A 57030-nucleotide genomic window follows, 5' to 3' on the forward strand; every position below is an offset into this window, starting at 1 on the left:
CCCAGTGTGGCCGTTCACCCTCTCAGGTCGGCTACGCATCGTCGCCTTGGTGAGCCGTTACCTCACCAACTAGCTAATGCGCCGCAGGCCCATCTATAAGCCACAGATTGCTCCGTGTTTCATAATTCTCTCATGCGAGAAAACCAATTATCCGGTCTTAGCTATCGTTTCCGATAGTTATCCCAGTCTTATAGGCAGGTTGCCTACGTGTTACTCACCCGTCCGCCGCTAAGCACCGAAGTGCTTCGCTCGACTTGCATGTATTAGGCACGCCGCCAGCGTTCGTCCTGAGCCAGGATCAAACTCTCCATAATAGAAAAGCTGATTGTACTCATTGACTTGCTAGCGAGATTATTCATCTCATTTATAGTCGATTACTCGACTGTGCTTACTCACTCGTTGTTCAGTTTTCAAAGATCAATGACTTCCTTATTCATCCATCGCCTTCAAAAGCGACCTGATCAATATACCACATCAGCCTATTCGATTGCAAGAACTTTTTTTTCAGTTACTTTCGTTCTTTCATTCGACCGCCGAAGCGACAAGGAGTAATATAACAAATCTAGAAACAGAATGCAAGCATTTTTCTATATTCTTTTTAAAATAAAGAAAAACCCCTGAATAAGGGGCCTCTCGTCTCTATACTTGTCCGATAACTTCTTGAATAAATAAGCTTCTCTCTATTGTTAAATTGACGATCGTTCCATTGACATTCACCCAAGGTCTTGTCGGCTGCGAGCGATCCGAGAATATAATCTCTCCGACACGATTATCACTGAGTCTAACTAAAGTTCCATTGCTAATTTGTGTAGATTTGTTTATAAACACTTGAACCAGGGTCGGATCAACTTTTCCGAATGATTCCGTAAAGAGTTGCTCTAACACGAGGTAAGGGGACATAGCCGTTTTGTGATGACGTTCGTTTGTCATCGCATTATAAATATCAGCAATTGCGACGATTTTAGCGTAAATATGAAGTTTATCGCCTTTCACTCCTAAAGGATAACCGGACCCATCCTCGCGCTCGTGATGCTGAACGGCTGTTAATTTAACACCCTCATTGATCCCCGAAATATTTTTTAGGATCTGATAGCCTATCAACGTATGCTGTTTGATCTCTTCCATCTCAGATTCCATCAAACGGCCCTTTTTCTCCAGGATGGTTGCATCTACTTTGGAAATGCCAATATCATGCAGAAGGCCGGCTAGTGCAATTTGCATTAAATCTTTCTGGGGAAGACCATGCCATCTAGCCAAACAATACGAGGTCAAACTGACCATAATGCTTTTGTGAAATATGTAATCTTGCAAATTGCGATTTTTGGGAGTAAAAGTGAGTACTTTGTAGGTATCGATATGCTGAATAAGTGCTTCAAGTCCGTTACGAATATCTAGGATGGGTAGAGGCTGTCCGCCATTAGCGAGCAAAAAAACGCGTTTAAGTAGCTTTAACATGTTCTGATACTCTATATAAAAAGGAGGAATTGTAGCAACTTCTTTCACTTTCGCATCCTCAATGGCCCCCTCGGGCTCAATGCCGTTCTTTGATTCAATATAAACAGAAGCAATGAAAAAAGCTTTAAGAATCTCAAGATCTCTCTCATTCAGGATTTTACCTTTATTGAAAAGGACATTTCCTAATTTCGTTGTTACATTGTCTCCTAGTTTTTCGCCATACTTTAATTGAGAAACGGCTACTGTCGGCACGATCGCTCACTCACCTTACTTTATCTTATACATGCTATTGTAAAATAAAAAGGATGGGTTTGTAAGCCCATCCCTGCAAATTATTATTCTGTATCCGTCGATTCCGTATCGGTTTCTTCCCAATCGCCGTCTTCTTCGCTCTCATTTTGGTCTTCGTTCTTCTGTACTCTCGCCAAGGTTCCTACTTCATCATCCTCACGAATGTTGATTAGACGCACACCTTGTGTGTTACGACCCATAACCGAAATACCATCCATACTTGTTCGAATGACCGTACCGGAAGCAGTAATAATCATGAGATCTTCGTCTTCTTGAACGACTTTAAGACCCACAACAGGACCATTCTTATCCGTGATGTTTAAGGTTTTGATCCCTTTACCACCACGTGTTTGGATACGATACTCAGAAACAGGTGTTCTTTTTCCGAAGCCCTTAGTCGTTACAATCAATACGCTGTTATCTTCATGGACTACGTCCATATCGATTACAGCATCTTCCTCATCAAGCTGGATACCTTTGACCCCAGTAGCCGATCTTCCCATTGAACGCACATCTTGCTCTGGGAAATGAATCGACATACCGAACTTGGTCCCCATGATGATACCTTGATTGCCGTCGGTTAATTTAACGCCGATGAGGTCGTCGTCTTCACGCAAATTAATCGCGATTAGACCGCCTTTACGGATATTGGAGTAATCGTCAATTGGCGTCTTTTTCACAACACCTTGCTTCGTTGCAAAGAATAAGTATTGATCTGTTTCGAAGCTCTCAACTGGGATTACAGCATTGATCGTCTCACCTTGCTCGATCTGGATCAAGTTAATGATCGGAGTCCCGCGCGCAGTTCGGCTCAAATCTGGAATCTCATAAGCTTTCAACCGATACACTTTACCTTTATTCGTAAAGAACATCAGGTAATGATGTGTATTGGTTACGAACAAATGTTCCACAAAGTCGTCGTCTTTGGTTCCCATTCCGACAATCCCGCGTCCACCACGCTTCTGGTTCTTATACGTAGTGACCGGTAGCCGTTTAATGTAACCTGTGTGCGTAATCGTAATAACGACATCTTCACGTGGAATGAGGTCTTCATCTTCGATGCTTTCCTCACCAATTGTAATCTCGGAACGGCGTTCGTCACCGAATTTCTCTTTGATCTCATTGAGCTCTTCGCTAATGATTGCTAGAATCAGCTGCTCGTCAGCAAGAATCGCTTTAAGTTCAGCGATTTTCTTCATGAGCTCTTCGTATTCAGCTTCAATTTTTTCACGCTCTAATCCAGTTAAACGCTGTAGGCGCATGTCCAGAATAGCTTGAGCTTGATCATAGCTCAAATTAAACGTGTTCATGAGGCCATCTCTAGCTTCCTCAGTAGTTCTGGAAGCACGAATCAACGCGATAACTTGATCCAGATGGTCCAATGCGATTCGCAAGCCTTCCAAGATATGAGCGCGCGCTTCAGCTTTGCGCAGGTCATACTCGGTTCTGCGACGAATGACTTCTTGTTGGTGTTTGAGATAGTACTGAAGCATCTCACGAAGATTCAGTACTCTTGGTTGACCATTAACAAGCGCCAACATGATGATACCGAAGTTGGACTGCATAGCCGTCTGTTTAAACAAGTTATTCAACACGACATTCGGATTCACATCCCGGCGAAGCTCAATCACAACACGCATTCCGTTGCGATCGGATTCATCGCGAAGATCCGTGATACCGTCAATCTTTTTCTCGCGAACGAGTTCGGCAATCTTCTCAACTAATCTAGCTTTATTTACTTGATAAGGCAGCTCATTAACAATGATTCTAGCCTTATTGTTATTTTCTTCAATGACGGTTCTAGCCCGCATCGTAACAGAGCCTCTACCTGTCGTATAGGCTTGTCTGATGCCCTCACGGCCCAGAATAAATCCAGCTGTTGGGAAATCCGGCCCTTTGATCGCTGTCATCAGCTCCAAAGGTGTTATTTCAGGATTCTGGATCAGCATTTGAATACCCTCAATAACTTCCCGTAGGTTATGCGGAGGAATATTCGTGGCCATACCTACCGCGATACCTGAGCTTCCGTTCACAAGCAAGTTAGGAAAACGGGATGGGAGAACAACAGGTTCTTGTTCCTCACCATCATAGTTAGGCGCATAATCGATCGTCTCTTTGTTGATATCACGTAGAAGTTCCATCGCAATTTTGGACAGACGAGCTTCCGTATAACGCATAGCTGCGGCCATATCGCCGTCGATCGATCCAAAGTTACCATGACCGTCAACGAGCATGTAACGAAGAGAGAAGTCCTGCGCCATCCGAACCATGGTTTCATAAACAGCGGAATCCCCGTGTGGATGGTATTTACCGATAACTTCGCCGACGATTCTCGCTGATTTCTTATATGGTTTATCTGGAGACATGCCCAGTTCTGACATCGCATAAAGAATACGACGATGAACCGGCTTCAGACCATCCCTTACATCTGGCAGTGCACGACTGACAATGATACTCATCGCATAGTCTAAGAAGGATGTACGCATTTCGGTAGAAATGTCAATTTCTTTGACTTGCGAACGTAATTCTTCGCTCATGAATGTTCCTCCTGAAAGCTTACATCGTTAACAACGTCTAAGACGTTTAGACATCTAGATTTTTCACGTAAATTGCGTGTTCCTCGATGAAATCTCTTCTAGGCTCAACGTTATCTCCCATCAAAGAATCAAAGAGCGTATCCGCTTCAATCGCATCTTCGATCGTCACTTGCAGCAAAGTTCGGCTTTCTGGGTCCATCGTGGTTTCCCATAGTTGCTCAGGATTCATCTCACCAAGTCCTTTGTAACGCTGTACATTGACTTTGGCACCCTCACCAAACTCTTGCATGATCGCTTCTCTTTGCTTTTCGTTATAAGCATAACGTACGGTTTTATTCCTCTCCAATTTGAAAAGAGGAGGCTGTGCGATATATACATATCCGGACTCAATTAACTTTTTCATGTATCTGTAGAAGAACGTAAGAAGGAGTGTACGAATATGTGCTCCATCAACGTCGGCGTCTGTCATAATAATGATTTTGTGATAACGAGCTTTATTGATATCGAAATCATCGCTGATTCCCGTACCGAAAGCTGTAATCATCGCCCGAATCTCCGTATTTGATAAAATACGATCCAATCTGGCTTTCTCAACATTCAAAATTTTTCCGCGAAGTGGAAGAATCGCTTGGAAGTGACGATCACGTCCTTGCTTAGCTGAACCGCCCGCAGAGTCACCTTCTACGATGTAAATCTCGCTGATAGAAGCATCCTTGGAGGAGCAGTCTGCGAGTTTACCTGGCAAGGCGCTTACTTCCAGAGCACTTTTACGGCGAGTCAGTTCTCTCGCTTTACGTGCTGCTTCCCTTGCTCTTGCCGCTTGAATCCCTTTTTCCAGGATACGCTTGGCGACAGCTGGGTTTTCTTCCATGAACGTTTGCAATTTCTCAGCAAATAAAGACTCGACAATACCGCGGACTTCGCTGTTTCCTAGTTTCGTTTTCGTTTGCCCTTCGAATTGAGGCTCCGGAATTTTCACGGAAATAATCGCAGCAAGCCCTTCACGGACATCGTCACCGGAAAGGTTTGAATCGCTTTCTTTCAGGGAGTTCGTTTTACGAGCATAATCGTTCAGAATCCGTGTAAGCGCACTTTTGAAACCTGATTCGTGCGTACCGCCTTCATGTGTGTTGATGTTGTTGGCGAAGGAATAAATATTTTCGGTGTAGCTGTCATTGTACTGAAGGGCAATCTCGATAGAGATATTATCTTTGGAGCCCTCTACATAGATCGGCAGCTCATTGACAACTTCGCGATTTCTATTCAAATGCTGAACGAAGGAAATAATCCCGCCCTCATACATATGCGTTGTAGCCGTATCTGTACGTTCGTCGATTAAATTGATCTCGATTCCTTTGTTCAGGAAAGCGAGCTCGCGAATCCTGGATTGAAGGATGTCAAAATCATATTCCGTTGTCTCTTTGAAAATCTCCGGATCTGGCTGGAACGTGACCGTCGTGCCCGTTTCTTCCGTCTCCCCAACCACTTTCACATCATATTGCGGTGTTCCGCGGCGGTATTCTTGTTGATGAATTTGGCCTTTATTCTTTACTTTTACAGTTAAGTGCTCAGACAACGCATTAACTACGGAAATACCTACACCGTGCAGCCCCCCGGATACTTTGTAACCGGAATCCTCGCCACCGAATTTACCGCCCGCATGCAGGACGGTGAGTACGACTTCAAGCGTTGGACGTTTGAGCTTCGCATTTTCCCCGACCGGAATCCCACGTCCGTTATCAATGACGGTAATACTATTATTTTTATGAACAATTACATCGATTTTCGTACAGAAGCCAGCAAGCGCCTCGTCAATACTGTTATCGACAACTTCCCAAACGAGATGGTGAAGTCCACGGGCACTGGTTGAACCAATATACATACCCGGTCTTTTGCGAACGGCTTCTAACCCTTCCAAAACCTGAATCTGACTATCATCGTACGCATTTTGATTCACAGACATGTTAATCTCCACCTGCTTTTTTATAGTGAGATAAACCTCTTATACTCTCTTATGTGAACAACAAAAGGTTAGTTCGTTAACAAAAGATGCGCTCTTTTCTTGAGCGTGGTAGAGGAGATCGGGGAATAATACACTTTACTCTTCGTAACAACGAGAGATTTGCATTCTTCCTCACCGATTTTTTCTGTTTTTTTATCCTTAACAGCTTGTTGAATGAATTGTTTCGATATTTTTGAGGATTTTTCTATCGAGATATCGAATATAGCAATCAGTTCGGAAGCTCGAATAATTTTTTCTCCACCCAAATGAATAAACATGCTCCTCAGCTCCTGCCACTTACATTTCCTTTCAAAACATGAAACACGGAAGCATGGTTCAGTTGGTCCAAATGGACACTCTCTAGACCCGTCGTGGTGATAAACGTTTGCACTTTTTCTTGGAACGTGCGGATCAACTGCGTCTGCCTATATTCATCAAGCTCTGAAAGCACATCATCAAGCAATAAAAGAGGATATTCGCCAACTTCCTCATGGATGAGTTCAATCTCCGCCAGCTTAAGGGAGAGTGCAGTTGTGCGCTGCTGCCCCTGGGAGCCGTAGGTTTGCACTTCTTTGTCGTTGATGTAAAAAAGAAGATCGTCGCGATGAGGGCCCACTAGTGTAACGCCTCTTCGGAATTCCTGATCTCTGACCAAAGATAACTTTATCATAAATTGGTTTAATAAAACAGATTCATCTTCAAACGAGCCCATGTCAAACGAAGGGGAATAGCGGATGAGTAGCTCTTCACTGTCATTCGTTATTCCTCGATGGATCGTTTCAGCCCATTGTTGCAGCTTCTTTATAAAGTTTTGACGCTTTTTCATAATTTTAACACCATACAGTGCTAATTGTTCATTCCAGATGTCCAACATCGCGTCTGGTGAGCCTTTTCCAGCGAAATTTTGTTTTAAATAATTGTTACGCTGAAGCAAAATTTTTTGATATTGCGATAAATCATAGAGATAAGAGGGCTGAACCTGGCCAATCTCCATATCGAGAAATCTTCGTCTGATACCAGGCGTGCCTTTGACAATTTCTAAATCTTCGGGCGCAAACATAACAACATTAAGCGCACCGATAAAGTTGCTGAGCTTTTTCTGCTCGAGCCCATTAATTTTTGCCTTCTTGCCTTTGGTTGAAATGGAGAGATCCAATTGACAACTGCCATATCGCTTTTGAATCTGTGCATGCAGCTGCGTTTGATCACCGTTCCAGCCGATCAGTTCTTTGTCTTGATGAGTACGATGTGATTTGGTCATTGCCAATACATAGATGGATTCCAATAAATTCGTTTTGCCCTGTGCGTTAGGTCCTACGAAGATATTGACATTGCTATCCGTGGTCAACTCGATCTGATCGTAATTTCGGTAAGACTTAAGCGCGAGTCTGTTCAAAAACATGATTACTCATCCTCCTGGCTTGGCCCAATCAGGAGCTAACGACTTCGAATTGTCCGAAACCCTCCACGGTAACGATATCTTTCGGAACGAGTTTCCGTCCTCTGCGATTTTCTGCTTGTCCGTTCACTTCGATTTTTGTATCCACAACAAAAAATTTGGCTTGTCCACCTGTGGATATACAGTCCGATAATTTGAGAAACTGCCCGAGCGTAATATAGTCCGTGTTAATAGCGATTTGCTTCATACTGGAGCACTCCTTAATTCGTTGTTCGATATGGCAAGATCAGCTGTAGAATGTTTGTCGAATCTTGCGGTTTCATGATGATAGGCTGCATAGCTCCAGTAAATCCAATATGAATAAACTCTGAGTCGAGAACTTTGAGCGCATCAAGCATATATTTGGAGTTAAAAGAGATTTTGAGTAAATCACCGACAATATGCTGCAGGTTAATTTGTTCCGTTACCTTGCCGAGCTCGGAGGAGCTGGACGAAATTTCGATAGTTTGGTCTTCCAGCATCATCATTTTAACAATATTCGTCTTATCTTCTTTGGAAAGGAGGTAAGCGCGATCGATGGCTTCAGCCAATTCTTTCGTCGGAACGACCATTTCCGTTTGGAAAGACTGAGGAATAAGCTTCGATGTATCCGGATACGTACCATCCAAAATGCGTGAGTAAAATAAAATCGAATGAATTTTGAATAAAACCTGATTGTCCGAAATAACTATATCTATAAGTGAGTTTTGATCAGGCAAGATTTTGCTTAATTCATTCAGAGTTCGGCCTGAAATAACAATATTAGGCAAATTGTGCGCATTATCGTTATCAACGGTAACTTCTCGGCTGGCAAGTCGGTGACGGTCACAAGCAATAAATTTCAGTTTATCACCAGTGATATTCCAAAGTACACCCGTAAGAATTGGCGTAGACTCATTCGTTGATACCGCGTAAGACGTTTGTTTAATCATTGTTTTAAGCAAATCACTTGGAAGACGCAGCATTTTGCTTTCTTCGATTTCCGGAAGCAGCGGATATTCGTCCGGATCAAGTCCCATAATTTGAATTTCAGAAGAACCTGAACGAATGATGGTTTGAAAATTATTACCTACTTCAATTTCAATGAGTTGAGCAGGGAGCTTACGGATAATTTCAACGAAAAATTTAGCTGGAAGCACAACACTCCCCGCTTGATATAATTGAATGATTTTGTTCGTACCATTTTCGCTTGGCGTAAAGCTTTGGATGGAAATATCGGTATCGCTTGCCGTAAGGGTTACACCGCTTAAGGTTGCATCTATTTTGATCCCTGTAAGGATAGGAATTGTTGTACGTGACGAAATGGCTTTGGAAACGTGACCAATGGATTCTATTAAATGCTCTTTAAGGATCGTTAATTTCATGACTTCACTCCTGCAGTTCTTTTTTGGGGTGCGTTAGCATATCTTTATATAATAACATTCTTTATTAGTAATAGCAGTAGGGGCTCTGGATATGTGGATATGTGGATGAACCATATATAAAGCAAGCCTATCCACATGTGAATAGATTGTGTATAGGCTCACCCGAAATCAAATGTTATTAAGAGGGGTTTTTGATACGCTCTGTGAGATTATGAACGATCTTATAGAGCTCCTGGTCCGCTTGCAACATTTGCGATATTTTTTCATGGGCATGGATAACCGTGGTATGGTCGCGGCCACCAAAATTATCTCCGATTTTTGGCAAAGAGAAGTCCGTCAGCTCTCGGGCCAGGTACATAGCGACCTGTCTAGGGAAAGCTACGGCTTTCGTTCGTTTGCGCGCTTTAAAATCCTCGAGCTTTAATCCATAGAATTCACCAACACGCTGCTGAATATCCTGTATGGTTATAACCTTTGGCCGATTGGACGGAATAATATCCTTCAAAGCTTCGGCAGTCAAATGTACGCTAATATCCTGATTAATTAGAGAGGAGTAGGCAACTACCCTTATTAGAGCACCTTCAAGTTCACGGATGTTCGTATCGATTTGATTCGCGATATAGATCATTGCTTCATTCGGAATTTCAAGATTTTCAGCTTTCGCTTTTTTCCGCAAAATCGCGATGCGCGTTTCTAAATCAGGCGGCTGAATGTCGGTAATTAAGCCCCACTCAAACCTAGAGCGCAAGCGGTCCTCCAGAGTTGGAATCTCTTTGGGAGGGCGGTCACTGGAGATAATAATTTGCTTACCTTCTTCATGAAGCGCGTTAAATGTATGGAAAAATTCCTCCTGCGTACCTTCTTTACCGGCGAGGAATTGAATATCGTCAATTAATAGCACATCGATTGTTCTATATTTATTACGGAATCCTTCACCGCGGTTATCACGAACAGCATTAATGAATTCATTCGTAAATTTCTCTGATGAAATATATAAAACACGGGCCCCAGGGTTATGTTCCAGCACATAATGACCGATTGCATGCATCAAATGGGTTTTGCCTAAACCAACGCCTCCGTATAAAAAGAGCGGATTATAGGCTTTTGCTGGCGCTTCGGCCACAGCTAATGAAGCTGCATGCGCGAATCGGTTGCCTGATCCGATGACGAAAGTATCGAACGTGTATCTCGAGTTCATCATATTCGTGAAATTTTCTTCACCTGCTACAATGGCGGGACCTTTGGGCGGTATGACAGCCGGTTGAGTCGCAACAGACTGCGCTTTCTGTTCTTCGGTCTCAATGATGAATTTCACGGAAACGTGTTTGCCGGTGAAATCATAAATGGTACCTTCAATCAGCTTGGTGTAGCGGCTTTCCAGCCACTCCTGGGCAAAATTGTTGGGCGCACAAATAACGACAGTCGAGTCATTAAAAACTGTCGCTTTGGTTGATTTTAGCCAAGTATCGAAGCTAGGTTTGCTGAGCTTAGTTTGTATAATCGATAAGATTTGCTGCCATAAGTCCGTAGAATGGCCTTCCACAGTAATTCACTCCTTTAAAATCAAACATGTGGCGTAAAGGCCAGGTTTCATAAAATGCAATCTGTGTATAAATCATTATGGTTGAAGCTCTAACTGGAGCGATCCGAAAAACGCATAGATTGAACGCAATCAGAGTATATTCTGCGCGATTTATTGCGAAAAGAACCAACATGTCTGATGGGGTCAAAAAAGGACGGCTTTTGTCGTTTTATCCACATTATTAAGAATCGGTTAAAATGACTTGTTCTTGTAGAGGGAATTTTGTTCACAATGTTATCCACAGACTGTTGATAAATCGGAGAAGTGGTCGTGTATATCCACAACAGAAACATTATCATCTTAACAAAAGATAGCCTGTTAATCAACGGATTGTTTGGGATTATCCACAATTACAACAAGTTGTGCATAGAAATTGTTCACAACACAAGATATTGTTAATATTCTGTTGATTTTCGACAAGCTTCTCTTTTCGGTGGATAAAATTTATACACAGGTTATTCTTTTTCGATTTATTATGATCAATTTGGCATTTCATTCTGCACGCTCGGGTAGGTTGACTTTCTTGAGTGATATATGATTTAATGAGTAGTAGAAATTTTGTAGGATGGATATCCTCAGGTAGGGAGGTGCTATAGATGGGTCCGACGTTTAACCCGAATACGAGAAAGCGTAAGAAGAATCATGGTTTCCGTAAAAGAATGAGCACGAAGAACGGTCGTAAAGTTCTACAAGCTCGTCGTCTTAAAGGAAGAAAAGTTCTTAGCGCGTAAAAAGAGGCTCCGGAAGGGGCTTTTTTTTTTGCATTTGGATGGACAGTTTATATGCCGTCATTTCGGTCAAAAATAGATAAGATGCCTAAGTGGTGATTTCGCTTATCTGAAGTTAACGGTCTGGAGCGTACATGTCTGTGGAAAAAGAATATAGATTAGCTAAACGAGAAGACTTCAATAAGATTTACCGATATGGCAAATCAATGGCCAACCATCAATTCGTTCTTTACTATTTACCTCAGCCTAAAATGGAAAATTTCCGACTTGGCATCTCGGTGAGTAAAAAAGTGGGGAATGCGGTTGTTCGGAACCGCTTGAGACGAATGGTGAAAGAGATCATCCGTTTGAAAAAGGAGAATTTGACGCCGCATTATGATTACATTTTGCTGGCTCGGAAACCCGCTGTAGACATGGAATATGCCGAGATGGAGAAAAGCATTTGGCATGTAATCCGAAAAGCTTCTTTATTAAAAAGAAATGACACAATAAAAAAGTGAAGCATTATTTCTTTTCACGCTTAAATTGTGTTATAGTTTATGTTGGAAAAGATATTTAGGAGGATCTCATTTTGACTCGTCGACTTTATTTGCTTGCAGCTCTTTCTGCGTTGATCTTATTGTTGTCAGGATGTAGTCCTAGTAGCGCTGCTATGGCACCGATTGATCCTAATACGGCAGGTTTTTTTGTCAAATATTTTGTGTACCCGCTTTCGCAGACACTCGACTGGTTCGCCGTCAAGTTATGGGGTCAATATGGTTTATCCATTTTGGTCGTAACCCTAATTATTCGTCTCATTATTTTGCCTCTGACGCTGAAGCAGTATAAGAGCTCCAAACGGATGCAAGAGTTGCAGCCTGAGATGAAGAAGCTTAAAGAAAAGTATAAAGATGATGCGAAGAAGCAGCAGGAAGAAACAATGAAGTTATTTCAGTCAAATGGTGTGAATCCGTTAGCCGGATGTTTCCCAATCATTGTTCAAATGCCAATTCTGATTGCGCTTTATCAAGCTATCATGCGTAATGACCATATTCGAGAGCATACTTTTTTATGGATGAATTTAGGACAGCCCGATCACTATTACATTCTTCCGATCATTGCCGCGGCAACCACATTCGTTCAACAAATGTTTATGTCTTCTCAAATGAATCAACAAATGAAAAGCTTACTATACATTTTCCCGGTTATGATTTTCGTGATGTCCATGAATTTCGCAGCTGCGCTGCCACTTTACTGGATCTACGGTAACATCTTCACCATTATTCAGTCTTACTTTATTTATGGTTCTCCTGGAAAACAAAAAAATCCTGGATCTCAAAATAATAAGGGTGGCCTGTCCAAATGAAAAAAATTGTGGTGACTGGAAAAACTATTGAGTTAGCGGTGAAAGCCGGTCTATCTCAATGGCAGGTTTCGGAGGATCGTGTAAAGATTCATATTTTGGAACAGCCCTCCCGGGGGTTGTTTGGGTTTATTGGTTCCAAAGAAGCTAAGGTTGAGCTTGAATTGATACCAGATCCGCTTGAGGAAGCCATTGCTTTCTTACAAGATATGTTCGAAGCGATGAAAATTTCCATCACCATAGACACGACAAAGGATCGCGAAGGCTACCAGTTGAATATGAGTGGTTCGGAGCTTGGTATTTTGATCGGTAAAAGAGGACAAACCCTCGATGCGCTGCAGTATATAGTCAATATTGTCGCAAATCGTTATGCAAACTCGCATTTCCGGATTATTTTGGATGCGGAAAATTTCCGAGATCGACGTAAAAAGACGTTAGAGGAGCTTGCTTTAAGGTTGGCGAATCGTGTCATAAAGTCGAAAAAAGAAGTTATTTTGGAGCCGATGAATTCGCAAGAACGGAAGATTATTCATGCTGAATTGCAAGGGCATCCTGTTGTCAAAACATATAGCAAAGGCGAGGAACCGAACCGTCGGGTCGTGATCGCCGTCAAATAACCTTAGCCGCAATGACATGAGCATAAGTCATTGCTTTTTCTTTAAGATGAGGTAAATTCGAGGTGTTAATACTATGTTAAATGATACGATTGCTGCTATTTCTACGCCGCTCGGTGAGGGTGGGATAGCGGTTATTCGTGTGAGCGGGGATGAAGCAGTTCCACTGGTGGAGCGTGTTTTTCGCTCGAAAACGAAATTATCAGATGCTGAGACGCATACGGTACATTATGGCTTTATTATAGAACCTGCTTCTGCCGAAAAGGTAGAGGAGGTTCTCGTTACTTTAATGAAATCTCCACGTTCTTTTACAATGGAGGATGTTGTCGAAGTTAGTTGCCACGGCGGTATCGTTTCTGTTAAGAAGGTGTTGGATTTATTGCTGCAGCAGGGAATACGTTTGGCGGAACCCGGTGAATTCACGAAACGAGCTTTCCTTAATGGTCGGATTGATTTGACGCAAGCGGAAGCTGTTATCGACTTAATTCGCGCCAAATCGGACAGAGCTTTTAAAGTGGCGTTAAAGCAAGTTGAAGGAAATTTGTCGAAGCAAATCAAACATTTACGATATGTGTTGGTAGAATTAATGGCCCATGTGGAAGTCAATATTGATTATCCAGAGCATGATGTTGAAGAAATGACGAATGCTTTCATAAAGAGTAAATGTGACACGGTAATGCTTGAAATTGACCGTCTTTTGGTGACCGCTGAGCAAGGTAAAATATTGCGTGAGGGTATTGAAACGGCTATCGTGGGCAGACCGAATGTAGGAAAATCGTCGTTGTTAAATGAATTGGCGCAGGAGAATCGGGCGATTGTAACCGATATTCCAGGAACGACTAGAGATGTCATTGAGGAATTTGTTAATGTTGGCGGTATTCCGCTTAAGCTGTTGGATACTGCGGGGATTCGTGAAACGACAGATTTAGTGGAACAAATCGGAGTTGAAAGATCGAAAACTGCTTTGGCGGAAGCAGATCTGATCTTACTGGTTCTGAATAGCAATGAAGAACTTCAGTTAGATGAGCTTGCTTTAATGAAGCAATTAGCGGATAAGCAAACGATTGTTATTTTGAATAAGATTGATTTAAGTCGTAAGCTAGATATCGATCAGGTACTGAGTTATTTTCCACATGAGCGTATTGTCGAGCTATCACTGATTGAGAATAAAGGTATTGATCATTTAGAAAAAGCGATTGCTGCAATTTTCTTTGAGGGCAAACTAGAGTCAAGTGATTTGACGTACGTTAGCAACGTTCGACATATATCTTTGTTGAAGCAAGCAAAACGCTCGCTGCATGATGCGCTTGAAGCGAACGAGCAATACGTACCAATTGATATGATACAAATCGATATTCGAGCGGCTTGGGAGCAGCTTGGAGAGATTATTGGCGATTCTGTTGGTGAGTCGTTGATCGATCAAATTTTTACACAATTCTGCTTAGGTAAATGAAAACCGACAGCATTTTCGTTTTCATAAAAGAGGGAGGGACTTTGAACTATGGGATATCATGCAGGTGAATTTGATGTTATTGTCATCGGCGCTGGACACGCAGGTTGTGAATCTGCTCTGGCATCTGCCCGGATGGGTTGTAATACACTGCTTTTAACAATTAATTTGGATATGGTTGCTTTCATGCCATGTAATCCATCCATTGGTGGTCCTGCAAAGGGCCACGTTGTTCGAGAAATCGATGCGATCGGCGGCGAAATGGGTCGCAACATCGACAAAACTTATATTCAAATGCGCATGCTGAATACTGGCAAAGGTCCAGCTGTACATGCACTTCGTGCACAAGCCGACAAGTTTTCGTATCAGCACAAAATGAAAGAAACAATTGAAGCTACGCCAAACTTAACGTTACGTCAAGGTATGGCTGAAGACCTCATCGTTGAAGATGGGGCGATCAAAGGTGTTATTACGAAAACAGGCGCTGAATATTACGCTAAAGCAATTGTTCTTACGACAGGAACTTACCTCAGAGGGAAAGTTATCATGGGTGAGCTTATGTACGAGAGCGGCCCGAACAATCAACAACCTTCGGTGAAGCTATCGGAATCGCTGCGTAAGTTAGGTTTCGATCTCGTGCGTTTCAAGACAGGAACACCGCCGCGGGTTCATAAAGATTCAATCGACTTTAGTAAAACGGAAATTCAGCCTGGTGATGATGAACCTAAGTTTTTCTCTTTTGAAACAAAGTCAGGTGCTGCTAATGAACAACTGCCTTGTTGGTTAACGTATACGTCCGAAGAAACACATAACATAATTAATTCGAATCTGCACCGTGCTCCAATGTTTTCAGGTGCGATTGAAGGTACTGGGCCGAGATACTGCCCATCCATCGAAGATAAAATTGTTCGTTTTGCCGATAAACCGAAGCATCAAATTTTCCTAGAACCGGAAGGCCGTAATACATCTGAGTATTATGTACAAGGTTTATCAACGAGTATGCCGGAAGATGTGCAGCTTGGCATTTTGCGCTCCATACCAGGTCTTGAGAAAGTAGAAATGATGCGTACCGGTTATGCCATTGAATATGATGCGGTAGTTCCTACTCAATTGAAGCCTTCATTAGAGACTAAGCTAGTTAGCGGTTTGTTTACTGCCGGACAAATTAACGGGACATCTGGGTATGAAGAAGCAGCTGGGCAAGGGGTTATGGCTGGGATTAACGCAGCTCGTAAAGTTCAAGGTAAAGAAGCAGTTGTGTTAGATCGTTCGGAAGGATATATCGGTGTTCTTATTGATGATTTAGTTACAAAAGGGACAAACGAGCCATATCGTCTATTAACGTCTCGTGCGGAGTATCGTTTGCTGCTTCGTCACGATAATGCTGATTTGCGTTTAACACCAATTGGTCATGATATTGGACTGATTTCTGAGGAGCGTTACGCGACGTTTTTGAAGAAAAAAGAATTAGTAGACCAAGAAATTGAACGTTTGAATACGGATAAAATTAGACCGGAACCGCATGTCCAACAGCTTTTGGAAAGCTTGGAAAGTGTAGTTTTGAATAATTCTGTTCCAGCAATCGCGCTGCTTCGTCGCCCTGAAATTGAATACAAACATATTGAACAAATGTCACCTTCACCACTTGAGCTGGACGATGAAATGAAAGAACAAGTTGAGATTCAAGTTAAATATGCGGGTTACATTGAGAAGCAAAGCAATCAAGTCGAGCGTCTGCGTAAAATGGAGAAGAAGAAGATTCCGGATGATATCGAGTATAGCGAAATTCATGGGATTGCAACGGAAGCGAAGCAAAAGCTGGCTAAAATCCGTCCGATCTCGATTGGTCAAGCATCGCGTATTGCAGGTGTGACACCATCGGATATTTCTATTCTTCTTGTATATTTGGAACACTATAACAGAGTCACGGCGGCTAGAGGTTAATATATGGATGCTATTCAACAACAATTTGTTCAATTTTTAGAGAAGCAACAAATAACTCTTTCTACTCTACAACTGGAACAGTTCGAGCAATACTTTAAGACTCTTGTAGAGTGGAATGAGAAAATGAATTTAACAGGTATCACGGAGAGAGAGCAGGTATACTTAAAGCATTTCTACGACTCTCTTTCCGTTTCTTTTAATTTTGATATGAACTCCATATCTACGATTGCAGATATTGGTTCTGGCGCCGGATTTCCAAGCATTCCTTTGAAGATCGCATTTCCTCACCTAAAAGTTACGATCATTGATTCTTTGAATAAACGAATCTTGTTTTTAAAAGAGTTGGTTTCACAATTAGGTTTAACGGATACGGAATGCGTTCATGGTAGAGCAGAGGATATTGCTAGACTTCCTAAATATCGTGATCAATTTGACCTGGTTACTGCTAGAGCTGTTGCTAGACTTCAAGTGTTGAATGAATTTTGTCTTCCTTTTGTGAAGAAGGATGGTACGTTTATTGCCATGAAGGGCTCAGAGATTGAAGAGGAGCTAAGTGAGTCATCTTATAGCTTATCTGAGTTGAAGGGGAAAGTTATTAAAGTTCTTAAGATGCAGTTGCCTGTTGAGGAATCGCTGCGGCATTTCGTGGAAATTCAAAAGCTCGCTGCAACACCGGCTAAGTATCCTAGAAAGGCTGGAATTCCACTGAAAGAGCCACTTATGAAAAGGTGAAATGTTCCACGTGAAACATTATTCATTTAAGTTTCACAATTGCTTAAAGCAGGAAATCTAGCTTCGATGAAGAATATATAATAGTAAGAATCTATTCAATTTGTAGTGAGTTTATGTGATTGCACTTGTCATACTTCGCCGTATTCTTGACAAGCGTTTTCGTTCTGTAGGACGAAGAGGTCGTCTATCTTTGGATCGTAATGGTCGCTTAAACTACGGGAAGAGTTGGTGGTAGGGTTTCCTATGAAAGAACAAATTTCAAAGCTATTTGGACTTGCTGATCGTTCGTCGACGGATGAGGTCAAAAACATACCGGTTAATACTATTATTCCAAGTCCATATCAACCTAGAACCTTATTTGATGATGATCGTATTGATGAATTGTGCCAAACGATTCGAACGCATGGTGTTATTCAGCCAATCGTTGTCAGAGTCAAAAACAATACATTCGAACTCATTGCCGGAGAACGGCGACTAAGAGCAGTTAAGAAGCTAGGTCTTGATACAATCCCTGCAATTGTAAGAGATTTCAATGATTCTCAAGCTGCATCCATTGCTCTTATCGAGAATTTGCAGCGTGAAGGATTGACTGCAATCGAAGAGGCTGCCGCTTACCAGCAGTTGATCGAGATGCATGATTTGACGCAAGAGAGCTTGGCTCAGCGTCTCGGCAAGAGCCAATCAACGATTGCGAATAAGATCCGTCTTTTACATCTAAGCGAACCTGTTAAGATGGCATTGATGGAGCGGAAGATCACGGAGCGTCATGCGAGAGCTTTACTTGCTTTGGATCAAGAGGATCTGCAAGTGAAAATTCTTGAAGAAGTTATTGCTAAAGAGCTGAACGTAAAACAAACAGAGATTAAGATTAACTTTTTAAAGGAAGCAACAAAGATTAAAAAGTCACGTCGCGTATCCTTTTCTAAGGATGTTCGACTAGCTTTAAACACCATTCGCCAATCCGTTGAGATGGTTACAAGCTCGGGCCTGAATATTAACACGTCTGAGAAAGATCATGAGGATCATTACGAAATTATAATTAAGATTCCTAAAAATAATTGAGCATTTATTGCTACCTTAAACGGCGCAAGCCGTTTTTTTGCATCTTATGAGATAAAACTATCAAATATAGATAAGGTAACTGAATGATAGATATGTTAAGATAGATATACTGCTTTAGTATGGCATATGGAACATAAGCGATTGAGGTGAAATGGTTTTGTCTAAAATTATAGCAATAACGAATCAGAAGGGTGGCGTCGGCAAGACGACAACTTCTGTGAATTTGGGTGCTTCCTTAGCTTCACTTGGGAAGAGAGTGCTTCTCGTTGACATCGATCCACAAGGGAATACGACTAGTGGTATCGGGGTTAACAAGGCCGATGTCGTGAATTGCATCTATGATGTGCTTATTAACGATGTCCACCCCAAAGATGCAACAGTGGATACGAATGTTCCAAATCTTAAGATTGTACCTGCGACGATTCAACTAGCAGGAGCTGAGATTGAGCTTGTTCCAACGATTTCAAGAGAAGTACGCTTGAAGAAATCTTTACAACTTGTTAAACATATGTACGATTATATTCTTATTGATTGTCCGCCATCATTAGGTCTTCTTACTATTAATTCTTTAACTGCTGCTGATTCTGTTATCATTCCAATTCAATGTGAATACTACGCGCTTGAAGGATTAAGCCAGCTGTTGAATACAGTTCGTTTGGTCCAAAAGCATCTTAATACAGGGCTTCAAATTGAAGGCGTTTTATTGACGATGTTTGATGCTAGAACAAACCTCGGCATTCAAGTCATTGAGGAAGTTAAGAAATACTTCCAAACAAAAGTATATCAAACGATTATCCCGCGGAACGTTCGCTTGAGCGAGGCTCCCAGTCATGGACAATCGATTATTACTTATGATCCTAGATCAAAAGGCGCGGAAGTGTATTTAGAGCTTGCGAAGGAAGTGATCTCGATATGACCAAAGGCCTAAACAAAGGATTAGGTAAAGGATTGGATGCTTTAATTACATCACTACATATTGATGAGAGCGATAAAGTCATTCAAATTCCTTTAGCACAATTGAGAGCTAACCCTTATCAACCTAGAAAGCATTTTAACGAAGATAGCATTAAAGAGTTAGCGGATTCAATTAGAGAACATGGTGTCATTCAGCCTATTATTGTTCGTAAGGTTCTTAAAGGGTATGAAATTATTGCCGGTGAGCGTAGATTCCGAGCATCTCAGGTTACGGGAATTGCAACGATTCCAGCAGTCGAGAGAAACTTTACGGATCAACAAGTCATGGAAATTGCCTTGATTGAGAATGTTCAGCGGGAAGATCTTAACGCAATGGAGATTGCTTTTGCTTATCAAGGGATTATCGATCAGTTCTCGTTAACTCAAGAAGAGCTTTCTGCTAAGGTTGGTAAAAGCCGCTCACATATTGCGAACTTCCTGAGACTACTTCAATTACCGGAATCAATTAAACAATATGTTTCACGTGGAACATTATCGATGGGTCATGCAAGAGCTATCGTTGGTGTTAAAGATGACAAAATTAAAAAAGAGCTTGCGGAAAACACCATTAGTAAGCAATGGAGTGTTCGCGAACTTGAAGAAGCCGTGAAAATGCTTGAGGAGTCACCAGGTCAAGAAAAAGAAAAAACGAAGCAAAAAGAAAAGAATAGAGATCCCTATATCAACCAAGCTGAAGATCAATTAAGAGATATTTACCGGACTACGGTGAAAATCAAGAATCAGCAGGATAAAGGTAAAATCGAACTTCTCTACTATTCAAAAGACGACTTGAACCGTTTGCTAGAATTGCTTCAAGGCAAAATCTCTTGAAATTAGATAGCATACCGATGGTTTTCTTTCGAGCAGAAAGATCAAACTAAGGTATGCTATATTTATGAGTAGAATTCTGAATCCGCGAGAGAGGGTGGGTGAACATATGAAAGGTGTTATGTATTTTGATCAAGCTGCTTCCTCCTGGCCAAAGCCACCGGCTGTAATGGATGCGATGATGACGTGTATACAAGATTATGCGGCTAATCCAGGACGAGGAAGCCACCAGATGGCTGTGAAGGCAAGCCGGGTATTATTTGAAACGAGAAAAAACTTAGCCCGCTTATTTGGGGTCAAAAACCCGAATGATCTGTCCTTTGCATTAAATACGACGCATGCGCTGAATCAAGCGATCAAAGGGTTTGTAAAACCTGGGGATCACGTGATCTGCACGAATATTGAGCATAATTCCGTGCGCAGACCTTTAGAATATTTGAAGGCTACGGCTGGAATTGAACTTACATATATCCGTAATGATGAAGAAGGAAATATCCAGCTAGATGATTTCAAAAAGGCGCTGCAGTCCAATACATCACTTGTAGTTGTTAATCACAGTTCTAACTTATTGGGGACGATTATGCCTGTGGCAGAGATCGGGGAGATATGTCGTACGCATGGCGCTAAGTTGCTTGTAGACGCGGCCCAGAGCGCCGGTATACTGCCTATTCACGTAGGTAATATGAACATTGATATGTTGGCTTTCCCAGGCCACAAAGGGCTTCTAGGGCCTCAGGGGACGGGTGGTTTATATATCCATCCTGACATAGACTTGGAGCCGCTTTTGCATGGGGGAACAGGCAGTCAGTCAGAAGCTATTCATCAACCGAAAGTAAGACCTGATCGTTATGAGGCAGGTACGCAAAACACAGTTGGCATTGCTGGATTAAACGAAGGCGTGAAATTTGTAATAGCGGAAACGATTGAGAAGATCCATGCTAAAGAGTGGCGTCAAACCCAAATGCTAATGGAAGGTTTACTGGGAATTGAAGGGGTCACGATTCTTGGCCCAGCTCTTGGACAAAATAAAACAGGGATTGTTTCCTTTAATGTGAATAACGCGGATTCATCGGAAGTCGCTTTCATATTGGATCAATCTTTTCAAATCGCCGTTAGATCCGGCTATCATTGTACTCCGCTTGCCCATGAATCGGCAGGTACGTTAGCTAGTGGAGCGGTAAGAGCAAGCATAGGTTATTTAACAACGGATGAAGAAGTGGAAGCTCTTATTTATGCAGTGAAAGAGATCCAGTCGCAGTATGCTAAGTAGAAAGAGGGATCAACCATGGGGGAACTGTTCGGATTGAATGGGAACTTTGTAGTTTTAGCCATTTTGGCATTGATTTTAGTTTTATTCCTTATCGTCATTATACTTTCGGTTAAATTATCAACTTTGCGTAAACGATATACGCAAATGATGAATGGTTCAAGTTCAGATAATATGGAGCAGCTTCTCATTGAAATGCAGCAGGCAATTAACGAGCAAAAGGCTGAGTCAGCAATGACGTCAGCCCAGGTTGATACAATTCGCCAATCCCTAACGAAGATGAAATCCAAAGTAGCGATTCATCGATATAACGCCTTCAATGATGGAGGTAGTAACCTGAGCTTCACAATTGCCATATTAGATGATTTCCAAGATGGTGTGGTTTTGACGGGAATACATAGCCGAGAGCAGATGTACTTGTATGCGAAGCCGATTCAAAATGGACAGTCCACTTACACATTAAGTCCAGAAGAGAAAGAGGCTATTAATCAATCTGTAAAGCCGTCTTAGCACTTGGCGCATAGGCTTGAGTGCGACGTAATGCAGAGTGAAGAGCATCGCCAATAACGTTCGCCATGTTCATGACAAGGCTGAGCCGCGTATTTTGAAGAACGAAATATTCCATGAATCCGCCTACGTTGACGATCCCAGTCACATGAATATTGCCAACAGGAGGAAGGTCTTTATTAACGCCAGCACCAGGCTTAAGCGGACCATCAGCAACCTGAATGCAGCCTACGCTGGATACTTGGCCCAAACAAGCATCGACGGCAACGATAAAAGGATTATCGAATTGACGTTGAATTTTATCAACGGTTTCAGATAAGTTCATGGCATGAACAGGTTCATCTAAAGTACCGAACAAGTGAAGGTTACGAAGGTTCGTCGTACGGTTCAAATGAGAGCCAACTAACGGACCTAGTGAATCTCCTGTAGAACGGTCGGTGCCCACACAGATAACAACGATAGGTTGATAGGTTGGTAGCTTACTAAAAATGGATTGCAAATGCTTAGAGAGAAGAAAAGGGGTATCGGCGTCTGTGTGCTGAATTTTGAGTGGGGTCAGTTCCGTGTCTTTCATTCCGTCGAAACCAATTTGGAATTTCATCATATCCCTCCAAAGTACTTCTTCTTTTTTTACTAGTATATGGATAGATAGAGACATTTATACGTAGGAGAGGAGGGATTTTCCTTGAATATTTCCGTTATGTTGTTAGCATTCGATTCTACGCAGCAGGCCCTGCGCGCCGAAATGCTGCTAGAGTATGCGGATATAGAAATTGACATCAGACCCACTCCGAAAGAAATTACAGCTGGCTGTGCCCTTTCTATTGAATTTCCTGGAGAAAATCTAGTACAAGTTCAAGAGATTATTGAATCAGAGAACGTAGAAATCAGAGGCATCTATTTTAAAAAAGAAGATAAATATGTTACCATGGAATGAAAAAGGAGGTCTAAACCGTGGCCTTTATTACGAAGTATTTCACCGATTTGATGAACTGGATTCGAAAGCATCTATCGAATCCTGAAATACTAGCTTCCCTATTTTGGATTATCGTAAAAATTATTCTCATATATGTTGTTGCGAGAGTATGTATTAAAATTGCAGATAAAACGATTGCACATATGATGGCTGCTAGAGACAAGTCACCGCTGAAGTTTGATAGACGTAGAACGAATACGATAGGCAGCCTTATACATAATTTAATAGCCTACACCGTAAACCTCATTTGTATTATGTTAATCCTTGGACAAGTTGGTTTAAATCTTGGGCCTTTGCTGGCAGGGGCAGGTGTGCTTGGATTAGCGATAGGTTTCGGAGCGCAGAGTTTGGTGAAAGATGTGATTACCGGTTTCTTTATCATTTTTGAGGATCAGTTTGGCGTAGGAGATGTCATTCAAATTGATTCATTTAAAGGGACCGTTGAAGAGATTGGCATTCGAGTCACAAGGATTAAAAGTTGGACGGGTGAGGTACATATCATTCCGAACGGAAATATTAAACAGGTCACTAATTTTTCAACTTACAATTCATTGGCCGTTGTCGATGTAACGATTCCTCATCATATAAATATTGACGATGCTACGCAAATTCTCAAAGACACTGTTAAGCACGTGCAAGAGCTTACGGAGGATATTGTGAAGGAGCCTGAGGTGCTTGGCGTTCAAGTGGTGGGGACGACAGATCTGAAGATTCGCATTATTGCAGAGTGCAAACCAACGCGACAATTCAATGTGACGAGACTTCTGAACATAGAAATTAAGAAGAGACTCGATAGTGTGCAAATTGAGACGATGTAGTTGAAAAGGCGGTGGCGGACGAATGGAGAAGAAGCAGTATCAACTTGGCGATATTGTGCAAATGAAAAAGCCCCATCCGTGTGGCACGAATGAAATGGAAATCATACGGATGGGGATGGATATTAGAATTAAGTGTGTAGGTTGTAAACACAGTGTTCTAGTTCCAAGAACAAAGTTCGAAAGTAAGCTGAAGAAAGTGCTTCGATCCAACGCAGAAAAAGAGGAAGAATCCTCATAAAAATGCTGTGGAAAAGCACTTGCGGGGGTCAGGATTTTTTGATATAATGAATCCTGTTCTCGCGTTTTATTGGAAAGGTACCCAAGAGGCCCAAGGGGGCTGACTCGAAATCAGCTAGGCGTCGCGAGGCGTGCGTGGGTTCGAATCCCACTCTTTCCGTACAAGCTATTACTAGCTAAAGAATGAAAGTCTTCTGCATCTGCAGGAGGCTTTTTTATTTTATCTAGAACCATATTAATGCCAATATTTGAGTTCCACGTGAAACATTTTGGGATTTAATTACGTCTATAAGGGCGTAGAAGGCTCTTTTGTTTTCAGTTCTTTGTCTAACCCAGTAGGGATAAAAAGGCTAAAAGAAAAGCAGAATAAGCTCATATCTATGTGTTGGCAACAAGAAGGAGGTAAGCGTAATGAGAAGTTGGATGATGATATTTCTGGTACTAGCTGTAGTAGCCACAGGATGCGCTAAAAAGAGTGAAGAGAGTGTATCGCCCAGCCCAACAGCGGGAGCGACTATAGCGCCTTCCACAGGGGCTTCAGCGACGCCTAGTGCAACAAGTGGGACAGGTGGTGGAACATCTGCAACAGCAACGCCGGCAACCGGTAGCAACGATACAACAAAGGATGAGCCGCTTCCTCAGATAACGAAGGAGCAAGCTGATAAGATAAGCATGACAAGCACCTATGATGATTTGGTGAAGCAAACAGGAGCGAAGGGCAAGTTGGTGAAAGACGAGAATGGGAAGAAAACCTATGATTTCGCCATTTCTAATCAACCAGGCTACATTGCGGAAATCGTTTATTTTGCAGATGGGAAGATTTCTGAGAAGAAGGTATTTAGGAAATAAATCAGGTCGTGCAGCATGATAGCTGTACGACTTTTTTTATCTCTACCCCGAAGTGAAAAAGAGTTTATACTTTGTTAATATTCCATTTAGATGGATTCAATAAGGATATATTAATATAAATATAAGGAAACGTTTCCCGTACATTGTGTTTAAAGGAGAAAAGAGATGAAACTTAGTAAAAAATCCGTTACTGTACTGTCCTTTACGATTGGAGCGTGTTTATTCGTATCCACGGCATTTGCCGATACGCTGCTTGGATCGGGTTATGACCGCTTAAAAGGTTCAGCAAAAACGACCGCAAGCATGATGGAAAAGGATATGAAGAACTATACCCTAGAAGCGCTCTATACGTTGAAAGATAACGATAAAACCTTAATTCAAGGATCAACGTCGCAAAAGATGGATGTTGAAAACCATATGAAGGAAGAGAATACAACGACGAAAGACGCCAATGGCGAAACAACTTCAAGATACTATTATTCCGATATAACGAAATCAGTTAATAAAAATGGAACAGACAATACTTATTATGTAATGGAATATCCGGCGAATGAGAGCAAGTTTCGTTCTGTAGATTTCAAAAACCCCTTTAAAGAAAAGGGAGCACCAGAAATTGAAAAAATCGTTGATGCCGTGGTTGGTGGTTTGAAAGATTACGTGCAAGTAGAGGAAGGACCTGAAGGTGGAAAAGTATATTCGGGCAGCTTGTCTGAAACTCAGGTGCCAGCCGTCCTAAATGCTGTCTCCTCTTTTGGGATCAAGCAGATGCTGAATGATGATCGCGATATGCCGGCCATAGAGAGCGATGTATTTGTGAAAAAGGTGGTAGGCTCGGCTAATGAAAATAAAGCGGGTTACCTCGAAAATGTGACAGGTGACATTACACTGTCCGGAAAAGATAAAAATGGTGTTCAACACGATTTGAACCTAAATGTCATCGTAAAGCTTTCTGAAGTTGGCAATACGAAAATTACACTGCCTGACCTAACTGGTGCAAAAGTTGAAAAGGTTAGCTACTCCAATGGATTTAGCAGCAAGTATGTAGGTAAATATAAAAACGATATCATTATGGAGAAAGATGGCAAGTTTGTGAAAATCGGCGAAAGAATGGTTGAGATCATAAGCGTAGACAACGATAAAGTGAAAGGAAAATATTCGGAAACGGTTATTCCAGGCTATGAGAGTCAATATCCGGATAAAGATGCCTTTGACTTTGAATACGATCCGGCGGCGTCCTCAACATTCACGTATAAGGATGCAAAAGGCGAGCAGAAAAATGGTTCCATTCATCAAGGTGCAACAGGCAAAGTTTATTTTGAAATGAATGTTGAGATTGTTAACGAAAATTCATACAGATCTATCTCGAAACCATATTACGATGGAGAGTTTAGCCGCATATTTGAATAGAACAGAGAGGTTCAGGAGGCTGCCGGTGCGGCTTCCTGAGCGTTTTTTTTGGGGAGATGATGGAAATTGACAGTCAAGGCGATTGAAATAAGTGGATTAACGAAGGCATTCAAAAATGGCCGAGGGATCACAGAGTTAAACCTGGATGTTGATCAAGGCGATATATTCGGATTCCTGGGGCCGAATGGTGCAGGGAAGACGACAGCTATGAAAATGATAACTGGACTCATGAAGCCAGACCGTGGCGATGTGAAAATTTTCGGTGCCAGCATTTTAGACGACTATGTTAACGCCATGAAGCATGTGGGTTGTTTGATTGAAACAGCGGAGTCTTATCCTTATTTAACAGCTAACGATAATTTAAAGATGTTCGCTAGGTTTTATCCGCATGTCGATCAGAAGAGAATTGATGAGTGCCTCGAACTTACAGGCATGTTGAAATATAAAAATGAGAAATCTCAGAAGTTTTCACTGGGGATGAAACAAAGACTGGGGATCGCGGCTGCTATACTGTCGAAACCTAAATTATTAATATTGGACGAGCCTCTAAACGGACTGGATGTTGAAGGGATGCTGGAGATGAGGAAATTGATCAAACAACTTTCTCAGGAAGGCACGACATTTTTTATCTCAAGCCACTTGATTCATGATGTGGAATTAACGTGCACAAGAATCGGCATTATTTATGGAGGCAAACTTGTTAATGTAGAATATACGCAGAATATCCTCTCGTACTATTCTTCATTGGAGAACTTTTTTGTTAGTGAGGTGGACCGGAATGGAAGGGTTTAAGGCCGCATTTATCAATGAATCCGTGAAGCTGTTGAAAAAGAAAAAGATGATGGCGGCTGCCATTTTATCTATCCTTGCTGTTTTGGTTGGACAGATCGCTGTAACCACAATCAAGCATGGGCTTGGATTGCGGGTTGTAGGAAGCGTTGAATTTCCTATCGTCGTTTTATCGTTTATTACGTATACGCTCTTGCCGTTGTTTGCCATTTTTGTAGCGATCGATATGTTTAACGGTGAATCCTCATCGAATACAATGAAAATAACACTGCTAAGACCAGTCTCCCGATTCAGTGTGTTTAGTGCGAAAGTGTTGAATTTAGCTTTATTTATTGCGGGCAATCTTCTGTTCGTGATGATTCTTTCGTTATTAGCGGGGTTTATTTTTAATCCCTCATCAGCTAGTTTGCCAGGGATCTTGAAGGTTGTTTTATCGTACGGATTAACTTTTTTCCCCGTATTTGTGTTTGCGCTGATTGTCGTCTTGTTGTCTAACGTGATACAAGGAGGACTCGCTGTATTTTTCCTCTCGATTCTGGTATTTATCGTTTTTAACTCATTGGGGATTGTGTTCTCATCCTACTCCAGTTTTTTCATTACATCGATGCTGGATTGGTATACATTATGGATATCGGAAACGATTAATGTGTTTAAAATATTCCGTCAGATTCTAATCATGTCGGGCTGTGGTATGATGTTATTTACAACAGGGTATTATTTGTTTGACAGTAAGGATATATAGAAAGGGATCTTCATGCATTTAACCAAACGTTTCTTCACGATGAATGCGCTGGCTGTGCTGCTCTCCGTTGGTTTGACAGTTCTGGCTGTCATTATTTTCGTTGCTGCTTATACGAAGGTTTTTGGTCGCGAAGCCGATACGAAGGAGGTTCAGAAGACCCTCGAAGTTCGAGCGGCGATCAGTGAGATCAAAAGAGAAGCACAGCCCCTCAAGTTCGAGCAGCTTTTGGATACGAAATTTCAACAAGAGCTTGCTAATCGAGTTAACGCTTTGGATGCCAGTGCGATTATTTTAAAAAATAGAGAAGTTGTATACGCTACGCAAAATTTCAACAGAATCGATATTGAGAGAAGTCTTATGCTCTCAGACAATCAGGCAACTCGAGATGAGGTCGAACTTGCCGGTAAAACATATATGATTACAAGAGTGGATTATAAGCTAACGACTGGCGATCCCGGTGTTCTGCTGCTGCTTGCTCCAATCAAGTTGAAAACGAACTTTTTTATGGTGCTCGGCATATTTACAGTTTGTGTATTCACCTTTGTTTTCTTGTTAACGAACTTTTGGGTGTCGTATCGATTCTCCCGCGGCATTATATCGCCGATCTCCAGGCTCAAAGCTGCTGCTAATAAAATTAGCGAAGGTGATTTAAACCAAGGGATTGCAGAAGAGGGCGAGGGTGAAGTTCGCGAGTTATGCAGGACGCTGGAGCTCATGAGAATTAAGCTGAAAGAATCGGTTTATATGCAGCAAAAATATGATGATAACCGAAAGTTCCTGGTTTCAAGTATTTCCCATGACTTAAAGACGCCTGTAACCTCGATCAAAGGATATATTGAAGGAATTATCGATGGGGTAGCCAAGACACCTGAGAAAATGGACGAGTATCTGGAAACGGCACGATCCAAAGCTATTCTCGTGAATGCTATGATCGATGATCTGCTTCTATACTCCAAGCTGGATTTGAACCAACTTCCTTATCATTTTGAAAAGAGTGATTTGGCGAGTTATTTTGAGGATTGTGTCGCGGATCATAAATATGAATACGAAAAGGCTAACCTCTCGTTAGCGTTAATCAACGAACTTAATGAGCCAGTCAAAGTTTTAATTGATCGTGAAAGATTAAAGAGGGTCATACAGAACATTCTTGATAATGCTATGACATATGTAGAGAAAGCGGACGGAAAGATTGAGATTATTCTCAGGGAAACAAGAACGTCTGCGATCATAGAAATTAAGGATAATGGAAAAGGAATACCGGAGAATAAACTTCCCCATATCTTTGAGCGATTTTATCAGGTGGACCCTTCAAGAAAAAGCGGCAGTGGACTAGGACTCGCTATCGCCAAGCAAATTATAGAAGGGCACGACGGGAAAATATGGGCGAAAAGTGCCGTAGGAGAGGGTACTCAGATAATGATATCTCTGAAGAAGTTCTAGTATGCTTGGAGGTTATGATGAAAAAAATTCTGATTATTGAAGATGATCAAAGTATCGCCAATCTACAGAAAGATTACCTCGAGTTGAGCGGTTACTCTGTTAAGACGGTGAACAGTGGATTAGCGGGTTTGAAAGCTCTCAAGGATGAAGACTTTGAGCTGATCATTCTAGATATCATGCTGCCGGATATAGATGGATTTGAGGTATTGAAGAGAGTGCGCGAGCATGACGATATTCCTGTTCTTCTGGTATCGGCAAGAGCTGAGGAAATTTATAAAATTAACGGCCTGGGCCTTGGTGCGGACGATTATATTACCAAGCCCTTCAGCTCAGGAGAGCTGGTTGCGCGGGTAGGGGCTCATTTGAAAAAGTTCCAACGGATGAAAGAGCGGTTTGGAAAAGGGAATGAGGGAAGCACGATTCAAGTCAGAGGTCTGGAGATTCAAAAGGAGGCAAGGCGCGTCTTTGTGAACGGAAATGAAGTCGTTATGGCGCAAAAGGAATTTGACCTGCTTCTATTTTTATTGCAGAACGCCAATCGGGTGTTTGGCAAGGAAGAGCTCTTTGAGAGAATCTGGGGCTTGGACGCGATGAGTGATGCCTCAACCGTCACGGTTCATATCGCCCGAATCAGAGAGAAAATTGAAGAAACCCCGTCGAAACCTCAGTATATAGGCACGGTTTGGGGATCCGGGTATAGATTTATTGTGTAAAAGAGCTGGTCCTAAGCAGGTAAACTAAACTACCTAGGGGCCAGCTTTCTTTCATTTCAGCCGTTAATAGCTCTTATTGCGGTTTCTGTAACTGATAGAGAATCGATCAATAACATAGCCGACTAACGCCCATGTAGCGATCGTCAATACATAGATGATGAGCATCCGAAACATGGAGATCTCATAGATGTCCGTGAATGTGGATGCAAACCAGGCAGGGACGCTAAGCGCATAGAAGATCATGTAAAAGGCATCATGATCGTGAAATAAATAATGACCTAAACAGAGGGCTGCACCAATAAAGGTAAACAGCCAAGTAAACGTGGATGTTCTCATGGTGAATTTCTCCTAGTTAAGGCTTTTTGCGGTGCCATTTCCGATTGTGGTTGCTGTTGGCCGGAAATCTGTCTCCTTTTTTTAACGTGACTGTTTTCGGGTTCTCAATCCCCATGTGGACGGCATTCTCGCCCATCTCGATATATACGCCGTCGTTAGGTACATGATCGCCTTCATTGAACTGTGTCCATTCACCCACATTGATCACCTCTTCGAAAGATTTTCAATCAGGTTTAGATTACCCTCTTGAGGGGGAAGCATGTACGATAGGCGTTGCCATGTTCATCCTTGAGAGAAAGACTTGTAATCTGGCGTTCAATTTGCTATAGTATTCAGGTGCGAGTTTTGAAAAAGAATCCTCGCTCCTTGCTCCTTCGCTTGTGCGAACAAGCTTGAACAGGGGCCGCTTAGTCCAAAAGGAGGTGACATACATGCGCAAATATGAACTGATGTACATCATTCGTACTGACGTTGAGCAAGAAGTTGTTCAATCTACAGTAGAAAAGTTCCAAGGCATCATCACGAACGGTGGAGGCGAAGTCTCCAAACATGACCTGATGGGCAAACGCCGTCTTGCGTATGAGATCAATAAGTTCCGTGACGGGCACTACGTGCTTGTACACTTCAACGCAGAACCTGCTGTTGTAACTGAACTTGATCGCGTACTTAAGATTACGGATGAAGTTATCCGTCACTTAATCACAAACGACGTAGCTTAATTGCATGCCAGTATTTTCGTCAGGGGGAATGTTCTATGTTGAACCGTGTCATTCTTATCGGTAGATTGACCAGAGATCCAGAACTTCGTTATACGCCAGCCGGCGTTGCGGTTACGCAGTTTACTCTCGCAGTAGACCGTCCTTTCACAAGCGGAGGTTCGAAAGAACGCGAAGCGGACTTTATCAATATCGTCACGTGGAGGCAGCTTGCCGAAACATGCGCGAACTACTTGCGTAAAGGTCGTTTGACAGCAGTGGAAGGCCGAATTCAGGTACGTAATTATGACAACAACGAGGGCAAGAGAGTTTACGTGACCGAAGTGATTGCCGATAATGTACGCTTCCTTGAATCCAGTAACAGTGCCGGAAATCGTGAAGACGGTGGATCGAACGCAAACGCTAGCTACGGCGGCGGAGGCAGTGGCAATCGTGGCGGTGGGTCACGCGAGCAGCAAGATCCTTTCATCGATGACGGAAAACCGATCGACATTTCCGATGATGACTTGCCATTCTAAAGTAGAAAGGACTGAACAAACTAATGGCTTTCCAAAAAAGAGATAACAATAGTGAAGATCGCGGCGACCGCAAATTTGCTCCTCGTGGCAAAGGCGGTAAAGGCAAACGTCGTAAAGTTTGTTACTTCACAGTTAACAAAATCAAGCACATTGACTATAAAGACATCGAAACTCTTAAAAAGTTCATCAGTGAGCGCGGGAAGATTCTTCCTAGACGTGTAACTGGTACTTCCGCTAAGTACCAACGTGCATTGACGATCGCTATCAAGCGTTCCCGTACAATCGCATTGTTGCCTTATACAACGGAATAGGGTTTACTAAGAAGGCAGCTGTTTATACGGCTGTCTTTTTTGTATGCCGATAAGTCCATAGGCGTGAGGAGAGATCGCACCGCTTTGTAGAGGCTTTCTTTTCTCCCCCTATTTTGTGGTATAATTAACGCTATAGTCTTTTGTAGGATGAGGAGAGATGACGGTTGCTGAATAGGGAAAAGGATGTAGACCTAGCCAGACGAGCCAAAGTCATTGAGTGGCTCAAGACAGAAGTCGTAGATCACGTAGCGCACCTGCTTAAAGGCATATGGGAAGGCAGCCATGTCAGAATTGTGGATGGTTTGGCCAGTCTAATCTCAAGCGGCTATATTTTGGGGAGAAGACTGGGTATTTCTTATCGCGATTTGGACGAAGCCATTGTAGAGAAAATGAAGAAGCACCGCCAAGAGGGCCATCAACTTGAGGACTGGTACGGCGACATTTCATCGCTCGAAGAACATTTACGTAAGAGGTGAGCCCGGTTGGGGAATCGAAGTTGGCAAAGCATCATTTGGAGTGCGGTGACGATCCTTTCATTGCTATCTCTAATGACGCCTTTTATTATTTTCACATTTAGTTTTCTCATGATTCCTGTATTGATGTTATATGTTAAATCAAGCACCAAACGTTTCGTCATCAGTTATGTCATCAGCTTGCTCGTCGTTTATTTGCTTACCCAGTGGCATGGGATATCCCTCATGTCCGTATCGCTGTTCTTCTTGCCGCCGGTACTGGTCATGGGTAATTTATATAAACGAAAAGCCCCGGCTAGGACTGTACTCACAGCAGGAATTATCACTATTCTGGCGGAGTCGCTGCTCAGCCTGCTCATTGGGTATTCGCTCGGATTTGATCCGGTAGCGAAGTTCAAGCATTTTATGATGGACAGCATTGCAAGTATGCCGCCGGGGATTAGGGAAGTTCTACCGAAGGACCAGGACTGGTATGTGAATTTCATTGTGCAAGTGATACCTTTGTATCTGATCTTTGTGGCGTTGTTTTACACCTTTGTCACTCACGGTATTAGCCGCTGGCTGCTCAACAAAACGGGAGAAGGCATTCCAGGTCTGCGCCCAATGCGGGAGTGGATGCTGCAGAAATCGTTGGTGTGGATTTATTTGATCGTATTTGTGCTCGATCTCTTTACGAATCCAGCTTCCAATTCGCTAATTCCGACGCTGATGATGAATGCGATGCCATTACTGATGCTGGCGTTTGCTATTCAAGCGATCTGTTTTCTATTTTTTGTTGCGCATGCGAACAAGTGGAAACCCATTTTGCCGATCGTTGCGATAATCATTCTTTGTTTCATGCCGCCACTTTTTATCGTTTACAGCTTACTAGGGGTATTTGATGTTGCGTTTCCAATCCGTGAACGGTTTAAGAAAAATTTATAGGATTAGGAGCTAGTTCGAATGCCGAAGTTCCTTTTAAAGCGATGGCACGGTCAACACATCGTGTGGATTTTCGTACTGCTCATCATCATGTCAGCTACCATCTATATGTTCAAATGGTGGCTTGGCGTTACGGCCTTCCTGGTCTGCGCCGTTCTGGCGTACTTTACGCTCCAAGCGGAGACAGCTTTTCGCAAAGAGCTGAATATGTACGTCGGCACGATTACGCATCGGGTCAAAAAAGCCGGCAATGAAGTGATGAGCGGCCTTCCTATCGGAATTATTTTATATAATGAAGAGAAGCGCATCGAATGGCACAACCCGTTTGTGGCGAAAATGCTGGGGCAGGATTCTGTCATCGGCGAGTCGCTGTACGAATATTTGCCAGATCTGAAAAACCGGAAAGATAAAAGCGATAAAGTAGATCTCACCATCGGGAAGTCCATTTATCAAGTATCGATTCGGCCCGAAGAAAGGCTGCTCTATTTCCGGGAAATCACGGAGCATGCGAATTTGGCTAGAAAGTACGAAGATGAGAAGACGGCGATCGGTATCGTCATGATGGATAATCTGGAGGAGTCAACGCAAGGTCTGGATGATCAAACGCGCAGTATTATGCTGGCCAAAGTGACGGGCGAGATTACCGAATGGGCTCAGAAAAATCAGCTTTATTTGCGCCGGACGTCCTCCGACCGTTTCCTCATTCTGATGGATCAGAAGGCGCTGCGTCAATTAGAGCAAACGCGATTTGAAATTCTGGACGATGTCCGGGACCTGACGATAGAGAACAAGCTGCCGATGACGCTTAGTATCGGGATCGCCTCTGGTGCGGAGCAATTAATGGAGCTTGGCCAAATGGCACAGATGGGCTTGGATATGTCTTTAGGCCGCGGCGGCGATCAGGTTACCGTTAAAGTGGGCCAGAGGTTGAGCTTTTATGGCGGAAGGACGAATGCGGTTGAGAAGCGCACGCGGGTTAGGGCCAGGGTCATCTCCCACGCCTTGAGGGATTTGATGAAGGATAGCGATAAAGTGATTATTATGGGTCACCGCTTTCCGGACATGGACTGCATTGGCGCATCGGTCGGCATATTGAAGGCTGTACAAGTGATTGGCAAGGAAGGATACATCGTGCTTGAGGGTGTGAATCCATCGATCCAGAAGGTGATGGAGACGATTGCGGGCGATGAGAGGCTGCATCGCTGGTTCATCACACCGGAGCAGGCGATGCAGATTACGACGCAGCGTACTTTGGCTGTGGTGCTGGATACACACAAGGCTTCAATGGTAGCCGAGCCTAAGCTGCTCCAGCAGACGCACAGGGTCGTTGTGGTCGATCATCATCGCCGCAGCGAGGAGTTCATCAATGATGCGACGCTCGTCTATATGGAGCCTTATGCGTCCTCTACCTGCGAGCTGGTGACTGAGCTGCTGCAGTACATCAATGAGAAGCTGACGATGGAAGTGCTCGAGGCTACGACTTTGCTGGCCGGCATCGTAGTCGACACGAAGAGCTTCAGCCTCCGCACAGGGGCGAGAACCTTCGAAGCCGCTTCGTATTTGCGCCGTAATGGCGCAGATTCCGCGCTGATTCAGCGTTTGCTGAAGGAAGATCTCGATTCTTACATCGAGCGAGCTGAAGTGATTAAGCATACAGAAACCATCCATGAGCATATCGCTTTGGCAGTTGCTGAGCCTAATCGCAAATATTCTCAGTTGATGATTGCACAAGTTGCTGATACATTGTTGAATATGACGAATATTATGGCTTCCTTTGTCATTGCAGAACGGCCGGATGGACTTATCGGCATCAGCGCCAGATCGCTGGGGCAGATGAATGTCCAACTCGTGATGGAGCGGCTGGGCGGCGGCGGTCATTTGACCAATGCAGCAACTCAGCTGGATGGCACGACATTAGAGGGAGCAACGAATCGATTGAAGAAAGTACTCGATGAGATGCAGGAAGAGGAGGGACTTTTCGAATGAAAGTCATTTTACTGAAAGATGTTAAAGGCCAAGGCAAAAAAGGCGAAATCAAAGAAGTATCCGAGGGCTACGCACAGAATTTCCTCATTGCTCAGGGGCTTGCAGCTCCTGCGACAACGGGGACAGTGAAAGTGCTGGATAACCAGAAGAAAGCGGAACAGCGCAAAAAGGATCAAGAGAAAGCCGATGCCAAAACGCTAGGCGAGAAGTTGAACGAAATGACGGTTCAAATTAAAGCGAAAGCCGGTGAAGGCGGCCGATTGTTCGGCGCAATTCCGAGCAAGCAAATCGCAGAAGTATTAGAGAAACAGTACAAGATCGTTATTGATAAGCGCAAAATCGTGCTCGACGAACCTATTCGTACGCTAGGCGTAACGAAAGTGCCTGTGAAGCTGCACAGCGAGGTTACAGCAAGTTTGAACGTACAGGTTCTCGAAGAGAAATAAGTGACTGAGAAGGCAAATGAGAGTCCCTAGGAGGGGCTCTTATCTATTGTGTGGTACCAAGACTACTAAACTATGAAAAGAAAGGCGGGTACTGAAGCATGAGCGGAGACAATATGTTTATGGATCGCGTACCCCCTCAAAATATAGAAGCCGAGCAAGCCGTACTCGGCGCCATTTTGATTAACGGTGACGCTTTAATTACCGCGATGGAACGGATTACGAGCGACGACTTTTATCGAGGGGCGCATCAGCGCATCTTTGAAGCGATCGTTGAGCTGGCGGAGGATCAAGAGCCTGTCGACCTGATTACGCTGACATCGCTTCTGCAGAACAAGCAGCAGCTGGAAGAGATCGGCGGGGTTACGTATTTATCTGAGCTCGCGAACGCGGTGCCGACAGCCGCTAACATCGACTATTACGCAGCTATCGTCGAAGAGAAATCGATGCTTCGCCGTTTGATCCGCACAGCAACCCAAATCGTCACCAATGGCTACGCCAATGAAGACGATGTAGGGTCTATGCTGAGCGAAGCGGAGGCGAAGATTCTTGAGATCTCGCAGCGCCGCAGTTCAAGCGGGTTCGTGGTCATCCGCGATGTACTCATGGAAGTATTCGAGAAAGTAGAGTCCCTCTACTCCAACAAAGGAGGGTCCACAGGCGTCCCTTCGGGCTTTATCGACCTGGACAAGATGACGTCGGGCTTCCAGCGCTCCGACTTGATCATTCTGGCAGCGCGTCCTTCTGTAGGTAAAACCGCGTTCGCGCTGAACGTAGCGCAGAACGTCGGGGTACGCGCCAAGGAAACCGTCGCGATTTTCTCGCTCGAGATGGGCGCGGCGCAGCTCGTTCAACGTATGGTCTGCGCCGAGGCGAACGTCGATGCGAACCGCATGCGGACGGGGTATCTTGAAGGCGATGACTGGGAGAAACTGACGATGGCCATTGGCGCCTTGTCGGAAGCGAATATTTTCATCGATGATTCGGCCCAGATCACGGTTGCGGATATTCGTGCGAAATGCCGCCGTCTCCAACAGGAGAAGGGGCTCGGCATGATCCTCATCGACTACTTGCAGCTGATTGCCGGCCGCGGCAAAGGCGATAACCGTCAGCAGGAGGTCTCTGAGATCTCCCGTACGCTGAAGCAAATCGCGCGTGAGCTCAATGTACCGGTTATCGCGCTCTCGCAGCTCAGCCGGGGTGTTGAGCAGCGGCAGGACAAACGTCCGATGATGTCTGACCTTAGGGAGTCGGGTTCTATCGAGCAAGATGCCGACATCGTAGCGTTCCTGTACCGGGACGATTACTACGATAAAGAATCCGAGAAGAAGAACATTATCGAGATTATCATTGCCAAACAGCGTAACGGTCCGGTAGGAACCGTTGAGCTGGCGTTTTTGAAGCAATTCAATAAGTTCGTGAACATGGATCGAAGTCATCAAGAAGCAGCGGCCGCGCAGTATTAACGGTCCGCTGCTTTTTTTTGTACTCGGGTAAATGGATAAACAGGGAGCTATTCGATGAAGAGCCAATTCCATGAAAAAGGGCGCAACTTCATAGTTTGACCAATATCCGAACGATTATACAGGAGCACTTATTATTGTTCGTTTTTCATTGACTTTGCGTAGGGGGACTGCTACACTAAAGACGGTGAAAAAAACCTTGTTCGTCTGCCTGCACGATTAGATCTACGCAGGGCAGCTTCGAGTTAAGGTCGTTTTTCATGCCGAAAGGTAGGTGCCCTTCCTGCAGATTACTGCCGAGGAGACCTAGTTCCTTCGGTGAGTAGTGGACGCTGAACACTTTAGTGCTTTAATGAAGTCCATTTTTTTTCAGTGGTACGAAAGCCATAACGGCTCATTATGGGTGACTCGTCACCGTACGGAGGTAAGTGCATATGTCAACGGTTGTTGTTGTCGGAACGCAATGGGGAGATGAAGGGAAAGGGAAAATCACGGATTTCTTAGCGGAATCTGCTGAGGTTGTAGCTCGTTACCAAGGTGGTAACAACGCAGGCCATACGATTATTATCAGCGGCAAGAAGTATAAGCTGACGATGATTCCTTCCGGTATTTTTTACCAAGATAAAGCATGTGTTATCGGGAACGGTATGGTTATTAATCCCGCGGCACTCATTGAAGAAATTAATTACATTCATGATAATGGTTTTTCGACAAAAAATTTAAACATCAGTGACCGCGCGCATGTGATCATGCCGTATCATCTGGTGCTTGACGGTCTGGAAGAAGATCGTAAAGGCGATAGCAAAATTGGCACGACCCGCAAAGGGATCGGACCTTGTTATATGGATAAAGCAGCACGCAACGGGATTCGTATTGCGGATTTAATGGATGCGGAAGAGTTTGAATTGAAACTGAGACGCATCATCGCAGAGAAGAACGTATTGATCGAGCAAGTTTATGGTTCTACAGGTCTGGATGTAGAGCCGATTCTTAAGCAGTACCTTGAGTACGCAGAAATCATTCGTCCTTATGTAACGGACACTTCTGTCGTTCTGAATGAGTACATCGATCAAGGGCGCAGAGTTCTATTCGAAGGCGCACAAGGCGTTATGTTGGATATTGACCAAGGCACATACCCGTACGTAACTTCCTCCAACCCAACGGCTGGCGGCGTATGTATCGGATCCGGCGTAGGTCCAACGAAGATCCACAATATCATCGGCGTAGCCAAAGCGTACACAACTCGTGTCGGCGACGGCCCGTTCCCGACGGAACTCGACAATGAAGTTGGCGCTTGGATCCGTGAAAAAGGCTTTGAATACGGCACAGTAACAGGCCGTCCGCGCCGTGTTGGCTGGTTCGACAGCGTGGTTGTCCGTCACGCAAGACGCGTTAGCGGCATTACTGGTCTATCTTTGAACTCCATCGACGTTCTGACAGGGCTGGATACGGTTAAAATTTGCACAGGCTACATGTACCGCGGCGAGCTTATCGAGCACTACCCAGCTAGCTTGAAAGCCATCTCAGAGTGTGAAGCTGTCTATGAAGAGCTTCCGGGCTGGACAGAAGATGTGTCTGGTGCGCGTACACTGAGTGACCTACCTGAGAATGCAAGACACTACGTTGAGCGTGTTTCACAGCTGACAGGCATTCCAATCGCGATTTTCTCTGTAGGCCGTAACCGTGAGCAAACGAATTTGGTTCGTCCAATCTACGCTTAATTCAATCGAGATAAATACAAAATCCTCTAGGCTCATCAGCAGCCTAGAGGATTTCTTTTTTGTCAATTGGGATTTAATGGGCACGATTTCGTCAATACTGGGAAGGAGGGAACAGATTTAAGCGTCAGGAGTGATAGAGAGAATGAAAGTATTAACGTGGCTGGGCAAAATCGTCATAAGTAGTGTACTTATTACATCAATCACGATGTTTACGACATGGTATGTTGTTAACATGTATGTAGAGGATATATTTCGACAATATCAGATACCGGCTTTGGGTAAAAAGATTCAATTTAGTGATTTTGCAGCAAGATTAGCAGGAGACTTGAATATAGTTATGCGTAGAGACGGGGGGAAGCAAGCTACCCCGGCGGAAACACCGCCGGCAGCTACGCCTAGTCCTAGTCCCAGCCCGTCTGGAAGCGTACCTGGTTCCAATTCGAGTGATGCCTTACATTCGGACGCAGGAACATCTGGTGAAGCGGCTTCCCAAGGAGTGAAGGATGATGATGCCGTAGCCGTCATGGGGCGTGTAAGTGATGCAAACGAGCAGAAGAAGGAACTTGTCATGTCGACCGAGGATTTCGCTAAGAAGAAAGAAGCGTTATCCAGCGATGATAAGATGAAAATATTTTCTCTTGTTGTTGCTAAGCTGCCGCAAAATGAGGTGCAGCATCTGTCTGCTTTGCTTGAGGACGGGATTACAACGGATGAGCTTAAGCAGGTCAATGATACGCTCAAGAAATATTTGAACGAGACGGAACTTCAACAGTTAACAGCAATCCTGAACAAGTACTAGTCTTCCTCATTCGAGATCTTGGATTAGCCCTAATGGAGCTGTCCGCCGAATTTCATAATCGTGTCCTCAGCTTGACGGTAGCGCGATTTCTCTACACAAACGATGAGCGCGTAAGAGGGTTCAGCTGCCGAAAAGCTATCAACCGATTGCAGTAAACCGCCGGCATAGTCGTCCGTATGTGGTTCACCGCCATAATTGAACTTGATATCCAGCACACCTTGAGATCTAAGGACTTCTGCTGTTTTCTCCATTGTAGACCGATCTGTGAACGTAGCTTCCAAATTAATTTCCATGCATAAGCTCCCCTTTCAATTTTTCACTCAAATTCGTCATTTCTCGTAATTGGGTGTAAATCTATTGGATTTATGTACAAAAAAATGAAACTTTAACGGCTTCTTTTGGCGGTGGACACGAATCTATCACATGGAGATCGAGTATTTTGTTGAAATAAGCAGAGAAAGTGTGTTAAATTTAACAAAAGGTAGATATCTTCACGGATATTATGTCTAATTAAGGTTTATTTATGTATTTTGGAGTAATTAATCATTAGGATGTATTTGAATAATTACTTCATGGATGCAAAACCGTTCAAAGGGAGAAGATCATGACAGGTTTCAGGGGTATGCGCTTTGTTCAGGATCTCATCAAGAGATTCGCGCCGAAGCGAGAAAGCTTGACCGGAAATGAATCAATATCAGACAAGCAGCTGGAAGAAGTATCGACAACTACGACGCTAACGGTAATCAAACGACATAAATGGTCTCTAGTTCTGGGAGTTGGTGCGGTAGCGCTAACAGGGGCAATTACGTTTGCAGGTCATCAGTATGTGCAAGCGAATATGGTAAATGTATATCACGTTATGCTCAACGGCAAAGAAATCGGCGTCGTGAGCGATAATAAATTGATTGATGAATATAAGCAGCAAAGACCAGAAGAAGTGCAAAAGAATTTCCCAGATGTTCATGTCGTTCTTAAGACAAACGGTGTCACCTACACGCCTGAAAAGGCTTACAATCCGGTGACGGAAGATTCAGCTGTGATCGCCACACTTAATAAGGCATTAGTGCCCCAACCGGTCGGGGTCGAATTGAAGGTAGATGGGAATACCATCGCGATTGTGAAGGATCAGCAAACGGCTGATCAGATTTTGGAACAAGTCAGTGCGCCTTTTACACCAAAAGCCAAGGAAACAGCTAAGGTCTCTGCTCTATCTGCAAGCCAGGGCGAGGATATTTCCACTGCGCCGTCAGAGCTGGAGAAAGTGGAATTCGTTCAGAAAGTTGATAAAGTCGAAGTGCCGATTGATCCAGAAGATTTGGCTAAACCGGAAGATGTTGTGAAGAAATTAACGACTGGCGATGTGACGCCTGCGAAATACACGGTAGTTGAGGGAGATTGCGTCTCCTGCATCGCGAAGAAATTAGGCATTACGAAGCAATTCATCTATGATAAAAATCCTGGTCTTCAGGATGATAAGCTGAAGATTGGCAATCAGCTTGATGTTACGGTGCTTAAACCCAAGCTGTCCGTCAAGACGACAGAGAAGATTGTGAAGAATCAAGAGATTCAATACGATACGGAGTATGTGCAAGATGATTCGCAGCGCGTAGGCGTCGTTCAACCGATTTCACCCGGCAAAAACGGGCTGAAGAAGGTGACGATCCAAGTGACGAAGGTCGATGGGTTAATGACCAACGAGCAGCTGGTGGACGAAGAAATTATTGATAAACCCGTTACGGCAAAGGTGAAAAAAGGGACCAAGGTCGTCAAAGGCGAAGGCACAGGAAAATTCGCGTGGCCTGTTATTTCCCCGAGTATTTCCAGTACGTTCGGCGTGCGTTGGGGCAAGCTTCACAAGGGAATCGATATTACAGGTAACAAAAACATCATGGCAGCCGACAATGGTAAAGTAACCGAAACAGGATATAAATCAGATTACGGCAATTATGTGATTATTAATCATTTGAATGGTTACGAGACGCTATATGGCCACATGAGCAAAATTATTGCTACCGAGGGTTCGATCGTTGAAAAAGGCGATGTCATTGGTATTATGGGTAGTACTGGCGATTCCACAGGTGTTCACTTGCATTTTGAAGTGCACAAAAGCGGCAGCTTGGAGAATCCATTGAAGTATTTAAATCGTTAATTTACATAGAGGCAAGGTCAAACCGGACAACTCGGGGGCCTTGTCTCTTTTTAGTTGAATATATGATAAAATAAAGGGTAGTATGCAAGGAATAGGACGACTTCGCAGTTTATCCTGGAGTAGGCGGTGGTAGGTTTGTTTGGGAAAATTCTCGTGGTGGATGACGAACAACCGATTGCAGATATTTTGAAATTTAATTTGGAAAAAGAGGGCTATCAGGTGGTCTGTGCCTATGATGGCGGAAGCGCTGTAGAGCTTGCTTTCTCCGAGCAGCCCGATCTTATATTGCTGGATCTCATGCTTCCCGTGAAGGATGGGATGGATGTGTGCCGGGAGGTGCGTTCGAAGCTGAACACACCGATTATTATGTTAACAGCCAAAGATACCGAGCTGGATAAAGTACTTGGCCTGGAGATGGGCGCGGACGACTATGTAACCAAGCCATTCGGCACAAGAGAGCTGCTGGCCCGAGTCAAGGCGCATTTACGCCGCCAGACGAAAGTACAGACAGCTCCGACAGAGTCGGATACGCAGCGCAACGGGATGCGAATTCACGCTTTATTCATCGATAACGACATGTACATGGTGTATAAAGATGGGGTTCCGCTCGATTTGACGCATCGCGAATTCGAGTTGATTCAATATTTGGCCAAAAACTCCGGCAAAGTGATGACGCGCGAGCACCTGCTGCAAGCGGTGTGGGGCTTCGAGTATTTCGGCGACGTGCGCACCGTCGATGTGACGATACGCCGGCTGCGTGAGAAGCTGGAGACGGATCCAAGCCGCCCGGAGTACATCATGACGCGCAGGGGGCTTGGCTATTTAATGCGCAGCCCTAAAGCCGGAGGCTTCTGAGCATGAAGGGCATCCGCTTCTTTCAATCGATCCAAGCGAAGCTGATTATTGTGTATGTCCTGCTTATTTTGATTGCGATGCAGCTTATCGGGGTGTATTTCTACAAAACGGTGGAGACGTACTTCAAGAACGACTTCTTGGTTTCACGCAATAGCCAGGTTACGCTGCTGGCAGGTTTTGTGGGGTCTTACCTCACAGGAGATCAGGACAGCAAGAACGCTGCCGAAGGCAAGAAAACGTACGCGGATTTGAACGAGTTTGTTAGCAATTTATTTTCGATTAATAATGCTGAAATTCAAATTATAGATGCCAACGGGAACGTCATTAGCACGTCGGTTCCCAGTCATTTAAAGCAAAAAAATACGCAGCCGGAAGTCATCCGTGCGCTGCAAGGGATCAAGGACAACCAGCGGATCTTCACTGACGAGGATGGTTATCGGAAAGTCATCATCGCCAAGCCGGTGGGTAGCGGTGCTCGTGTGCTAGGCGCTGTCTATCTGATTGCGTCCATGGAGGATGTCTATAAGACGATCCGTTCGATTAACCGCATTCTGATTTCGGGTACACTGATTGCGTTAGGATTAACGGCTATTCTTGGTGTTATCCTCACCAGTACGATTACGAATCCGATTAAAGAGATTACGAAACAGGCGACTGCGGTTGCGGAGGGGAATTTTGATCAACAGGTCATTATTCAAGGTACCGACGAGATCGGGCAGCTTGGTCATACGTTTAATTTCATGATGAATCGGCTCAGGGAAGCCCTGTCCCTCAATGAAGAGGAGAAGGAGAAGCTGGCCTCCATCTTGACGAATATGAACGACGGGGTCATTGCAACGGATGATAAAGGCCATGTCATCGTCCTGAATCGCAGGGCGAAGCAAATTCTGCAGGCGGAAGAAGAGACGACAATCGGCCTCGATATCTCCAAGGTGCTCGGGATTCCGGACGAAACGATTCAAGGGCTGCTTCAGGGAGAGGTGCGCACGACGCTTCTCAATATTGAACTGCCGGATGATGATGAGCAGTTATCCGTAAGGATTACATTCACACCGATTCATCGCCGGGGAGAAGGCCAGAGCGGGATTATTGCGGTGCTGCAGGATGTAACGGATCAGGAGAAGCTGGAGCAAGCCAGACGCGAGTTCGTCGCGAACGTGTCGCATGAGCTGCGCACGCCGCTGACGACGATCAAGAGCTATCTGGAAGCGCTTGATGACGGCGCTATCGAGGAACCGCAGTTGGCCTCGCGCTTTATCAGCGTGACGCGCAGCGAGACAGAGCGGATGATCCGCTTGGTGACGGATCTTTTACACTTATCGAGGCTGGATTCCAAGCAATCGATGATGAGCAAGTCCACAACCCTTGTGAGCGAGATGCTGGAGGAAGTGGCCGATCGGTTTTCTTTTCAGCTGCAGCAGCGCAAGATTGAGATTGTGATTCGGGTTGAGAAAGGCGTAACCGGCCTGCTGCTCGACCGTGACAAAATAGATCAGGTTCTCGATAACCTGGTGTCCAATGCGATTAAATACACGGGCGATGAAGGCGCAATCCGTCTGGAAGCTCGGAAAATTGAGAAGGATATGCTGGAAATTTCCGTTCAGGATAATGGGATTGGGATTCCGAAGAAGGATTTGACGCGCATTTTTGACCGTTTCTATCGCGTAGACAAAGCGCGTTCTCGGAATATGGGCGGTACAGGACTTGGGTTGTCCATTGCCCGGGAAATAGTCAAAGCGCATGGCGGTACGATTAGTTTAGAGTCCGAGTTGGGACAAGGGACCCGTGTTGTCTTTACGCTACCGATTCAGCAAGAGGAGGAGGATGAGCTATGATTGAGAGTTTAAAATCTATCGCGCTTATCATCCTGATTGGTACCTCGCTGTATCAAAGTTTTTTGCTGGCGTCGTACAGTCCGCCTAAGATTGAGCCAATTCAACAAAGCAACTATGTGCAGACAGAGACACTTGGGAAGCAGGCCGAGCTGCAGGATATGCTTTTTCCCGATCAAATCATTGTCCATTTGGGCAATCAACAGCATTCCGTGCTGTATCCCACGAATTATTACTACACAAGACTGCTCGATAACATTAAGCAGCGGAGCTTTAGGGGCTTCCGGAAGACGTCGATGTATTTGGTGAACGTGAACTGGGAAGATGTTCGCAATAAGCAGCAAGGCGTCGAGATCCGGTTCCGGGACGGCATCCCGTTCACCATTTTGCAGCAGGTGCTGCGGATTGAAGGCGAGCTGCCGGCGGATAACGATAAAGTGACGCGGATATGGATTTACTCGAAAGGCAATAACGAAGATGTTCGCGCTTTCTTCTTTACAGATTCACCAGGCGTAGGGTATGAGGTAATCGGGGCCGATTTTACAAGTAAAGACGTGGAGAATTTTGCAGCCTTCGGTGATGTTACGAATCTGTACAAGACGACGAACAGCGGCGATTACTATCTTCCGGTGAAGGCGCTCAGGCTGCCGAGTTATACTTTCAATTACACCCTGCTTACAGCGGATCAATTGAAGCAAAGCCTGTTCGTAGATCCTGGCATCACCCGCTATCTCAAAGAGCGCGATGGATCGGAAATCTACACGGACAGCAAACGCGGTTTTCAGCTTAATCGTGACCTGCGGTGGATTACGTACTCCGACCCTGTGGCCCCTGTGGAGAGCAAAAGCGAAGTGCTCGAAAACTTGCTGGCCGGCATTAAATTTATCAACCAGCATATCGGTTGGGATGGTAAATATATGTTGGCTCGTACACCACAGAAGCAGCTTTTTGACAATCAGGCCTTCACGTTCCGTCAGTATTATGAATCTTTGCCGATTGTGACGTCACAACCTGAGGGCTATGGTTTTCTGAAAATGCAGGTACAGAAGGGAATCATCTCTGGATTCGAACGGTCGATGATTATTCCGGATCTGAAGACAGCTCAGCGGCGTGACGGGGAAATATTATCCGGTGACGCGTTAGAAGAACGGTTGCAGTATTATCAGCGGCGGTCCAGTATCGTCTCTATTTTTCCGGCATATCATCCGGTTGTCTCGGAAAAGACCCTCACGTTAGTCCCCGCATGGGCGTTGGAGCTGCGAGATGGCACGTATGATTTCATCGAATAAGGTTGATTAAAACTATCTTTATGGAAAGGTTGGTGAGACCATGAATTGGAGCAGGGCCAAAACGATCCTGATTTGCTCCTTTTTGCTGCTCAATATGATTCTTGGCTTCCAGCTGTGGTCCACCAATCGCTCCAATCAGACGGAAATCTCGCTAGACACGTCAGGGACGATCGAGGAGCTGAATCGCGCACTCCACAGTAAAAATATTCGATTAGCCGATGAATTGCCGACGGATGTTACGAAGCTGAAGGTTATTACGGTGAAATATGACGATAGTATAAAGCCTGGGGACAAGAAAATGTTGAAAACGCCGTTGAGCATGAGCGCGTTGCTAGGCAAAGGAGCAAGCAAAGAAGTTCAGGCTCAGTCGGAAATTCCGAATTTTAACCTGTATCAGCTGGATTCAGCGGTAAGAACGAATGGTACTTATGTATTTAATCAACTGTACGGCAAGCTTCCGTTATTTGATGTGACGGTAGAGCTGAATGAGGAAAATGGAGAAATTACCAGTTACCGTCAAGCCTACGTTGAAGTAGAATCAGGAGTAGAACAAACGGAGCAAAAGCTGATTCCCGCTCAGTTAGCGGTGCGCAGCCTTGTAGACAACTATTTAAGTGAAGGCTCGATTATCACGGAGGTCAGACTGGGGTACCATGGACAGCCTTACAATTCCCAGACACAGCCGATGTTCCCGCACTGGCGGATTACGATCGATAATCACGATATTTATTATCTGCAAGCGTTCAACGGCGCGGTGGAGTCTCCGCAAAAAGGGTCGGAGCCCGTTCCATTTGGAACACCAGAAGGTAGCAAACCGGGAAGTACAAGTAACAACGATGATAAGAACAAACCGGATAAGAAGTAGAGTGGTAGAGCAGCGTTTTACATAAATAACTAAAACATTTGTACATGAATGCATAGAGGAGCAGGGTAGGATGGGTATGAGGTTTACAGTGCTGTCGAGCGGTTCGACGGGGAATGCGACGGTCGTCGACAATGGGGAGACCAAGGTGCTTATCGATGTGGGCTTCAGCGCGAAGAAGATGGAGGCATTGATGAAGGAACGCGAGCTTGCCGCGGATACCATAGACGCCATTGTGATCACACATGAGCATTCGGATCATATCAAAGGTTTAGGCGCGCTGGCGCGTAAGTATGATTTGCCTATTTATGCGAATGAGAAGACGTGGGTGGAATTGGACCGCCAAATCGGTGTGATTGCGGAAGAGAACAAGCGGGTTATGGAAACCGGCAGCATCGAAGAATTCGGTACGTTGCGTGTGGAATCGTTCGGGATTTCGCATGATGCGGCGGAACCGGTGGGTTATTGCTTTTATGATGGGGAGCAGAAAATAAGTGTCGTCACGGATCTCGGTTATATGAGCGAGAAAGTGAAAGAGAAGATTGTAGATTCAGATGCTCTGGTGCTAGAGACGAATCATGACGTAGACATGCTGCGCGTAGGGCACTATCCTTGGAGCATTAAGCGCCGCATTCTCGGGGATAAGGGGCATTTATCCAACGAAGCCGCGGGAGAAGCGCTTTGTGACGTGATGACGAATAAGACGAAGTCCGTCTATATGGCCCATTTAAGCCGTGACCATAATTTAATGGATTTGGCCAGGCTAACGGTGAATAACATAGTACAAGAGCGCGCCCCGGAGTCTAAGCAGTTACGATTAATGGATACGTATTTTGACCGTTCTACGAAATGGGATGTATTGGATTCGGAGTAAGTGCGGCGTCGATTTCTTTGGATTTGAGCTGTATTTCCTGCGGTGTGATCAGGCCTTTATCAATCAGTGTTTGAATGAGAGATGAAAGTACGAGGGATTGGTGGTAAAGGCTGTCCTTGAGATCTGCGAGCTTCCCGATCATATTGATTTCGTCCATATGGGATGGAATTCGATTCATAATGTGCATTCTCCTTTGGTTTTCTAATTTAAAGTTACTGTTAACTCTAGTAATTCCTTGAGAGATTTGGTTTACTATTATTGTAGGCAAGAACGGAACGAAACATTCCTATTTTTTGCAAATATAAGATTCTGAGGCAAGAGCGGCATGACCCGCCCCCTGTCAGCAAGGAGGGACACCCTGTGAGTTTGTTTGATGATGATTTTTATTCGACCAAAAGAACCAAGCAGCGAGAGCCTGTGTGGCGTCCTAAACGGTCGGGAGGATTTGCAGGATTTACGGAACGCAGACGAAATGTGGCCCTTATCGCAGGTGTAGGCGGGGCTTTATCGATGCTTTTGCTTGTTGGCTTAGTTAGCGGTTTGGGTCAAAAGGAATCGCATTCCGATGCAATAGCGATACCGGCTGCAGTCGCGAATGCAGAGACGCGTCCTATGAACATCAACGACTCTGTCGTGGCGGCAACGGAGAAAATTAAGCCGGCTGTGGTCAGCGTGATCTCCTCCAAGAAGGATGATAAGGGTCAAGAGAGCGGGATAGGGATCGGATCGGGCGTCATTTTTTCCCGGAATGGGGATAAGGTGCGCATCGTAACCAATAGCCATGTTGTCGAAAATGGGAACCAGTTTGAAATCGTGAATTTTCAAGGTGAGCATCGCAAGGCTACGCTGGTCGGCCGTGACCGGATTACGGATTTAGCGGTTTTGGAAGCTGATGGCAAAGATATCAAGGTTATAGCGGAATTTGGCGATTCCGAGACGCTCCGCGCAGGCGAAATGGCGATTGCCGTCGGTAATCCGCTAGGGCTTGGCTTCTCGCCAACCGTCACGCAGGGCATCATTTCGTCACCGAAGCGAACGATACCGGTTTCTTTATCCCGCGAGGGTACGGATTATGACTGGGAGATGGATGTCATCCAGACGGATGCGGCGATCAACCAAGGTAACAGCGGTGGACCCCTGGTCAATATCGACGGTAAAGTGATTGGGATTAACTCGATGAAAATTTCGGATACAGGCGTTGAGGGGTTAGGTTTCGCGATTCCTATTAATAGCGCTAAGCCGATAATCGATAACTTGATCACCGATCACAAGGTCAAAAGACCGCTGATGGGTGTCTCGACGCAGGAATTGCAAGCTTTTAAAGGGACGGATGTATTAAAGCTGCCCGCAGATGTGAAAACTGGAGTTATCGTCTTCGAAGTATCTGGCCCTTCCAAAGAGGCAGGTCTGAAACCGCAGGATGTCATCGTGCTGTTGGATGACCGGAAGATTGATAGTACGATCACGCTGCGTAAGTATTTATACAATGAGAAACATATTGGTGATAAAGTGAACGTGACGTACTATCGCGGCGGCAAGAAGATGAATGCGGTCGTAACGTTAGTGGAAGCAACAGATAAATAAGATATAGAAACAATGCGGATGAGAGGTAGTTGCATGCACGTAGTTTGTAAGGATCATGTGGAAATCGCGATTGATGAGTTTGTCGATGAATACGAGGAAGCGCCGGATGTTGTGGATTTGCTGAAAACCCACTTCGCGAACTGGGAGCCTCCTTCCCATTGTGAGCATTGCCAGGAGTTGGCGCGATTTCTAGTTGTATGAGGAAGGCTGAGGCCTTCCTTTTTGTTTTTGAATAGATTAAGAAAGGGAGTATTCGTTTATGCAGATACAGATTTTAACGGTTGGGAAGTTGAAGGAGCGCTATCTTGTGGATGGGATCGCGGAGTACGTCAAGCGCCTTGGGCCTTATGCCAAGGTGCAAATGATTGAGGTGCCGGATGAGAAGGCACCGGAGAACATGAGCGCAGCTGAGGAGCAGCAGGTGCGCGTGAAGGAAGGCGAGCGGCTGCTGGCCAAGCTCGGCGCGGATGTGTACGTCGTGGCGTTGGCCATCGACGGCGAGATGTGGTCAAGCGAGCAGCTGGCGGCCTCGCTCGATAAGTTGGCCACCTATGGGCGGAGCCAGGTGGCCTTCGTGATCGGCGGCTCGCTGGGGCTCTCTAGCGAGCTGCTGCGCCGTGCGGATATGCGGCTGAGCTTTGGCCGCATGACGCTGCCGCACCAGTTGATGCGGCTGGTGCTGGTCGAGCAGATTTATCGCGCTATGCGGATAAATCGGGGGGAACCGTATCACAAATGACGCAAAATTTTTGGGATTGGAAAACGCTAAGTCACAAAGAAAGGAAACCATGCGATAGCCCTTAAAACTTAAAGATAGAGCGATAAGCCACCATGACAGAATTTGCATGCATAAAGAAGCTTCCATTCCACTAGATTGTGGATTTGGAAGCTTCTTTGCACATAGTTTGGGTCTATCTCATTCGCAGTGTTCTTTTTAATCAGGCTCATTCTTCTTAATCCTAATCTACTAATTGACGGAACTTGTGCCAGTACCTTTACCAGTGCCCCCTGTGCCAGTACCTTTACCAGTGCCCCCTGTGCCAGTACCTTTACCAGTGCCCCCTGTGCCAGTACCTTTACCAGTGCCCCCTGTGCCAGTACCTTTACCAGTGCCCTTGCCGGTACCTTTACCAGTGCCCTTGCCGGTACCTTTACCAGTGCCCTTGCCGGTACCTTTACCAGTGCCCTTGCCGGTACCTTTACCAGTGCCCTTGCCAGTACCTTTACCAGTGCTCTTGCCGGTACCGTCAGTACCACCGCTGCTTTTTTTTGACATAGGATTTCGAACTAAGAACTCATCCAGCCCGGAATCTTTAGCTTGTGTTATTAAATCTAGTATTTGAGTTTCTCCCATATTATCACCTTCCTTAAAATTTATTTACAATCAGATAGTGTATTCTATGTCTATTGATATTAATTTGTTCTAGTGTTAAGCCCCAATTTATTATCAACACCACTTGCTTTCTCATATGATATAAAAAAAGCAAGGGAATGATTTTATGGAAGATACTTCTATCCCCACTTATGGTATAACGATTGAGCCGAAAGATCTAAAGATACTAATGCAAGATGTATGGAAAGATGATCATGTTCCCTCCAGATTAGTTGTAGAAAATATTCCTTATGAGATTGGATTATCCTATCGGGGAGATCATACCCGTAAATTTCGGAAGAAATCCTATAGCATCGACTTTAGGTCATATAAAGAAGAGTTTGCTGCCCGTGAGATACACTTAAATGCTGAATACCGGGATCCTTCCTTAATACGCAACAAGCTTTCCTTTGATTTTTTCGAGAGTATTGGGAGTATTGCTCCAATTAGTAAGCATGTCCTTCTAGAATTGAACGGGGAGACAAAGGGAATTTATCTAGAACTTGAATCGGTGGATGAATTCTTTTTACAAAAAAGAGGACTGCCGTCTGGTCCTATTTATTATGCCACGATCAACCATGCAAACTTTTCTCTATTAACACCAAAGGAAAAGCCAAAATCTTCACTTCTATCTGGATATTATCAAAAAATAGGTAGCGATAAGGATAATCAAGATTTAGAAAGGTTTATTATAAAAATAAATACAACTAACCGAGAGGAATTTGGTGAAGCGATTAAAAAGGATATGAATATCGACAATTACTTATTGTGGCTATGCGGGGCCGTGTGTACCCAAAACTATGATGGGTTTATTCACAACTATTCTATATTTCGAAATGAAGAGACGGGTTTATATCAAATGATCCCTTGGGATTATGACGCAACTTGGGGTCGAAATTGGAATGGCGACATAATGGAATTTGATGCCGTTCCAATCGAAGGCTATAATACGCTCACTGCACGTCTTCTGGATGTTTTGGAAATAAGGCAGCAATACCGTCGTATGATGGCTGAGGTTCTAGAAACGAAATTTACAGTTAAGGCTATTGAACCTATGGTAGCCAATCTCCACAAGCAATTAAATCCCTATATTTCTTTAGATCCGTATAAGAAGCAAACTATTGCGCTATTTAATAGCGAGCCAGAATTAATCCTTCGCTTCATTGAACAACGCAACAGCTATCTTCGAAAGCATTTAAAGGATCTTGAGTAAAGGAGGGAGTACACTGATAAAACTGAAAATGAGTAATACAAAGAAATATGGCAGAGGAATTTATGCAACCGGGAGTTTTAAAAAAGGTGATTTACTTGAGTCAGCCCCAATTATCGTTGTTTCCAAAAACGAATGGGAACAAATGAGGACAAGCATCCTCAAAAACTATGTATTTCGGTGGGGAGAGGATAAAGCTATAGCTCTAGGATACGGTTGTTTATACAATCACTCTTTCTCTCCCAATGCGAGATATATCTCGAATAAAAAGAATCTAACCATTGACTTCTATGCCTACAAAGATATTGAAGCGGGAGAAGAGATTTTGATTAATTACAATGGAGACCCTGAGGACCAATCTTCCTTGTGGTTTAAGGTCATCGATTAAACAGGTAGAATACTCTCCGAAAATATGGGCGTCCTCCAATAGGGCGCCCTTAAAGTTCCCTTAAACGATGATACGGAGAACCGTACCACAAGTAAAGGCAAGTTTTGAGCGTAAGGTAACGTTGGCTTCAGAACCAAATTAGCACATTACCTTTTTTACGTTCGGTCTCTACATATTTGTGGGCATCTGGCAGATACTCCAAAGGATATCGACGATCGATAACGGCGTTCAGTATTCTATTGTTGGCGAGTTCCATGAGAAACGCTAAATTCGATTGGTTTTGCATAAGCCCGGCTGTTGCGAAAACAGCCCTTTTGCCTTTCAACAGAGATGTCCACATCATTTGCAGAAGGATAGACAACCTAGGTGCGGTAGTCAGATAAATCCCCTTAGCCGTTAGCACTCGCTTACTTGCTGAGAAGGAGCGTTTGCCTACAGCATCAAAAACGACATCATAGGCTTTGTCCGCCTTCGTGAAATCTTCCTGGGTATAGTCAATAACGAAGTCTGCCCCTGCTCTTCTGACCAGACCTTCGTTGCCTCCAGAGCAAACAGCGGTTACTTCAGCGCCATAGTATTTGGCCAATTGCACAGCGTAGATACCGACGGCCCCTGAGGCGCCATTAATCAGCACTTTCTGTCCTTCCCGCAATTTTGCCTTATCCCTTAGAAACGTCAATGCGGTGGCGCCTCCGTCACAGACGCCGACGGCTTCTTCAAAGGTAAGGCTGTCCGGTATAACCGCAAGAGGGCTCTCTTCGGAAAGACACTTATATTCGGCGTAAGCACCGAAGTTTTTGACGCTCATCCCCAAGATGCGATCCCCTGGCTTAAAATGCTGTACTTCTCTTCCGACCGCTTCGACCACTCCAGCTAACTCGGTTCCTCCTATTGCAAATTTCGGTCTGGATAACCCGTAAATCAGTTTAATCATAAACGGATTACCCTTGCGAAAAGCGCAGTCCGACGGCCCTACCTTGGCAGCTTGGACACGTATGAGAAGCTCCTTGTTTCCAGGCGAAGGCTTCGCGATTTGTTGCAGAACAATCACTTCCGGCGAACCATACGAGATTTGAACCATGGCTTTCATGGGTTTTCCCCTCCTAGCATTAAATTTCACTTCAACGGACATTTACAAGAGGCTCCCCTGTGGTAGAAAATGGATAGGAGAAAGAACGGGCGACAGGGAGATGAAGGCAAGAGATGATGAAAGACATCCTATACAAATACATTTCGAGATGGACTTCTCTTAACGAGGAAGATCAGCAAGCCATAGTGAACGAAATTCGCATAGAAGAATTTACAAAAGGAGACGTTCTTTTTGAACAAGGAGATATTCCTACAGCATGCTATTTCATCTTGAAAGGCTGCGTAAGGCAGTATTCGATCGATGAAGAGGGTAGAGAAGTCACATCCAATTTTTATACCGAAGAGCAAGCCATCGCGATTTTTAATCATCACAAACCAGACAAGTCTTCCGATTTTACTTTCGTGTGCGCAGAAGATTCGGTAATGGTCGTTGGCGATCTGGATAAGGAAAAGGACATGTACAATAAGCACCCTCAATTGGAATCAATGACCCGCAGGATGATGGAGGAGAACTTTAGTCAGGTCCAAGAGGAATTCGCTGCTTATATCGCTTCTTCGCCTGAAGAACGCGTCAAAACACTTCTAACGAAACGCCCCTCTCTAATCGACCGTGTACCCCAACATCAATTGGCCAGTTATCTCGGCATTACTCCGGAGTCGCTAAGCCGAATTAAGAAGAGAATCCAGTAAGACTTAAACGGGTCCGAATACCGTAATTGTAACTAGGGGGATGTTTCCTTGCATTGATTTAAGTCAATAGACGAGCCTGGAAATACAGAAAGGGCACCCTCCCAGGTGCCATTCAAACTTGCCGTTATAGACAACTCGGAGAGCCTTATCACAAGTAGGGCGAAATTTGAAGCATTATTGCTTGTAAAGCTCAGAAACTAAAAAGAGGCCGCTTTGTTTGGTGGACTCTTGAAGAGAGTAGGATGGCGGTTATCAGTTACGATTTAGGATTGAAGAGATATAGTTTTTGAAGCCTTCTTCTCCAAGTTTTTCGTGCTTACCATCGTATCCCTCTATTTGCAAGTTATAGAGGGACACCTTAGGGAAAATCACGAAGAACTTTTGAAGTAGCATGAGATTACCCTAGCGGTTTTTGGTAGAGGTTGCTGATGGAAGGATTCTGCATGACCGCGCGATTGATTGGCCCGGACGCTCCGCCGGCTGAAATCGTGCAAGCCGCGATGATGTTGATGGAGGCTTATAGCCGTTCATTATGATTTACTCCCCACGCACACATGACTTCTGTTACAGGGATCAATTTTTTTGTTTGAAGGTAATCTTCTTAAATATTGACGGAGTATTAGTGACTACAAATTCTTTAACTCCAAGTGGTAAGTATTTTGGTCACACGTTCGACAAGACCTGCGTTCAAAATCTCATCGAGATACTTAATGCCACTGGAGCAAAAAACATCATTTCATCATCATGGAGAGAAGGAAGAACATTGGTTCAACTACAATCAATTTTCAAGGCTAATGGTCTTGAGGATTGTGTTATAGATGTAAGAAACCACTCCTATAATAAGAAGTGGTTTTTGCTTTTATATATCTTACTTAGCCGCCAATCTTAAAGCCTGCTCCTCAGCATCTTTATATCCCTTTTGCAACACTTCATTTCTGTCCAAAAATGCTGTTCCTTGAATTCGCACCGCTTCAAAATCTTCAATTCCCATTAAATCAAACATGGACTTCAAAAATTTATTCGAGTACTCCAGTTCAGAATAAAAGTCATTATTGGTGTAAATGGACCCACTGGCTTGAATGGTAACGACGCTTCTTCCATCATCAAGAAGTCCGATGGATGCTCTTCCGTTACTCATTGGGGGGCTGATATATTTAAATGTTTCCCGCGCAATCATAACATTATCTATATAATCCTTTAGTTTCGAGGGGATACTGAAGTTATGCATTGGAAATACAATGACGTATTTATTAGCACTTTTGAATTGCTGTAGCAGGGTATTCATACGATCTGTTACTTCTTTTTCTTGACTAGTTAATTCTTTCTCTTCCGCTAGTTTCGACCATGCGCTCAATACATTTTTATCAAGTGCGGGTACTTCGTCGTCGTATAGGTTAATTTGTTCAATAACCTCGTCATTCGAATGCTTCTCTTTGTATACTTTCAGAAAATAGTTAAATACATCGAGACTTGCAGAGGTTTTGGAATCAAAATCCGGGTGTGCATTGATGATAAGTAATTTACTCATGTATATTTCCTCCTAGGAATATATTATAGATCCAATTAATCGTCGATTTATATAGTCCATAATATAACTTCCCCAATTACATGTCAATTTATTAAACCAAGAAATTTATGTAAATAAACAAAATGAAATCGGTGCTGCTATGTTTTTTATCTCCCGCACTAGCGCATTCGTTGGCCGAGCCTCAGGACATAGTTTGCCTATTTTCTTTTAAATACGACACCAGAAAATTATGGTAAGATATTAGGAGAGAGTACCATTCCTATCTTATAAAATGGAGGCGCTTACTTATGGACCAACAATTGCAGCAAGAGGGATACTTTGGGGAGTTTGGCGGCAGCTTCGTCCCGCCGGAATTACAGGAAGTGTTGAGTTATTTGAGTGAGCAATTTTACAAGTTTAGAGACGATCCGGAGTTTAAGGAAGAGCTTCGTTATTATCTAAGCGAATATGTTGGACGTGAGAATCCATTAACGTATGCGGAGCGGCTGACCAAAGCTTGGGGAGGGCCGAAAATATACTTAAAGCGCGAGGATTTAAATCATACCGGAGCGCATAAGATCAACAACGCAATTGGCCAGATCCTGCTTGCTAAAAGGATGGGGGCGAAGCGGATTATTGCTGAGACGGGTGCCGGACAGCATGGTGTTGCTACGGCAACGGCTTGCGCTATGTTTAATATGGAATGCATCATCTATATGGGAGCTGAGGATACTCGTCGGCAGGCGCTTAATGTGTTCCGTATGGAGCTGCTGGGTGCGACGGTTGTACCGGTACATAAAGGACAAGGAAGATTGAAAGATGCGGTAGATGAGGCATTGGACGATCTGGTTCGCAATTATAAAAATACATTCTATTTGCTAGGCTCCGCTGTCGGTCCGCATCCGTTTCCAACGATGGTCAAGCACTTCCAGGCCATTATTAGTGAAGAATCGAAACGGCAGATTGTGGAGAAAGAAGGCCGTTTACCGGATGCGGTGGTGGCCTGCACAGGCGGCGGGAGTAATGCTATCGGCGCGTTCGCTCATTACATCGACGAGCCGAGCGTTCGCTTAATCGGGGTCGAGCCCGATCAGGCTCCGTCTTTGACCCAAGGCGTTCCGAGCATCATCCACGGCTTTAAGTGTTTAGTGCTGCTGGACGAGGAAGGACAGCCGAAGAAGACCTATTCCATCGCCGCGGGGCTGGATTATCCGGGCATTGGGCCGGAGCATAGCCACCTGAAGGTGACGGGCCGGGCTGAATATGCAACGGTCACGAATGAGGAAGTGCTGGAAGCCTTCCAAGAACTGTCGCGCACGGAGGGAATCATTCCTGCCTTAGAGAGCGCGCATGCAGTTGCCTACGCGAAGCAGTTGGCGCCGACGATGAGCGAAGATCAAATTATTATCGTCAATCTGTCAGGCCGCGGAGATAAGGATGTCGAGCAAGTTTATCAAATGCTTAAATAGAGAGACGAAGGGCGTCCAATAGGACGCCCTTTTGATTTGGCTCTGTAGACGATGGACAGGTAAATGCTGCTATTACTCGAATAGGATTGTAGTTGATAGTAAACA

Annotated in this window: 61 protein-coding genes, 1 tRNA gene and 1 rRNA gene; 46 read left to right on the top strand and 17 right to left on the bottom strand. The window is 44.2% G+C overall.

The annotated features are described in order from the left end of the window. The 9 genes from RQP52_RS24765 to dnaA all read right to left on the bottom strand — a co-directional run. A 16S ribosomal RNA gene (locus RQP52_RS24765) occupies window positions 1-314 on the bottom strand; the annotation flags it as partial. 325 nt (window positions 315-639) lie between these two features. After that, window positions 640-1707, bottom strand: coding sequence for an HD-GYP domain-containing protein (locus tag RQP52_RS24770; RefSeq protein WP_315954328.1), 1068 nt, complete (start codon window positions 1705-1707; stop codon window positions 640-642). Window positions 1708-1790: 83 nt separating this feature from the next. Beyond that, complete coding sequence (gene gyrA / locus RQP52_RS24775) at window positions 1791-4283, bottom strand: DNA gyrase subunit A (RefSeq protein ID WP_315954329.1); 2493 nt, start codon at window positions 4281-4283, stop codon at window positions 1791-1793. Between the two features lie 46 nt (window positions 4284-4329). Beyond that, window positions 4330-6246, bottom strand: coding sequence for a DNA topoisomerase (ATP-hydrolyzing) subunit B (gyrB, locus tag RQP52_RS24780; protein WP_315954330.1), 1917 nt, complete (start codon window positions 6244-6246; stop codon window positions 4330-4332). A gap of 68 nt (window positions 6247-6314) precedes the next feature. Next, complete coding sequence (gene remB / locus RQP52_RS24785) at window positions 6315-6563, bottom strand: extracellular matrix regulator RemB (RefSeq protein WP_127454100.1); 249 nt, start codon at window positions 6561-6563, stop codon at window positions 6315-6317. Window positions 6564-6568: 5 nt separating this feature from the next. Next, entirely contained in the window at window positions 6569-7687 is a 1119-nt protein-coding gene (gene recF / locus RQP52_RS24790) for a DNA replication/repair protein RecF (protein WP_127454098.1), read from the bottom strand. 28 nt (window positions 7688-7715) lie between these two features. Continuing rightward, complete coding sequence (gene yaaA / locus RQP52_RS24795; protein WP_127454096.1) at window positions 7716-7931, bottom strand: S4 domain-containing protein YaaA; 216 nt, start codon at window positions 7929-7931, stop codon at window positions 7716-7718. 13 nt (window positions 7932-7944) lie between these two features. Beyond that, window positions 7945-9087 (bottom strand): DNA polymerase III subunit beta, encoded by a 1143-nt coding sequence (gene dnaN / locus RQP52_RS24800; RefSeq protein ID WP_315954331.1) that lies wholly within the window; start codon window positions 9085-9087, stop codon window positions 7945-7947. 178 nt (window positions 9088-9265) lie between these two features. Next, window positions 9266-10630, bottom strand: a complete 1365-nt coding sequence (gene dnaA / locus RQP52_RS24805) for a chromosomal replication initiator protein DnaA (protein WP_315954332.1) — start codon at window positions 10628-10630, stop codon at window positions 9266-9268. A gap of 635 nt (window positions 10631-11265) precedes the next feature. On the opposite strand from dnaA, the gene rpmH reads away from it, so the two are divergent. The 12 genes from rpmH (at window position 11266) to RQP52_RS24865 (ending at window position 22100) form a co-directional block, all read left to right on the top strand. Continuing rightward, window positions 11266-11400: a 50S ribosomal protein L34 gene (rpmH, locus tag RQP52_RS24810; protein ID WP_028557239.1), complete on the top strand. Its 135-nt coding sequence runs from the start codon at window positions 11266-11268 to the stop codon at window positions 11398-11400. 137 nt (window positions 11401-11537) lie between these two features. Beyond that, on the top strand, window positions 11538-11897 hold the full coding sequence (gene rnpA / locus RQP52_RS24815; protein WP_181646286.1) for a ribonuclease P protein component: 360 nt from the start codon (window positions 11538-11540) through the stop codon (window positions 11895-11897). A 71-nt stretch (window positions 11898-11968) separates the two neighbouring features. Then, a complete protein-coding gene (gene yidC / locus RQP52_RS24820; RefSeq protein WP_235959431.1) occupies window positions 11969-12742 on the top strand; it encodes a membrane protein insertase YidC in 774 nt (257 codons plus the stop codon). After that, the gene (jag, locus tag RQP52_RS24825; RefSeq protein WP_315954333.1) at window positions 12739-13356 is read left to right on the top strand and encodes an RNA-binding cell elongation regulator Jag/EloR; all 618 of its coding nucleotides are present in this window, start codon (window positions 12739-12741) and stop codon (window positions 13354-13356) included. Before yidC ends, jag begins: the two co-directional genes overlap by 4 nt. A 73-nt stretch (window positions 13357-13429) precedes the next feature. Then, window positions 13430-14806, top strand: coding sequence for a tRNA uridine-5-carboxymethylaminomethyl(34) synthesis GTPase MnmE (mnmE, locus tag RQP52_RS24830; protein ID WP_315954334.1), 1377 nt, complete (start codon window positions 13430-13432; stop codon window positions 14804-14806). A 48-nt stretch (window positions 14807-14854) separates the two neighbouring features. Beyond that, a complete protein-coding gene (gene mnmG / locus RQP52_RS24835; RefSeq protein ID WP_315954335.1) occupies window positions 14855-16747 on the top strand; it encodes a tRNA uridine-5-carboxymethylaminomethyl(34) synthesis enzyme MnmG in 1893 nt (630 codons plus the stop codon). Between the two features lie 3 nt (window positions 16748-16750). Next, complete coding sequence (rsmG, locus tag RQP52_RS24840; RefSeq protein WP_315954336.1) at window positions 16751-17479, top strand: 16S rRNA (guanine(527)-N(7))-methyltransferase RsmG; 729 nt, start codon at window positions 16751-16753, stop codon at window positions 17477-17479. A gap of 243 nt (window positions 17480-17722) precedes the next feature. Continuing rightward, window positions 17723-18541: a nucleoid occlusion protein gene (gene noc, locus RQP52_RS24845; RefSeq protein WP_315954337.1), complete on the top strand. Its 819-nt coding sequence runs from the start codon at window positions 17723-17725 to the stop codon at window positions 18539-18541. 157 nt (window positions 18542-18698) lie between these two features. Further along, on the top strand, window positions 18699-19457 hold the full coding sequence (locus RQP52_RS24850) for a ParA family protein (protein WP_127454079.1): 759 nt from the start codon (window positions 18699-18701) through the stop codon (window positions 19455-19457). After that, the gene (locus tag RQP52_RS24855; RefSeq protein WP_127454077.1) at window positions 19454-20326 is read left to right on the top strand and encodes a ParB/RepB/Spo0J family partition protein; all 873 of its coding nucleotides are present in this window, start codon (window positions 19454-19456) and stop codon (window positions 20324-20326) included. Before RQP52_RS24850 ends, RQP52_RS24855 begins: the two co-directional genes overlap by 4 nt. A 64-nt stretch (window positions 20327-20390) precedes the next feature. Further along, window positions 20391-21593 carry an aminotransferase class V-fold PLP-dependent enzyme gene (locus RQP52_RS24860; RefSeq protein ID WP_315954338.1) on the top strand — a complete coding sequence of 401 codons (1203 nt, stop codon included), beginning with the start codon at window positions 20391-20393 and terminating at the stop codon, window positions 21591-21593. A 15-nt stretch (window positions 21594-21608) separates the two neighbouring features. Further along, on the top strand, window positions 21609-22100 hold the full coding sequence (locus RQP52_RS24865; protein ID WP_315954339.1) for a DUF4446 family protein: 492 nt from the start codon (window positions 21609-21611) through the stop codon (window positions 22098-22100). On the opposite strand, the gene yyaC is transcribed toward RQP52_RS24865, so the two are convergent. Then, window positions 22075-22698, bottom strand: coding sequence for a spore protease YyaC (gene yyaC / locus RQP52_RS24870; RefSeq protein WP_315954340.1), 624 nt, complete (start codon window positions 22696-22698; stop codon window positions 22075-22077). The two genes, RQP52_RS24865 and yyaC, sit on opposite strands and share 26 nt — an antisense overlap. A gap of 99 nt (window positions 22699-22797) precedes the next feature. Here yyaC and RQP52_RS24875 point away from each other — a divergent pair, with 99 nt between their 5' ends. The 10 genes from RQP52_RS24875 to RQP52_RS24920 all read left to right on the top strand — a co-directional run bounded on the left by RQP52_RS24875 (window position 22798) and on the right by RQP52_RS24920 (window position 30068). Beyond that, window positions 22798-23034 carry a DUF3343 domain-containing protein gene (locus tag RQP52_RS24875; RefSeq protein WP_127454124.1) on the top strand — a complete coding sequence of 79 codons (237 nt, stop codon included), beginning with the start codon at window positions 22798-22800 and terminating at the stop codon, window positions 23032-23034. A gap of 17 nt (window positions 23035-23051) precedes the next feature. Next, the gene (locus RQP52_RS24880) at window positions 23052-23891 is read left to right on the top strand and encodes a mechanosensitive ion channel family protein (protein WP_315954341.1); all 840 of its coding nucleotides are present in this window, start codon (window positions 23052-23054) and stop codon (window positions 23889-23891) included. A 22-nt stretch (window positions 23892-23913) separates the two neighbouring features. Continuing rightward, on the top strand, window positions 23914-24129 hold the full coding sequence (locus tag RQP52_RS24885; protein WP_315954342.1) for a DUF951 domain-containing protein: 216 nt from the start codon (window positions 23914-23916) through the stop codon (window positions 24127-24129). 71 nt (window positions 24130-24200) lie between these two features. After that, a tRNA-Ser gene (locus RQP52_RS24890) sits at window positions 24201-24288 on the top strand. Between the two features lie 251 nt (window positions 24289-24539). Beyond that, window positions 24540-24977 (top strand): type 2 periplasmic-binding domain-containing protein, encoded by a 438-nt coding sequence (locus tag RQP52_RS24895; RefSeq protein WP_315954343.1) that lies wholly within the window; start codon window positions 24540-24542, stop codon window positions 24975-24977. A gap of 165 nt (window positions 24978-25142) precedes the next feature. After that, window positions 25143-26384, top strand: coding sequence for a hypothetical protein (locus RQP52_RS24900; RefSeq protein WP_315954344.1), 1242 nt, complete (start codon window positions 25143-25145; stop codon window positions 26382-26384). Between the two features lie 66 nt (window positions 26385-26450). After that, window positions 26451-27176 (top strand): ABC transporter ATP-binding protein, encoded by a 726-nt coding sequence (locus RQP52_RS24905; RefSeq protein ID WP_315954345.1) that lies wholly within the window; start codon window positions 26451-26453, stop codon window positions 27174-27176. Further along, window positions 27163-27915 carry an ABC transporter permease gene (locus RQP52_RS24910; protein WP_315954346.1) on the top strand — a complete coding sequence of 251 codons (753 nt, stop codon included), beginning with the start codon at window positions 27163-27165 and terminating at the stop codon, window positions 27913-27915. Before RQP52_RS24905 ends, RQP52_RS24910 begins: the two co-directional genes overlap by 14 nt. A 12-nt stretch (window positions 27916-27927) precedes the next feature. Next, the gene (locus tag RQP52_RS24915; protein WP_315954347.1) at window positions 27928-29355 is read left to right on the top strand and encodes a sensor histidine kinase; all 1428 of its coding nucleotides are present in this window, start codon (window positions 27928-27930) and stop codon (window positions 29353-29355) included. Window positions 29356-29372: 17 nt separating this feature from the next. Next, window positions 29373-30068 (top strand): response regulator transcription factor, encoded by a 696-nt coding sequence (locus RQP52_RS24920; RefSeq protein ID WP_127454059.1) that lies wholly within the window; start codon window positions 29373-29375, stop codon window positions 30066-30068. 63 nt (window positions 30069-30131) lie between these two features. On the opposite strand, the gene RQP52_RS24925 is transcribed toward RQP52_RS24920, so the two are convergent. Both RQP52_RS24925 and RQP52_RS24930 read right to left on the bottom strand, forming a co-directional pair. After that, window positions 30132-30404: a hypothetical protein gene (locus tag RQP52_RS24925; RefSeq protein WP_315954348.1), complete on the bottom strand. Its 273-nt coding sequence runs from the start codon at window positions 30402-30404 to the stop codon at window positions 30132-30134. Window positions 30405-30420: 16 nt separating this feature from the next. Beyond that, window positions 30421-30603, bottom strand: coding sequence for a YjzC family protein (locus RQP52_RS24930; RefSeq protein ID WP_315954349.1), 183 nt, complete (start codon window positions 30601-30603; stop codon window positions 30421-30423). A gap of 232 nt (window positions 30604-30835) precedes the next feature. Between RQP52_RS24930 and rpsF the strand changes: the two genes are divergently transcribed. The 10 genes from rpsF (at window position 30836) to RQP52_RS24980 (ending at window position 39755) form a co-directional block, all read left to right on the top strand. After that, window positions 30836-31123: a 30S ribosomal protein S6 gene (rpsF, locus tag RQP52_RS24935; RefSeq protein ID WP_127454054.1), complete on the top strand. Its 288-nt coding sequence runs from the start codon at window positions 30836-30838 to the stop codon at window positions 31121-31123. A gap of 35 nt (window positions 31124-31158) precedes the next feature. Further along, window positions 31159-31638 carry a single-stranded DNA-binding protein gene (gene ssb / locus RQP52_RS24940; RefSeq protein WP_315954350.1) on the top strand — a complete coding sequence of 160 codons (480 nt, stop codon included), beginning with the start codon at window positions 31159-31161 and terminating at the stop codon, window positions 31636-31638. A 23-nt stretch (window positions 31639-31661) separates the two neighbouring features. After that, window positions 31662-31949: a 30S ribosomal protein S18 gene (gene rpsR, locus RQP52_RS24945; RefSeq protein WP_029196139.1), complete on the top strand. Its 288-nt coding sequence runs from the start codon at window positions 31662-31664 to the stop codon at window positions 31947-31949. Window positions 31950-32113: 164 nt separating this feature from the next. Continuing rightward, window positions 32114-32425 carry a MazG-like family protein gene (locus RQP52_RS24950; protein ID WP_127454050.1) on the top strand — a complete coding sequence of 104 codons (312 nt, stop codon included), beginning with the start codon at window positions 32114-32116 and terminating at the stop codon, window positions 32423-32425. A 6-nt stretch (window positions 32426-32431) separates the two neighbouring features. After that, window positions 32432-33346 carry a DUF2232 domain-containing protein gene (locus RQP52_RS24955; protein ID WP_315954351.1) on the top strand — a complete coding sequence of 305 codons (915 nt, stop codon included), beginning with the start codon at window positions 32432-32434 and terminating at the stop codon, window positions 33344-33346. An 18-nt stretch (window positions 33347-33364) separates the two neighbouring features. Further along, window positions 33365-35329, top strand: a complete 1965-nt coding sequence (locus tag RQP52_RS24960) for a DHH family phosphoesterase (protein ID WP_315954352.1) — start codon at window positions 33365-33367, stop codon at window positions 35327-35329. Then, a complete protein-coding gene (gene rplI / locus RQP52_RS24965; RefSeq protein ID WP_127454045.1) occupies window positions 35326-35775 on the top strand; it encodes a 50S ribosomal protein L9 in 450 nt (149 codons plus the stop codon). The genes RQP52_RS24960 and rplI overlap by 4 nt, the downstream gene beginning before the upstream one ends. Before the next feature lie 98 nt (window positions 35776-35873). Next, complete coding sequence (gene dnaB, locus RQP52_RS24970; RefSeq protein ID WP_127454043.1) at window positions 35874-37238, top strand: replicative DNA helicase; 1365 nt, start codon at window positions 35874-35876, stop codon at window positions 37236-37238. A 431-nt stretch (window positions 37239-37669) separates the two neighbouring features. Continuing rightward, window positions 37670-38956 (top strand): adenylosuccinate synthase, encoded by a 1287-nt coding sequence (locus RQP52_RS24975; protein ID WP_315954353.1) that lies wholly within the window; start codon window positions 37670-37672, stop codon window positions 38954-38956. Window positions 38957-39098: 142 nt separating this feature from the next. After that, window positions 39099-39755, top strand: coding sequence for a hypothetical protein (locus RQP52_RS24980; RefSeq protein WP_315954354.1), 657 nt, complete (start codon window positions 39099-39101; stop codon window positions 39753-39755). A gap of 29 nt (window positions 39756-39784) precedes the next feature. Here RQP52_RS24980 and RQP52_RS24985 read toward each other — a convergent pair whose 3' ends face one another. Then, the gene (locus RQP52_RS24985) at window positions 39785-40048 is read right to left on the bottom strand and encodes a hypothetical protein (RefSeq protein ID WP_315954355.1); all 264 of its coding nucleotides are present in this window, start codon (window positions 40046-40048) and stop codon (window positions 39785-39787) included. Window positions 40049-40377: 329 nt separating this feature from the next. Between RQP52_RS24985 and RQP52_RS24990 the strand changes: the two genes are divergently transcribed. The 6 genes from RQP52_RS24990 to RQP52_RS25015 all read left to right on the top strand — a co-directional run bounded on the left by RQP52_RS24990 (window position 40378) and on the right by RQP52_RS25015 (window position 47616). Continuing rightward, window positions 40378-41904: a M23 family metallopeptidase gene (locus RQP52_RS24990; RefSeq protein WP_315954356.1), complete on the top strand. Its 1527-nt coding sequence runs from the start codon at window positions 40378-40380 to the stop codon at window positions 41902-41904. Between the two features lie 135 nt (window positions 41905-42039). Next, window positions 42040-42759 carry a response regulator YycF gene (gene yycF, locus RQP52_RS24995; RefSeq protein WP_127454036.1) on the top strand — a complete coding sequence of 240 codons (720 nt, stop codon included), beginning with the start codon at window positions 42040-42042 and terminating at the stop codon, window positions 42757-42759. A gap of 2 nt (window positions 42760-42761) precedes the next feature. After that, the gene (gene walK, locus RQP52_RS25000; protein WP_315954357.1) at window positions 42762-44594 is read left to right on the top strand and encodes a cell wall metabolism sensor histidine kinase WalK; all 1833 of its coding nucleotides are present in this window, start codon (window positions 42762-42764) and stop codon (window positions 44592-44594) included. Beyond that, window positions 44591-45880 carry a YycH family regulatory protein gene (locus RQP52_RS25005; RefSeq protein WP_315954358.1) on the top strand — a complete coding sequence of 430 codons (1290 nt, stop codon included), beginning with the start codon at window positions 44591-44593 and terminating at the stop codon, window positions 45878-45880. Before walK ends, RQP52_RS25005 begins: the two co-directional genes overlap by 4 nt. A gap of 40 nt (window positions 45881-45920) precedes the next feature. After that, complete coding sequence (gene yycI, locus RQP52_RS25010) at window positions 45921-46745, top strand: two-component system regulatory protein YycI (RefSeq protein ID WP_315954359.1); 825 nt, start codon at window positions 45921-45923, stop codon at window positions 46743-46745. 70 nt (window positions 46746-46815) lie between these two features. After that, window positions 46816-47616 carry an MBL fold metallo-hydrolase gene (locus RQP52_RS25015; protein WP_127454030.1) on the top strand — a complete coding sequence of 267 codons (801 nt, stop codon included), beginning with the start codon at window positions 46816-46818 and terminating at the stop codon, window positions 47614-47616. On the opposite strand, the gene RQP52_RS25020 is transcribed toward RQP52_RS25015, so the two are convergent. Next, window positions 47585-47794, bottom strand: a complete 210-nt coding sequence (locus tag RQP52_RS25020; RefSeq protein WP_235959445.1) for a hypothetical protein — start codon at window positions 47792-47794, stop codon at window positions 47585-47587. The two genes, RQP52_RS25015 and RQP52_RS25020, sit on opposite strands and share 32 nt — an antisense overlap. A 182-nt stretch (window positions 47795-47976) precedes the next feature. Between RQP52_RS25020 and RQP52_RS25025 the strand changes: the two genes are divergently transcribed. Genes RQP52_RS25025 through rlmH form a run of 3 tightly spaced genes read left to right on the top strand, consistent with a single transcriptional unit; the run spans window position 47977 to window position 49939 of the window. Continuing rightward, the gene (locus RQP52_RS25025; protein WP_315954360.1) at window positions 47977-49200 is read left to right on the top strand and encodes a S1C family serine protease; all 1224 of its coding nucleotides are present in this window, start codon (window positions 47977-47979) and stop codon (window positions 49198-49200) included. A gap of 33 nt (window positions 49201-49233) precedes the next feature. Continuing rightward, window positions 49234-49401 (top strand): CxxH/CxxC protein, encoded by a 168-nt coding sequence (locus RQP52_RS25030; RefSeq protein WP_127454029.1) that lies wholly within the window; start codon window positions 49234-49236, stop codon window positions 49399-49401. Between the two features lie 58 nt (window positions 49402-49459). After that, complete coding sequence (gene rlmH / locus RQP52_RS25035; protein ID WP_315954361.1) at window positions 49460-49939, top strand: 23S rRNA (pseudouridine(1915)-N(3))-methyltransferase RlmH; 480 nt, start codon at window positions 49460-49462, stop codon at window positions 49937-49939. A gap of 228 nt (window positions 49940-50167) precedes the next feature. On the opposite strand, the gene RQP52_RS25040 is transcribed toward rlmH, so the two are convergent. Further along, the gene (locus tag RQP52_RS25040; protein WP_315954362.1) at window positions 50168-50476 is read right to left on the bottom strand and encodes a hypothetical protein; all 309 of its coding nucleotides are present in this window, start codon (window positions 50474-50476) and stop codon (window positions 50168-50170) included. Between the two features lie 223 nt (window positions 50477-50699). On the opposite strand from RQP52_RS25040, the gene RQP52_RS25045 reads away from it, so the two are divergent. Together RQP52_RS25045 and RQP52_RS25050 are read left to right on the top strand one after the other, a co-directional pair. After that, the gene (locus tag RQP52_RS25045) at window positions 50700-51785 is read left to right on the top strand and encodes a CotH kinase family protein (RefSeq protein WP_126141447.1); all 1086 of its coding nucleotides are present in this window, start codon (window positions 50700-50702) and stop codon (window positions 51783-51785) included. Between the two features lie 28 nt (window positions 51786-51813). Next, window positions 51814-52170, top strand: a complete 357-nt coding sequence (locus RQP52_RS25050) for an SET domain-containing protein (protein WP_126141448.1) — start codon at window positions 51814-51816, stop codon at window positions 52168-52170. A 127-nt stretch (window positions 52171-52297) separates the two neighbouring features. On the opposite strand, the gene RQP52_RS25055 is transcribed toward RQP52_RS25050, so the two are convergent. Continuing rightward, window positions 52298-53260: an NAD(P)-dependent alcohol dehydrogenase gene (locus RQP52_RS25055; RefSeq protein WP_315954363.1), complete on the bottom strand. Its 963-nt coding sequence runs from the start codon at window positions 53258-53260 to the stop codon at window positions 52298-52300. Between the two features lie 116 nt (window positions 53261-53376). On the opposite strand from RQP52_RS25055, the gene RQP52_RS25060 reads away from it, so the two are divergent. Both RQP52_RS25060 and RQP52_RS25065 read left to right on the top strand, forming a co-directional pair. Further along, complete coding sequence (locus RQP52_RS25060) at window positions 53377-53949, top strand: Crp/Fnr family transcriptional regulator (RefSeq protein ID WP_315954580.1); 573 nt, start codon at window positions 53377-53379, stop codon at window positions 53947-53949. Between the two features lie 532 nt (window positions 53950-54481). Continuing rightward, the gene (locus RQP52_RS25065) at window positions 54482-54838 is read left to right on the top strand and encodes an HAD domain-containing protein (RefSeq protein WP_315954364.1); all 357 of its coding nucleotides are present in this window, start codon (window positions 54482-54484) and stop codon (window positions 54836-54838) included. Here RQP52_RS25065 and RQP52_RS25070 read toward each other — a convergent pair. Continuing rightward, entirely contained in the window at window positions 54818-55477 is a 660-nt protein-coding gene (locus RQP52_RS25070) for an FMN-dependent NADH-azoreductase (protein ID WP_315954365.1), read from the bottom strand. The two genes, RQP52_RS25065 and RQP52_RS25070, sit on opposite strands and share 21 nt — an antisense overlap. Before the next feature lie 287 nt (window positions 55478-55764). Between RQP52_RS25070 and trpB the strand changes: the two genes are divergently transcribed. Continuing rightward, window positions 55765-56925 carry a tryptophan synthase subunit beta gene (gene trpB, locus RQP52_RS25075; protein WP_315954366.1) on the top strand — a complete coding sequence of 387 codons (1161 nt, stop codon included), beginning with the start codon at window positions 55765-55767 and terminating at the stop codon, window positions 56923-56925. Window positions 56926-57030: the final 105 nt, after the last annotated feature.

Origin of the sequence: Paenibacillus violae (assembly GCF_032461945.1) — a bacterium.
Lineage (GTDB): Bacteria > Bacillota > Bacilli > Paenibacillales > NBRC-103111 > Paenibacillus_E > Paenibacillus_E violae.

What these genes read in the sequence shown, in the direction of transcription:
- gyrA (WP_315954329.1), bottom strand. Translation starts at nt 4,283, where the DNA reads ATGAGCGAAGAATTACGTTCGCAAGTCAAAGAAATTGACATTTCTACC.
- gyrB (WP_315954330.1), bottom strand. Translation starts at nt 6,246, where the DNA reads ATGTCTGTGAATCAAAATGCGTACGATGATAGTCAGATTCAGGTTTTG.
- remB (WP_127454100.1), bottom strand. Translation starts at nt 6,563, where the DNA reads ATGTTTATTCATTTGGGTGGAGAAAAAATTATTCGAGCTTCCGAACTG.
- recF (WP_127454098.1), bottom strand. Translation starts at nt 7,687, where the DNA reads ATGTTTTTGAACAGACTCGCGCTTAAGTCTTACCGAAATTACGATCAG.
- yaaA (WP_127454096.1), bottom strand. Translation starts at nt 7,931, where the DNA reads ATGAAGCAAATCGCTATTAACACGGACTATATTACGCTCGGGCAGTTT.
- dnaN (WP_315954331.1), bottom strand. Translation starts at nt 9,087, where the DNA reads ATGAAATTAACGATCCTTAAAGAGCATTTAATAGAATCCATTGGTCAC.
- rpmH (WP_028557239.1), top strand. Translation starts at nt 11,266, where the DNA reads ATGGGTCCGACGTTTAACCCGAATACGAGAAAGCGTAAGAAGAATCAT.
- jag (WP_315954333.1), top strand. Translation starts at nt 12,739, where the DNA reads ATGAAAAAAATTGTGGTGACTGGAAAAACTATTGAGTTAGCGGTGAAA.
- mnmE (WP_315954334.1), top strand. Translation starts at nt 13,430, where the DNA reads ATGTTAAATGATACGATTGCTGCTATTTCTACGCCGCTCGGTGAGGGT.
- mnmG (WP_315954335.1), top strand. Translation starts at nt 14,855, where the DNA reads ATGGGATATCATGCAGGTGAATTTGATGTTATTGTCATCGGCGCTGGA.
- rsmG (WP_315954336.1), top strand. Translation starts at nt 16,751, where the DNA reads ATGGATGCTATTCAACAACAATTTGTTCAATTTTTAGAGAAGCAACAA.
- noc (WP_315954337.1), top strand. Translation starts at nt 17,723, where the DNA reads ATGAAAGAACAAATTTCAAAGCTATTTGGACTTGCTGATCGTTCGTCG.
- RQP52_RS24855 (WP_127454077.1), top strand. Translation starts at nt 19,454, where the DNA reads ATGACCAAAGGCCTAAACAAAGGATTAGGTAAAGGATTGGATGCTTTA.
- RQP52_RS24860 (WP_315954338.1), top strand. Translation starts at nt 20,391, where the DNA reads ATGAGTAGAATTCTGAATCCGCGAGAGAGGGTGGGTGAACATATGAAA.
- RQP52_RS24865 (WP_315954339.1), top strand. Translation starts at nt 21,609, where the DNA reads ATGGGGGAACTGTTCGGATTGAATGGGAACTTTGTAGTTTTAGCCATT.
- yyaC (WP_315954340.1), bottom strand. Translation starts at nt 22,698, where the DNA reads ATGAAATTCCAAATTGGTTTCGACGGAATGAAAGACACGGAACTGACC.
- RQP52_RS24875 (WP_127454124.1), top strand. Translation starts at nt 22,798, where the DNA reads ATGTTGTTAGCATTCGATTCTACGCAGCAGGCCCTGCGCGCCGAAATG.
- RQP52_RS24885 (WP_315954342.1), top strand. Translation starts at nt 23,914, where the DNA reads ATGGAGAAGAAGCAGTATCAACTTGGCGATATTGTGCAAATGAAAAAG.
- RQP52_RS24895 (WP_315954343.1), top strand. Translation starts at nt 24,540, where the DNA reads ATGAGAAGTTGGATGATGATATTTCTGGTACTAGCTGTAGTAGCCACA.
- RQP52_RS24900 (WP_315954344.1), top strand. Translation starts at nt 25,143, where the DNA reads ATGAAACTTAGTAAAAAATCCGTTACTGTACTGTCCTTTACGATTGGA.
- RQP52_RS24910 (WP_315954346.1), top strand. Translation starts at nt 27,163, where the DNA reads ATGGAAGGGTTTAAGGCCGCATTTATCAATGAATCCGTGAAGCTGTTG.
- RQP52_RS24915 (WP_315954347.1), top strand. Translation starts at nt 27,928, where the DNA reads ATGCATTTAACCAAACGTTTCTTCACGATGAATGCGCTGGCTGTGCTG.
- RQP52_RS24920 (WP_127454059.1), top strand. Translation starts at nt 29,373, where the DNA reads ATGAAAAAAATTCTGATTATTGAAGATGATCAAAGTATCGCCAATCTA.
- RQP52_RS24925 (WP_315954348.1), bottom strand. Translation starts at nt 30,404, where the DNA reads ATGAGAACATCCACGTTTACTTGGCTGTTTACCTTTATTGGTGCAGCC.
- rpsF (WP_127454054.1), top strand. Translation starts at nt 30,836, where the DNA reads ATGCGCAAATATGAACTGATGTACATCATTCGTACTGACGTTGAGCAA.
- ssb (WP_315954350.1), top strand. Translation starts at nt 31,159, where the DNA reads ATGTTGAACCGTGTCATTCTTATCGGTAGATTGACCAGAGATCCAGAA.
- rpsR (WP_029196139.1), top strand. Translation starts at nt 31,662, where the DNA reads ATGGCTTTCCAAAAAAGAGATAACAATAGTGAAGATCGCGGCGACCGC.
- RQP52_RS24960 (WP_315954352.1), top strand. Translation starts at nt 33,365, where the DNA reads ATGCCGAAGTTCCTTTTAAAGCGATGGCACGGTCAACACATCGTGTGG.
- rplI (WP_127454045.1), top strand. Translation starts at nt 35,326, where the DNA reads ATGAAAGTCATTTTACTGAAAGATGTTAAAGGCCAAGGCAAAAAAGGC.
- dnaB (WP_127454043.1), top strand. Translation starts at nt 35,874, where the DNA reads ATGAGCGGAGACAATATGTTTATGGATCGCGTACCCCCTCAAAATATA.
- RQP52_RS24975 (WP_315954353.1), top strand. Translation starts at nt 37,670, where the DNA reads ATGTCAACGGTTGTTGTTGTCGGAACGCAATGGGGAGATGAAGGGAAA.
- RQP52_RS24980 (WP_315954354.1), top strand. Translation starts at nt 39,099, where the DNA reads ATGAAAGTATTAACGTGGCTGGGCAAAATCGTCATAAGTAGTGTACTT.
- RQP52_RS24985 (WP_315954355.1), bottom strand. Translation starts at nt 40,048, where the DNA reads ATGGAAATTAATTTGGAAGCTACGTTCACAGATCGGTCTACAATGGAG.
- RQP52_RS24990 (WP_315954356.1), top strand. Translation starts at nt 40,378, where the DNA reads ATGCGCTTTGTTCAGGATCTCATCAAGAGATTCGCGCCGAAGCGAGAA.
- walK (WP_315954357.1), top strand. Translation starts at nt 42,762, where the DNA reads ATGAAGGGCATCCGCTTCTTTCAATCGATCCAAGCGAAGCTGATTATT.
- RQP52_RS25005 (WP_315954358.1), top strand. Translation starts at nt 44,591, where the DNA reads ATGATTGAGAGTTTAAAATCTATCGCGCTTATCATCCTGATTGGTACC.
- yycI (WP_315954359.1), top strand. Translation starts at nt 45,921, where the DNA reads ATGAATTGGAGCAGGGCCAAAACGATCCTGATTTGCTCCTTTTTGCTG.
- RQP52_RS25015 (WP_127454030.1), top strand. Translation starts at nt 46,816, where the DNA reads ATGGGTATGAGGTTTACAGTGCTGTCGAGCGGTTCGACGGGGAATGCG.
- RQP52_RS25020 (WP_235959445.1), bottom strand. Translation starts at nt 47,794, where the DNA reads ATGAATCGAATTCCATCCCATATGGACGAAATCAATATGATCGGGAAG.
- RQP52_RS25030 (WP_127454029.1), top strand. Translation starts at nt 49,234, where the DNA reads ATGCACGTAGTTTGTAAGGATCATGTGGAAATCGCGATTGATGAGTTT.
- rlmH (WP_315954361.1), top strand. Translation starts at nt 49,460, where the DNA reads ATGCAGATACAGATTTTAACGGTTGGGAAGTTGAAGGAGCGCTATCTT.
- RQP52_RS25040 (WP_315954362.1), bottom strand. Translation starts at nt 50,476, where the DNA reads ATGTCAAAAAAAAGCAGCGGTGGTACTGACGGTACCGGCAAGAGCACT.
- RQP52_RS25045 (WP_126141447.1), top strand. Translation starts at nt 50,700, where the DNA reads ATGGAAGATACTTCTATCCCCACTTATGGTATAACGATTGAGCCGAAA.
- RQP52_RS25050 (WP_126141448.1), top strand. Translation starts at nt 51,814, where the DNA reads ATGAGTAATACAAAGAAATATGGCAGAGGAATTTATGCAACCGGGAGT.
- RQP52_RS25055 (WP_315954363.1), bottom strand. Translation starts at nt 53,260, where the DNA reads ATGAAAGCCATGGTTCAAATCTCGTATGGTTCGCCGGAAGTGATTGTT.
- RQP52_RS25060 (WP_315954580.1), top strand. Translation starts at nt 53,377, where the DNA reads ATGAAAGACATCCTATACAAATACATTTCGAGATGGACTTCTCTTAAC.
- RQP52_RS25065 (WP_315954364.1), top strand. Translation starts at nt 54,482, where the DNA reads ATGATTTACTCCCCACGCACACATGACTTCTGTTACAGGGATCAATTT.
- RQP52_RS25070 (WP_315954365.1), bottom strand. Translation starts at nt 55,477, where the DNA reads ATGAGTAAATTACTTATCATCAATGCACACCCGGATTTTGATTCCAAA.
- trpB (WP_315954366.1), top strand. Translation starts at nt 55,765, where the DNA reads ATGGACCAACAATTGCAGCAAGAGGGATACTTTGGGGAGTTTGGCGGC.